Here is a 56554-nt window from a genome sequence, read left to right on the forward strand (position 1 = left end):
GACCGGGGCGGGCGGAAGGGTCAGCGGAACGCCTGCTCGCCGGTGAGCGCCTTGCCGATGACCAGGGAGTGGACCTCGCTCGTGCCCTCGTAGGTGAGCACCGACTCCAGGTTGTTGGCGTGGCGCAGGACCGGGTACTCCAGGGTGATGCCGTTGGCGCCCAGGATCGTGCGGCACTCGCGGGCGATCGCGATCGCCTCGCGCACGTTGTTCAGCTTGCCCACGCTGACCTGCTCGGGGGTGAGCGCGCCCGCGTCCTTGAGACGGCCCAGGTGGAGGGCGAGGAGCATGCCCTTGCCCAGCTCGACGGACATGTCCGCGAGCTTCTGCTGCGTGAGCTGGTACGAGGCGAGGGAGCGGGCGAAGACGGTGCGGTCCCGGGCGTAGGAGATCGCCGTCTCCAGGCAGTCGCGGGCGGCGCCGAGCGCGCCGAAGACGATGCCGAAGCGGGCCTCGTTGAGGCAGCCGAGCGGGCCCGAGAGGCCGCGGGCCTCCGGCAGCACCGCGTCGGCCGGCAGCCGCACGTCCTCCAGGACCAGTTCGCTGGTGACGCTCGCGCGCAGCGACAGCTTCATCCTGATCTCGGGGGCGCTGAAGCCGGGAGTGCCGGCCGGGACGAGGAAGCCGCGGACGCCGTCCTCGGTGCGCGCCCAGACGACGGCCACGTCGGCGACGGAGCCGTTGGTGATCCACATCTTGGTGCCGTTGAGCACCCAGTCGGAGCCGTCCCGCTTGGCGTTGGTCCGCATGGCTCCGGGGTCGGAGCCGGCGTCCGGCTCGGTGAGGCCGAAGCAGCCGATGTACTCGCCCGCCGCCATCTTCGGCAGCCACCGCCGCTTCTGCTCCTCGGAGCCGTACTTCCAGATCGCGTACATGGCGAGGGAGCCCTGCACGGAGACCAGGGAGCGCAGCCCGGAGTCGACGGCCTCCAGCTCCAGACAGGCCAGGCCGTACGCGACGGAGTTGGTGCCCGCGCAGCCGTACCCCTCCAGGTGCATGCCGAGCACGCCGGTGCCGCCGAGGGTGCGGGCCAGTTCGCGGGCGGGGATCTCGCCCTTCTCGAACCAGCCGGCGACGTGCGGCCGCAGTTCGCGGTCGGCGACGGCGCGGACGGTGCGCCGGATCTCGCGCTCCTCGTCGGTCAGCAGCCCGTCGACGGCGAGCAGGTCGAAGGGGTGGACGGGAGTGGACGACGACTTCACGGACGGCCTCCTGGCGGTGGGCGACTGGCGCCTGTGACGGGTGGTGACGGGCGCCTGCGACGACTCGGCGTGCCGAAGCGTAGCCGTACATCGGATATTGGATCCAGTATTGAAAATCCGCCGGCCCGGCCCTACGGTCCCGGTGGACTGGATCCAATATCCGAATCTGATGTACCGAATCTGATGGACCGGATCCGACGTGTCGGATCCGGTGTATTGGATCCGACGTATTGGATCCGATGTATTGGATCCGACCTTCGGTCGCCGATCCCGAGGAGAGCGGAATGCGCGCAGACCAGCCGGACCCATCCGACACCCCACCCGGCACCGCGCCCGGCACCGTGCCCGACACCGCGCCCGGCGCTCTGTCCGGGATCGTCGTCGCGGACTTCGGCCGGGTGCTCGCCGGGCCGTACATGACGATGCTCCTCGCCGACCTGGGCGCGGACGTGATCAAGATCGAGCGGCCGGGGTCGGGGGACGACACGCGCGCGTGGGGGCCGCCGTTCGCGGACGGGCAGGCCACGTACTTCCTCGGGGTGAACCGGAACAAGCGCTCCGTGTCGCTCGATCTGACGGATCCCGGGGACCTGGCGGCGGCGCGCGCGATCGTGGACCGGGCGGACGTCCTGGTGGAGAACTTCCGCCCCGGCACGATGGAGAGGCTGGGGCTCGGTTACGAGGACGTGCGGGCGACGAACCCGGGGCTCGTCTACTGCTCGGTGACCGGCTTCGGCACCGCGGAGGGCGCCCGGCTCCCGGGGTACGACCTGCTCGTGCAGGCCATGGGCGGCCTGATGAGCGTGACGGGCGAGCCGGACGGGCCGGGGACGAAGACGGGGGTGGCCCTGGTCGACGTCGTCACCGGCCTGCACGCGGGCATGGGCGTGCTCGCCGCGCTCCGGCACCGGGAGCGCACCGGCGAGGGCCAGCGCGTCGACGTGTCGCTGCTCGGCTCCCTGCTCTCCGCGCTCACCAACCAGGCCGCGGCTCACCTGGGCGCGGGGGTCGTGCCGCGCGCGATGGGCAACCGGCACCCGAGCATCACCCCGTACGAGGTGTTCGGGGCGAAGGACCGGCCGCTGGTCCTGGCGGTGGGCAACGACCGGCAGTTCCGGGCGCTGTGCGAGCGGCTCGGCCTGCCGGACCTGGCGGAGGACGCCCGCTTCGCGACCAACTCGGCCCGGGTCGCACACCGGGAGGAGCTGACGGCGGCGCTCGCCGGACCGCTCGGCGGCCGTACCGCCGACGACTGGTTCGCGGAGCTGACGGCGGCCGGGGTGCCCTGCGGGCCCATCAACGACCTGGCGGCCGCCTTCGGCCTGGCCGACCGGCTGGGGCTCGCCCCGCGCGTCCCCGAGTCCGCGGCGGGCCCCGGCCAGGTGGCCAACCCGATCCGGCTCGGCGCCACCCCGCCCTCCTACCGGGCCGCTCCCCCGCGCCTCGGCGAACACACGGACGCCGTCCTCGGCACGGAGGGACGGACCGCGCGCACGCCCTGAGCCGGGAGAAGACCCGGAAGATCCGTAGGAAGATGGTCACGCCGGAGGAGCGACGCGTCGAAGAGCGATGCCGGCGGCGGCACGAGGAACGGGAGTTCACAGGCGATGAGCAGCGCGGTGCAGAAGCGGCGGCCGCAGACCGCCCAGCAGTTCGTCCTGGAGGAACTGCGGCGCGCCATCACCACCGGGGAGCTCAGGCCGGGCGACCAGATCCGCCAGGACGCCCTCGCGGCGCGGTTCGAGGTGAGCCGGGTGCCGCTGCGCGAGGCCCTCAAGGCCCTGGAGGCCGAGGGCCTGGTGGTCCATCACATACACCGGGGCTACTTCGTCGCGGAGCTCTCGCTCGACGACCTGGAGGAGATCTACCGGATCCGGGAGCTCTTGGAGACGGAGGCGGTCCGGCTGGCCGTTGCGCGGATGCCGGAGGGCACGGTCGGCGCGCTCGAACGGATCCAGCGCGAGGTGGAGCGGGCCGCGGCCGACGGGGACGTGCCCGCGATGGCGGCGGCGAACCGGCTCTTCCACTTCACCCTGATCGAGGCGTGCGGAATGCCGCGCCTGGTGCGCCTGATCGCGACCCTGTGGGACTCCACCGACGCCTACCGCTCGCTGTACTACGCCGACGCCCCGCACCGGAAGCTGGCCGTGCGGGAGCACCGGGCCGTGATCTCCGCGCTCCGCCACGGCGACGAGGCGGCCGCCGTCCGCTGGCTCGACGAGCACCGGGCGCACGCGGTGGCGGCCCTGCGCGAGGTCCTGGAGCGGGACGCGGACTGAACAACCCCCACTGAGCCCTTCCCCGGGAAAACCGGGTGCCGACGGCCCCGGCGCGCCCTACGCTCGCCCGCATGGAGCACGGGGGTCTGGTCAACATCATCGACGTCGAGGCGACCTGCTGGGAGGGCGAGCGCCCGCCCGGCCAGGTGAGCGAGATCATCGAGATCGGGCTGACCGTGGTCGACCTGGACGCGCGGGAGCGGCTCTCCCGGCACCGGATCCTGGTCCGCCCGGCCCGCTCGCGGGTCAGCGCGTTCTGCACCGAACTGACCGGGCTCACCCAGGCGGAGGTCGACACCGGCCTGGACTTCACCGCCGCCTGCCGGCTGCTCGCCACCGCGTACGAGGCGGGGCGGCGCCCCTGGGCGAGCTGGGGCGAGTACGACCGCAAGCAGTTCACCCACCAGTGCCGGGCCACCGGCACCCCTTACCCCTTCGGGCGGCGGCACACCAACGCGAAGGCGGTCTTCACCGAGGCGTACGGGCTCGCCCGGCGTCCCGGCATGGCGCAGGCCCTGGAGGTCGCAGGACTGCCCCTGGAGGGGCGTCACCACCGGGGCGAGGACGACGCGTGGAACATCGCCGCCCTGGTGCTGCGGATCGCCGGGCGGGGTGCCTGGCCGGAAGACCTCGGTCCCACCAGCTGAGACCTGTTGGTCCACATGACGGACGAGACTTGTCGGCGGAGCGTCCGCGCGGCAAGGATGCGCCCATGACTCCCGCCCTCGTCTCCCGCCGCCACGTGGATCTTCTGCGTGTCGCGGGGATGCTGTGTCGGGTCGACTCCTGTCGTCGCGCGGCCTGTTGCTGAGCCCCTTCCCGGCTCTGCTCCTCTCCTTCCCTTCGCGCCGCCGGCGGACCTCCTCCGCCGGCCGCCCCCGCCGCGTTCGACGCCCCGGGTCCTGAACTCCGGGCCTCCGGTCATCCTTCCCGCGCCCGACGGACGTTCCGTAGTACGCCCGTCTCCGCCCCGCACTTCCCCCGAGGTACGCCCGCATGCCCTCTTCCGCCGCCCCCGTACTGCACTGGTTCCTGCCCACCGGCGGTGACGGCCGCGACCCCGGCGGTGTCACCGCCGTCCAGGGCCGCACCGCCGCCGCGACCCGCCGCGGCGCCGGTCTCGGCTATCTGACCCAGGTGGCCCGCGCGGCCGAACAGGCCGGTTTCGAGAAGCTGTTGACGCCCGTGGGGCTCGGCTGCGTGGATCCGTGGGTGCTGACCTCGGCCGTCGCGGCGGTGACCGAGCGGATCGGCTTCCTGGTGGCGTTCCGGGCCGGTCTCGCCCAGCCGACGCTGGTCGCCCAGCAGGCCGACACCTTCCGGCGCCTGTTCGGCGACCGGATCGCGCTGAACGTGGTCACCGGCGGCGACCCGGCCGAGCAGCGGGCGTACGGCGACCACCTGCCGAAGGACGAGCGGTACGTCAGGACCGGCGAACTCATGGAGGTGGTACGGGCGCTGCTCGACGGCGGCGCCGTCGACCTGGCGGGCCGTCACGTCCGGGTGGAGAACGCCCGGTTGCACGAGCCGTCCGTGGAGTCGCCCGTGCCCCTCTACTTCGGCGGCGCGTCGCCGGAGGCCGAGGAGGTCGCCGCCCGCCACGCCGAGGTGCAGCTGCTGTGGGGCGAGCCCCCGGCCGCAGTCGCCGAACGCGTCGCCCGGGTGCGGGAGAAGGCCGCGCGGGCCGGGCGCGCCCTGCGCTTCGGGATCCGTCTCCACGTCATCACCCGCGACACCGCCGCCGAGGCCTGGCGGGAGGCCGACCGCATCCTGGCCGGGTTCGACCCGGAGGCGGTCCGCGTCTCGCAGGAACGGTTCGCCCGGATGGACTCCACCGGACAGGCCCGGATGACCGCGCTGCACGGCGGCTCCGCCGAGGACCTGACCGTCTCCCCCAATCTGTGGGCGGGCATCGGGCTCGTCCGCGAGGGCGCGGGCACGGCCCTGGTCGGCTCGCACGACGAGGTCGCGCAGCGGCTCTTCGAGTACGGGCGGGTCGGCATCGACGAGTTCGTCCTGTCCGGCTATCCGCACCTCGAAGAGGCCTACCGGGTCGGCGAGGAGGTCGCACCGCGGCTGCGGGCGCTCACGGAGGCGGTCGGCGCGCGGGCGGACGGCGCGGAGGGCGACAGCGCGGAGACGGCGGCCGGGGAGGTGGCGGCGTGACCCTCCTCGGCACCACCGGGAAGGAGACCGGCACCGCGGAGAAGGAGACCGGCACCGCGGGGAAGAAGGCCGGCGCCGCGGGGAAGAAGGCCGGCGCCGTCCCCGCCACCGGGCGGCCCGCCCGCCGGATACCGGCCGGGGTGGCGGCCCTGCGCTGGACCGCACTGCGGCTCCTCGCGCTCGCGGTCCTCCTCGCGACCTGGCAGTCCGTGGTCGCGGCGGGCGTCTGGCCGCGCGTGCTCGTGCCGTCCCCGGGCGACGTGTGGCAGGCCTTCGTGAAGGCGTCCACCGTCCGGGACGGGGTGCGCGGCATCAGCGGCCACCTGCTCGTCGAGCACCTGGCGGTCTCGCTGCGCCGGATCGCGATCGGCACCGGCTACGCGGCGCTCGTCGGGATCCCCCTGGGGCTCCTCATCGGGGTGGTGAAGCCGCTCGCCGTGGTCCTGGAGCCGGCCGTCACCTTCCTGCGCACGCTGCCCCCGCTGGCGTACCTCTCGCTGCTCGTCATCTGGTTCGGCATCGACGAGTCCCCGAAGATCTGGCTGCTGCTCGTCGCCGCCCTCCCGCCGATCGCGGCGGCCACCGCCGCGGCCGTCCGGGGCGTCCCCGCCGACCTGGTGGAGGCGGGACGGGCCCTGGGAGCGGGGCCGGTGGCACTGCTGTTCTCCGTCCGGCTGCCGTCGGCGCTGCCGGAGATCCTGACCGGGGTGCGGATCGCCGTCGGCATCGCGTACACCTCGGTCGTCGCCGCCGAGACCATCAACGGCGTGCCCGGCATCGGCGGCATGATCCGCGACGCCCAGCGCTACAACCAGACCGACGTCGTCATCGCCGGCATCATCGCCATCGGCCTCTCCGGAATCCTCCTCGACGCGCTGTTCCGGGGCCTGGAGCGGGCGGCGGTCCCGTGGCGCGGCCGCGCCTGACCCACTCTCCACCTCTTCTTCCCCACCTCTCTTCACCTCTTCCCCGAAGGAACCGTCATGCCCTCCTCCCGTCGCGGCGCCGTGCTCGCCGCCTCCGCCACCACCCTGCTGCTCGCCCTCTCCACGACCGCCTGCGGCGGTGCCGACTCCGGTGGCGAGGGCAAGGGCGGAAAGGTCCGGGTACGCATCGCGTACCAGGCGATCCCCAACGCCGATCTGGTGGTGAAGAACCAGAAGCTCCTGGAGAAGGCGCTGCCGGACGCCGAGGTGTCGTGGGTGAAGTTCGACTCGGGCGGCGACGTCAACACCGCCGTGATCGCCGGGTCGGTGGACCTCGGGCTCCTCGGTTCGAGCCCGGTGACCAAGGGGCTCTCGGCGCCGCTGGACATCCCGTACAAGGTGCTGTGGATCCACGATCTGATCGGGGACAACGAGGCGCTCGTCGCCAAGAAGGACGTCGCGTCCGTCGCCGCGCTCAAGGGGCGGAAGATCGCGACCCCGTTCGGTTCGACCGCGCACTACTCGCTGCTCGTGGCGCTGGAGTCGGCGGGGCTCGAGGCGTCCGACGTGACGCTCGTCGACCTCCAGCCGCAGGACGCGCTCGCGGCCTGGCAGCGGGGCGACATCGACGCGGCCTACGTGTGGACGCCGAGCCTGACCGAGCTGAAGAAGGACGGGAAGGTGCTCGTCTCCAGCCGGGAGATCGCGGCGAAGGGCAAGCCGACCGCCGACCTGGGCGTGGTCACCGACGCGTTCGCGGCGAAGCACCCCGAGATCGTGGACGCCTGGCTGAAGGCCGAGGACCAGGCGGTGAAGCTGGCCAAGAGCGACCCCGCGAAGGCGGCGGCCGCCATCGGCACCGAGCTCAACCTCGGCCCCGAGGAGGCCCGGAAGCAGCTCGCCGAGCTGGTCCTGCTCACCGCGCGGGAGCAGCAGGGGGCGCAGTACCTCGGCAAGCCCGGCGCTCCGGGCGCGCTCGCGGCGAACCTGCACGACGCCGCCGTCTTCCTCAAGGGCCAGAAGGCCATCGACGCCGTGCCGGACCGGTCGGTCTTCGAGAAGGGCCTCGCGCTGAAGGAGCTGGCCCGTGTCGCCGGCTGAGCGCGTGACCCCGGCCGGGGCCATGTCGCCGGCCGGGGCGGGTACGGAAGCGGCGGCGGGCGCCACCGACATCAAGCTGTCCGACACCGGGCTGTCCGGCACCGAGCTGCCCGGCACCGGGCTGTCCGACATCGAGCTGTCCGGCGTCGAGGTCCGCTACGGCACGCCCAAGGCCCCCGTCGTCGCGGTCTCCGCCGTGTCGCTGACCGTGGCGCCCGGCGAGTTCGTGGTCCTGGTCGGCCCGTCGGGCTGCGGCAAGACGACGCTGCTGCGGCTCGTGGCGGGCTTCGAACGGCCCGCCGCCGGAACCGTGGAGGTGCGCCGGAAGGTCGGCGTGGTCTTCCAGCAGCCCCGGCTCTTCCCCTGGCGCACGGTCGGGGGCAACCTCGCCTTCGCCCTGGCCCGGCACGGGGTGGAACGGTCCGCGCGGGCCGGGCGGATCGAGGAGCTGCTGTCCCTGGTGGGCCTTTCCGGCATGGCCGGGCGGCGCACCTGGGAGCTGTCGGGCGGGCAGCAGCAGCGCGTCGCGATCGCGCGGGCGCTCGCGACGGAGCCGCAGGTCCTGCTGATGGACGAGCCGTTCGCGGCCCTGGACGCGCTGACCCGCGAGCGCCTCCAGGAGGAGGTGCGCGCCCTGGCGTCGACCACCGGCGCGACCGTCCTCTTCGTCACCCACTCGGCGGAGGAGGCGGTACTGCTCGGCTCCCGGGTCCTGGTGATGGCGGCGGGCCCCGGCCGGGTGGTCGCCGAGGTCCCCGTCCCCCTCCCGCGCGATCCGGACACGGACGTGGCCGCCCTGCGGGGCGACCCCGGCTTCGCCGCCCTGCGGGCGGAGCTCGCGGCGGCGACGCGGAGTTCGGCGGCCTGAGCAACGGGGCCCGGGGGCCCGGAGGACGGGTCGGAGGGACGGGCCGGAGCGATCACGGCGCCGGGGGCTGCGGTTACCCTGGCGCCGGACGCGAGGAGGAACCATGGCGCGGATGTCTTCGGCCGCACGACGCGGGCAGCTCGTCGAGGCGGCGATCAGGGCGATGACCAGGGACGGGGTCGCCCGGACCACCACCCGGTCGATCTGCGCCGAGGCGGGGGTGTCGCTGAGCGTCTTCCACTACTGCTTCGAGTCCAAGCAGGCGCTCCTCGAAGCCGCCATCGAGACGATCACCGACAACTACGTGGCGCGCGTGATGTCGGCGGTGGAGCCGGGGGCCACCCTGCGCGAGACCGTCCGGGGCGCGCTCCGGACGTACTGGGACCACGTCACCGCCCATCCCGGCGAGCACATGCTGACGTACGACCTGACCCAGTACGCGCTGCGCGAGCCCGGCTTCGAGCACCTGGCGCGGGCCCAGTACGAGCAGTACGTGGCGTCGGCGGCCGATCTGGTCGAGCGGGTGGGGGCGGTGCGGGGGATCGCGCCGAAGGTGCCGGTGGAGGTGGTCGCGCGGTACCTGGCGGCGGCGATCGACGGCCTCACCCTCCAGTTCCTCGTCCTCGGCGACAAGGACACCGCGGACGGCCACCTCGACCTGATGGCCGATCAACTCGTGTCCCTGATGGAGGGTTGAGGGAGACGCGGGCTTCCTCACCCGCGAGTAGGTCATTCGTCCCGGACTCTTGACTCGGTCCTCCGGCACCGCGATCCTCGGCACGCCCGGTACTCCCCCACCGACCGGAGGCTCGCTGCCCATGACTCGACCCCTCTCGCGCGGGAGGGGCGGCGGACCCGCCCTCCTGGCGCTCGTCCTCGCCCTGGCCGCCGTCCTCTTCGGCTCCGCCCCGGTCCCCGCCGCCGCGGGCGGCTCGTGGTGGGAGCCCGTGTCCCGTCCCGCCGCCGACTCGCAGATCAACGTCACGGGCACGCCGTTCACCGGAACGGACGCCCGGGGGAAGGTGCGCGGGTTCGTCGACGCGCACAACCACCTCATGTCCAACGAGGGTTTCGGCGGCCGGCTCATCTGCGGCCGGACGTTCTCCGAGGCCGGCGCGGCCGACGCGCTCAAGGACTGTCCCGAGCACTACCCCGACGGCTCCGGCGCGCTGTTCGAGAACATCACGGGCGGCGCCGACGGCCACCACGACCCGGTCGGCTGGCCCACGTTCAAGGACTGGCCGGCCCACGACTCCCTGACCCACCAGCAGAACTACTACGCCTGGGTCGAGCGCGCCTGGCGCGGCGGACAGCGCGTCCTCGTCAACGACCTGGTGACCAACGGCCTGATCTGCTCGATCCTGCCCCGCGACCGGGGCTGCGACGAGATGGACTCGATCCGCCTCCAGGCCCGCAAGACGTACGAGCTCCAGGACTACGTCGACCGGATGTACGGCGGCCCGGGCAAGGGCTGGTTCCGGATCGTCACCGACGCGGCGCAGGCCCGCTCGGTGGTCGCGCAGGGCAAGCTCGCGGTCGTCCTGGGCGTGGAGACCTCGGAGCCGTTCGGCTGCAAGCAGATCCTCGACGTCGCCCAGTGCGACAAGGCCGACATCGACCGCGGTCTGGACGAGCTGTACGGCCTCGGGGTGCGCAGCATGTTCCTGTGCCACAAGTTCGACAACGCGCTGTGCGGCGTCCGCTTCGACGAGGGGGCCATCGGCACGGCGGTCAACATCGGCCAGTTCCTGTCGACCGGCACCTTCTGGACCACGGAGAAGTGCGCGGGCCCGCAGCACGACAACCCGATCGGCCTCGCGGCGGCCCCGGTGATGGCGTCGAAGCTGCCGCCGGGCGTGAGCGTCCCCTCGTACGCCTCCGACGCCCAGTGCAACACCCGCGGCCTGACCAGGCTCGGCGAGCACGCCCTGCGGGGCATGATCGACCGCGGGATGATGCTGGAGCTCGACCACATGAGCGTCAAGGCCGCGGGCCGGGCGCTGGACGTCCTGGAGTCCGAGGAGTACCCGGGCGTCCTGTCCAGCCACAGCTGGATGGACCTCGACTGGACCGAACGGCTCTACCGCCTGGGCGGTTTCGTCGCCCAGTACATGCACGGCGCGGAGGGCTTCGTCGGCGAGGCGGGGCAGAAGGCGGCGCTCCGCGCGAAGTACGGGGTCGGCCTCGGCTACGGCACCGACATGAACGGCGTCGGCGGCTGGCCCGGCCCGGTCGGCACCGGCGCGCCGAACGCCGTGACGTACCCCTTCCGCAGCTTCGACGGCGGATCGGTGCTCGACCGCCAGGTCACCGGGCAGCGCACCTGGGACCTCAACACCGACGGAGCCGCGCACCACGGCATGGTCCCCGACTGGATCGAGCAGATCCGGCTCACCGCCGGCGGTACGGGCGTCGTGAACGAGCTGGCCTCGGGCGCGGAGTCGTACCTGACCACGTGGAAGGCGACCGAGGACCACGAGCCGGGGGTGAACCTGGCGGCGGGCGCGCCCGCGTCGGCCAGCTCCTCGGAGTGGAACCCGTTCACGAGCTACGCGCCGGGCCGGGCCTTCGACGGCGACACGGGCACCCGCTGGGCCAGCGACTGGTCGGACGGCCAGTGGCTGAGGGTGGACCTCGGGTCGGCCCGCCCGGTCGGGAAGGTCGTCCTCGACTGGGAGCGCGCGTACGCGAGCCGGTACCGGATCGAGCTGTCGGACAACGGCACGGACTGGCGGACGGTGTGGTCCACGAGCACCGGGGACGGCGGGTACGACACGGCGGAGTTCCCGTCGCAGTCGGCCCGTTACGTACGGGTCCACGGCGAACGGCGGGCGACGAAGTGGGGGTACTCGCTCCACGAGGTGTCGGTCCACCGGGCCTGAGGGACCCGAGGACCCCGTACGGATGGGGCCGGCCGGACCGGAGGACGGTCCGGCCGGCCCTCCGTCCTTCCACCCCCTCGTTCCGAGAGCGCCTCCGGTGCGGGATCATGGAATCCGGAACGCAGAAGGGACGGAACGGACGATGAGGCACCGCAGTGTCGCGGACCTGATGACGCCCACCGCGGTCGCGGTGCAGCGCGGGACGCCGTTCAAGGAGATCGCGCGGCTCCTCGACGAGTACGGCATCACCGCGGTCCCGGTGGTCGACGACGAGAACCGGCCGGTGGGCGTCGTCTCCGAGGCGGACCTGCTGCGGCGGCACACGGCGAAGGACGGGCCGAGCACGGCCGAGGCCATGATGACCAGCCCGGTCGTCACGGCCCGGCCGTCGTGGACGGCGGTCGAGGCGGCCCGGCGGATGGAGCGGCACCGGGTGAAGCGGCTGCCGGTCGTGGACGCGGAGGGACGCCTGATCGGGGTGCTGAGCCGGAGCGACCTGCTCCAGCTCTTCCTGCGCAGGGACCGTTCCATCCAGGAGGAGATCCGCGAGGACGTGGTCGTCCGGATCCTGCGCCTCTCCCCGTCCGCCGTGCACATCGACGTCGACGAGGGCCGGGTGACGCTGAGCGGCGCGCTGGAGCGGCCGGGCATCGGCCCGATCCTGGTCCGGCTGTGCGAGACGGTGGACGGGGTCGTGGAGGTCGTGGACAGACTGACGTACGAGGAGGGCGGCGGGGCCTGACCCCGGCCCGGGGGCCGGACCCTCGCGGCTCCGGCCCCCGGGACCCTCGCGGCCCCGGTCCCGGGGCCTTCACGGCTCCGGCGCCGGGCGGTCGGCCCCGGTCTCCGTCGGGCGCCCCCTCCATCAGGTGACCGTCCCCGCTAGGGGTCTCCCCCGTCAGGGGTCTCCCCCGTCAGGTCACCGCCTCCGGCCAGCCGTACCCGGGGCCGGTGTGCTGCGGCACGGTGCCGGCTCCCACCGCCTCCATCTCGCGGTTGGCCTCCCGCATCAGCTTGCCCGCCAGGTCCTTCATCGCCCGGCTCGCGGCGAGCTCGTCACCGATCGCCGGCACGTCCGTGTCCGTCGAGTTGCAGTGGGCCGCGCCGTGGCCCGTGAGCGTCGAGGTCCCGGTGCTCAGCCGGGCCTCGGCCCGGGTCGTACCGCCGTCCTCGACCAGCTCCAGACCGACCGTCCACTCCAGAGTGCGGGTCATGGTCTGCCTCCTCGCGCCGTCGGCCGCGCGGAAACGGCGCACGGCCCCTTCCGATGTCTCCAGGATCCCACCGGTGGGGGCCCCGGCGCGCGGGGACGGCCCCGTTCCCGGGACGCCATCGGAGTTCCTATGGCACCCATGGGTTTCTCCATTGGTGGCCCTTCGGGCTCCGGACTACGGTCGGAGACGTCCCCCGCTTCCCCGCACTCCCCAGGAGACTCCCGTGTCCAAGATCCTCTTCGTGATGACCGGCGCCGACCACTGGACCCTCGCCGACGGCACCCGGCACCCCACCGGCTTCTGGGCGGAGGAGGTCGTCGCCCCCCACGAGGCGTTCCGCGAGGCCGGACACGAGGTCGTCGTCGCCACCCCCGGCGGCGTCGTCCCCCCTCTCGACCGGGGCAGCCTGGCCCCCGAGTACAACGGCGGGCAGGAGGGCGCCGACCGGGTCGCCGCCGCGCTCGACTCGATCGACGGGATCAAGCACCCGATCGCCCTGGACGACGTGGACCTCGACGCGTACGACGCCGTCTTCTACCCCGGCGGCCACGGCCCCATGGAGGACCTCGCCGTCGATCCCGTCTCCGGCCGGCTCCTCGTCGACGCCCTCGACTCCGGCAAGCTCGTCGCCGTCGTCTGCCACGGGCCCGCCGCGCTCCTCGCCGCCACCCGCCCCGACGGCACGAACGCCTTCGCCGGGTACGAGGCCGCCGCCTTCACCAACGCCGAGGAGACCCAGGGCGGGCTCGCCGACAAGGCCGCCTGGCTGCTCGAGACCCGTCTGACCGAGGCCGGCGTGAAGGTGCGGACGGGCGAGCCGTGGGCGCCGAAGGTCGTCGTGGACCGGAACCTGGTCACCGGCCAGAACCCCGCCTCGTCCGCCCCGCTCGCGGCCGAGGTCGTCGCACGCCTCGCCTGACCGCGAGCCCGTACGGAAACGCGGACATCCTTTCTCCATGAGGCACGAAGGCCCCGAGGGCGGCGGCGGTACGGCACGGTCCGGCGTGCCGCCCGTGACGGACCTGAACCTGCTGCGCACGTTCCTGGCGGTGTACCGCTCCGGCTCGTTCACCGCCGCCGCCGGGCTCCTGGGCCTCTCGCAGCCGACGGTGACCGACCGGATCCGGTCCCTGGAGCGGCAGACGGGCCGCGAGCTCTTCGAGCGGCTGCCGCGCGGCGTCGCCCCGACCGCCGTCGCGGACGACCTCGCGGCCCGGATCGCGGCCCCGCTCGACGCGCTCGTCGCCGCGACCGGGGACGAGGCCGCGCCCCACGAGCGGGCCGCGCCCGTCCATCTGGCGGGCCCCGCCGAGCTGCTCTGCGTCCGCGTCCTGCCCGCCCTGGCCCCGCTGGTGGACGACGGCGTACGGCTGCGGATCACGCCGGGCCTGACCGAGCGGCTCCTCGACGAGCTGCGCGCGGGCCGTCACGACCTGGTCGTCGCCACCTTCCGGCCGCGCGGGCGGTCCCTGGTCTCCGTCCCGCTGATGGACGAGGAGTTCGTCCTCGTCGCCGCGCCCGCGTGGGCCGGGCGGGTGAAGGAGCGGCTGGCCGCGGAGGGCACGGCGGCCCTGCGCGCGGCGCCCCTCGTCGCCTATGCGGAGGACCTGCCCATCGCCCGCCGCTACTGGCGTCACGTCTTCGGCACGCGGCTGTCCCGCCCGGCCGACGTCACCGTCCCCGATCTGCGGGGCGTCCTCGCGGCGGTGGCCGCCGGGGCCGGTTTCAGCGTGCTGCCGCGCTACCTCTGCGCCTCCGAACTGGCCTCCGGGGCGCTCGTCCTCCTCCACGAGCCGGAGGACCCGCCCATCAACACCGGGTACCTCGTGCGGCGGCCGGGCCGGACCGGCAATCCCGACGTCACGCGCGTGCGCGACCTGCTGATCGGGGCGGGGCGCTCGTGGTGAGCCCGGGGCGCCCCGAGCGGGGACCGGTATAACCGGAGCATGATCTATCACGTCGTCCCCCTCGCCGAATGGTCCGCCCGGCCGGAGCGGCCGTACGCGCCCGCGTCCCTGGCCGAGGAGGGGTTCGTCCACTGCGCGCCCGACGAGGCGACCGCGCTCGCCGTCGTCAACGCCTTCTACCGCTCCTCCCCCAGGCCCCTCCTGGCGCTCGTCCTCGACGAGGACCGGCTGTCCGCCAGGACGGAGCGGGAGGCGGCCGATCCCGCGCCGCCTCCGGGGGTCCCCGACGGGACCCTCTTCCCGCACGTGTTCGGACCGCTCGACCGCGAGGCCGTCGAACGGATCCTGGAGATCACCTGGGACGGGGACGGCCGGGCCACGGGAATGAGGCCGTGGGAATGACACCGTGGGAATGACGCTGCGGACGCCCTGCGTGTTCTCTCCGCCGCGCGGCCCGCGGTGCGCGAGCATACGGACGCCGACACGAGCTCCCCACCCCGTGGGTCCGGTCGGGCGATTCCGGCCGGCGGGCGCCACGGCGCGTGACGAGCGCGGGTCGCAGTGCTCGACGCAAGAACACCGACACAGGAAGAAGGACGGACGTGTCCGGCAGCGAAAGCGAGAACCCGGCGATCCCCGCCCCCACCCCGACGCTCACCCGGCCCCGGACGAACCGGGACTGGTGGCCCAACCAACTGGACCTCCAGGTACTCCACCAGCACTCGCCCCTGTCCGATCCGATGGACGAGGACTTCGACTACGCGGCGGAGTTCGCCACCCTGGACCTCGACGCGCTGAAGCGGGACGTCTTCGAGGTGATGACGGCCTCGCAGGACTGGTGGCCCGCCGACTACGGCCACTACGGGCCGCTCTTCATCCGGATGAGCTGGCACGCCGCCGGGACGTACCGCATCGCCGACGGCCGGGGCGGCGGCGGTTCCGGCGCCCAGCGCTTCGCGCCCCTCAACAGCTGGCCGGACAACGCGAGCCTCGACAAGGCGCGCCGGCTGCTCTGGCCGGTCAAGCAGAAGTACGGCCGGAAGATCTCCTGGGCCGACCTGCTCGTCTTCGCCGGCAACTGCGCCATGGAGTCCATGGGGTTCGAGACGTTCGGATTCGCCTTCGGGCGGGAGGACGTCTGGGAGCCGGAGGAGATCTTCTGGGGTCCCGAGGACACCTGGCTCGGGGACGAGCGCTACAGCGGCGACAGGGAACTCACCGGTCCTTTCGGCGCCGTGCAGATGGGCCTGATCTACGTCAATCCCGAAGGCCCCAACGGAGATCCCGACCCGCTGGCCGCCGCCCGGGACATCCGGGACACGTTCGGCCGGATGGCGATGAACGACGAGGAGACGGCGGCGCTCATCGTCGGCGGCCACACGTTCGGCAAGTGCCACGGCGCGGTGGACCCCTCGTACATCGGCCCGGAGCCCGAGGCCGCCCCCTTCGAGCAGCAGGCCCTCGGCTGGCGGAACACGTACGGCACCGGCAAGGGCGCCGACGCGCTCACCAGCGGTCTGGAGGGCGCGTGGACCTCCCGGCCGACGAAGTGGGACAACGGCTACCTGGACAACCTGTACGGGTACGAGTGGGAGCTGACGACCAGCCCGGCCGGTGCGAAGCAGTGGACGCCCACGGACCCGTCGGCGAAGGACACCGTGCCCGACGCCCACGACCCGTCGCGGAAGCACGCCCCGATGATGCTGACGACGGACATCGCGCTCAAGGTGGATCCGGTCTACGGGCCGATCACGAAGCGCTTCCACGAGAACCCGGACCAGCTCGCGGAGGCGTTCGCCAAGGCCTGGTACAAGCTGCTGCACCGTGACATGGGTCCCCTCTCCCGCTACCTGGGCCCCTGGGTCCCCGAGCCGCAGCTGTGGCAGGACCCCGTCCCCGCCGTCGACCACGAGCCGGTCTCGGACGAGGACGTCGCCTCCCTCAAGCGCCGGGCCCTCGACTCGGGCCTCTCCCTCCCCCAGCTGGTCACCACCGCGTGGGCGGCGGCGGCCAGCTTCCGCGGCACCGACAAGCGCGGCGGGGCCAACGGGGCCCGGATCCGGCTCGCGCCGCAGAAGGACTGGGAGGTCAACGCCCTGCCCGAGGTGGCCGGGACCGTGGAGGCCCTGGAGCGGATCCGGGAGGACTTCAACGGCGCGCAGAGCGGCGGGAAGCGGATCTCGCTCGCCGACCTGATCGTCCTGGGCGGCTGTGCGGCCGTCGAGCAGGCCGCCCGGAACGCCGGACACGACGTCACGGTCCCGTTCGCGCCGGGACGCACGGACGCTTCGCAGGAGCAGACGGACGTGGAGACGTTCGCCGTGCTCGAACCCGCGGCGGACGGGTTCCGCAACTACCTCCGGGGCGGCGAGAAGCTGTCGCCGGAGACCCACCTACTCGACCGCGCCAACATGCTGACGCTGACCGCCCCCGAGATGACGGTGCTCGTCGGCGGCATGCGGGTCCTGGACACCGGCTTCGCGGGATCCCGCCACGGCCGGTTCACCCACCGGCCCGAGGCGCTGACCACCGACTTCTTCGTCAACCTGCTCGACATGGGCACGGAGTGGAAGACGTCGGCCACGGAGGAGAACGTCTTCGAGGGCCGCGACCGCGTCTCGGGCGAGCTCAAGTGGACCGCCACCCCCGTCGACCTCGTCTTCGGCGCGCACTCCCAGCTCCGCGCCCTCGCGGAGGTCTACGCCTCCGAGGACGCGGGCGAGAAGTTCGTGCGCGACTTCGTGGCGGCGTGGGACAAGGTGATGAACCTCGACCGGTTCGACCTCGCCTGAGCCCGCCGGCCCGTTCCGTCCGGCCGCTCCCCGGCCGGCCGGGACGGGCCGTGGGGTCCTCCGTGTCTGCCGGGGCGATTGCCGGGTATCCGGGTCCCGTACGGACGATGCGGGCGGCCCTCGAAGGAGTGAAGAGCGTGACGGTCAAGGCGATGGGGTGGGCGCACTCGTTTCCCGTGTCCGGGGGTGTGCGGGCCGGCCGGCAGTGGACGCGGGAGCACCTCGACTCGCTGCCGTGGACGGCGGCGGAGCCCGAGACGGTGGACTCCGTGGTCCTGGCCGTCTCCGAGCTGCTCACCAACGCCCACATCCACGCGCACAGCGACGCGCAGCTCGTGCTCACCTGGGACGGCGACTGCCTCCACATCAGCGTCCACGACGAGGACCCGGCGCTGCCCCGCCCCCGCGAGGCGGCCGAGGGCGCGGTCTCGGGGCGGGGCGTGAGCATCGTGCGGGCCCTCGCCGACGAGTGGAGCATGCGCTGCCAGCGGCACGGCAAGACGGTCACGGCGTGCTTCCGCCCCACCCTCCCCCAGGCCGACGAGGACCCGGCTCCTGACGACGCCGGGCGGTAGCCGACGGGCGGTCGGGCGGGCCGTCCCCCACGGGGCGCGGCCCGTGGGGGACGGCCCTCTCCCGTCAGGGCTTGTTGGCGAGGGCCCCGAGGTACTGGTTCATCTGCTTCAGCCGCGCGTCCACACGGCTCTCCCGCTCGGAGACGGTCCGCAGCTCGTCGCGGACCGCCAGCAGGGCCAGGACCATCGCCCTCGCGGCGGGATCGGACACGTCCTCCAGGGCCGCCCGGGCCTCGTCTGCCGCCGGAACGGGTCGGGATGCCTGTGCCATGGCTGCTCCTCCTGTCCGGCCGCCCATCGGCCGTTCCCGTACGTGTGCCCCGAAACTCCCCGTACGGACAGGGAACTGTCCGTACGGGGGAACCGGTCGGCGGTACGGGTGCCCGCAGCGGTCAGAAGGCGTACCGCACGCGCAGCCACGGGGCGCGGGCGGCGATCAGCCGGCGCAGCGACGCGACGGCGACCGCCTTGGCCCCGGTGCGGTAGCGCACGTTCCGGGCGCCGTTCTCGGAGCGTTTGGGCTCCTGGAGGTCCGGGCGCCACAGGACCTCCTCGGCGCGGGGGTGCCAGCCGAGGTTGACCTCGTGGAGGTCCTCGTTGTGCGTCAGCATGATGACCTCCGCCGCGGCCTGGTCCTTCACCCTCCGGGGGAGCACGTCGTCCATGGCGCGGAGCAGTTCCTCCCACGCCTGTTCCCAGCCCGGCCGGACCACCACCGGGGAGAGGTTGAAGTGGACCTCGTACCCGGCGTCCAGGAAGTCGGCGGCCGCGGCGAGGCGGTCCGGGACCGGGCTCGTCCGGACGTCGAGGAGCCTGGAGTCGTCCGGCGGCATCACGGAGAAGCGGATCCGCGTACGGCCCCGCGGGTCGAGCCGCAGCAGGTCCGGGTTGACGAACTTGGTGGCGAAGGACGCCTTGGCGGTGGGCCACCGGCGGAAGGCCCGGACCAGGTCGGCGGTGTTGTCGCTGATCAGGTCGTCGACCGAGCAGTCGCCGTTCTCCCCGATGTCGTAGACCCAGGCCAGGTCGTCGCACTGGTTGGGCTCCCGCTTCGGTCCGGCGGCGGCGACGTGCCGGCCCAGGGCGGCCAGGACGCGGTCCACGTTGGTGAAGACGGTGACGGGGTTGGCGAAGCCCTTGCGGCGCGGGACGTAGCAGTACGCGCAGGCCATGGCGCAGCCGTTGGAGAGGCCGGGGGCGATCCAGTCGGCGGAGCGGCCGTTGGGCCGGACGCCGAAGGACTTCCGCTCCCCGAGGACCAGGGTGTCGCGCTTGATCCTCACCCAGCGCTCCACGTTTCCGGCGTTGCCGTGCAGGTGCGGGACGCGCCAGTGGGACTCCGTCTCCACGATCCGGGCCCCGGGGAAGCGCGCGATGATCTGTCTCCCCCGCAGGGAGTCCGCGGCGGCGGGCTCGGCGTGGATCTCCGCCACGTCGAGCAGCCGGCGCGCCCGCGCCCCGTCGCGGAACGGGCGGTCGTCCGTCTCCCCGGCGGGAGCGGTCACGAGCTCGCCCAGGTCGAAGAGGCCCTCGGCCCCGTCCCCCGGTCCTTCGGAACGCCGTCGCATGTCCACTCCGCCGTGCTGGGCCGACGCGCGCCGCCGGGGCGGGCTCCCGTCGGCGGCCGGGCCTGTGCCGCGGCGTCCTCCAGTGTAGGGAGCCGGTCCGCCGGAGGACCGCACGCGGCGGCTCAGGAGGGGGCGGGCCCGCCGTCCCGGTCGGACGGCGGCCAGACGTACGGGAGGTCGTCGGGCACTCCCGGGAAGAGGTCGCGGTAGACCTCGGGGGCCTTGCGCAGCAGCGCGGACCGGTGGCTGCGGTGGAACGCGGGGTCGCCGAGCCAGGGCGGCAGCTCGCCGGCCGCCGCGAGCTCGTCCTGTTCCCTCACCCCTCCCTCCGGGGCCACGGCGAGGTAGTCGCGCGTCAGGGTGGCGGCGCAGGTGTCGGAGCGGCCCCCGGCCGTCCAGACGCCGCAGACGTCGAGGCCGTAGCGCACCAGGGCCTCTTCGTAACCGGCCCACATCCGCACCGCGGGGTGCCGGCGCCAGCCGTATCCGGGGACGGTGAGCCCCCGGAGGACCTGGAGGGCCTCGACGCGCTGCTTGCCCAGCCGCTTCGGGTCGAGCACGGCGGCCGAGTCGGCGAATCCGGAGTACGGGAGGAATGTCTGCACGGAACAGCCCTACCCGTTCTCCGGCCCGCCGCTTCCGGGTCGCGGGTCCGTGGTCAGAGCGGGGCGCCCCCGAACCCGATCCGGTTCCCGTCCGCGTCCTCGTACGTCACCTTGCGCACGCCGTTCGCGTAGGTCTCGCGGTCGGCGGGGGTCAGTCCGCGCGCGGTGATCGCGGCCACGCGGGCGTCGAGGTCGTCGACGAAGAGCGTGTGGAAGGCGCCGCCGGCCCGCCCGGGCCGGTGCTCGATGTAGACGTAGCCGTGTTCCGCCAGCTCCCAGACGGCCTCCGTGTCGTTCGGGAGGAACGCCGGAGGGGCGCCGAACAGGCGCTCGTACCAGCTCAGCGCCGCCGCGTGGTCCTCCACGGGGACGCCTGCGAAAAGGTCGACGGCCATGACGCCAGGATAGGTCCGGTGGCGCGCTCCGGCCGGTGGACCGGTGCGCCCGGGGAGGCAGGGGGTGGCCCCGGCCGTGATCCGCCGGACAGTCCTAGCCCGTCTCCTCGGGAGTGGCGGTGTGGTCGCGGTGGCCGTGCGTGCGGCGCCGCTCCTTCATCTCGGCCTCGTAGAGGTGGTCGCGGCCCTCGGCGAGGGCGGAGACGGCATCGCGTTCGAGCGCCTTGAACGGCTCGTAGTACGTCCGGTCGTAGTCCTCGACGACCTGGTACGTCCAGCGGCCCGGGAGGACGTTGCGGCCGAGGACCTCCCGCTCGACGAGGTCGGCCCACTCCCCGTGGCCGGCCCTCCTCAGCAGCGCCACCGCCCTGTCGAGCTCCAGGTCGGCGGTGCCGGTCAGCTGGTGGAAGGAGTACAGGTGGCCGCGGGCCCGCTCGGTGGTCTCCAGGGCCTTGGAGAGCGAGCCCAGCGCCTCCACCGTGAGGTCGTCGACGTTCTCGGGCCGCACGCGGCGGTCCCGCTGATCACCATCGTTGTCCATGCCCCACCCCCTGCCCCCGGTCCGGGAGGGGCACACCCGGCCGGACCGCATGTGGCCCGGCCGGGTCAACCCGCCGGGCGGCGGGGAGGCGGATCAACGGCCGCCGCGGTCCGGGCCCTCCCTGGCCGCGAGGCCGCCGGGCCCGAGCAGGCCCGTGGGGCGCAGGGCGCCCTTCTCCTCCAGACGGGGCAGGGTCCTGGCCGAGGACCACGCCACGAGCGCGGGCAGGAGGGGGCGGACGGGCTGCACGAGGCGCAGCCAGGGGGGCGCGTAGACGGTGGCGGAGCGGCGGCGGACCGCCTCGGCCAGCCACGACGCCACCTTCTCCACGGGGTACACCTTGCGCGCGGGGCGCGGCATGTGGGCGCGGAGTTCCCGCAGGACGTCGTGGGCGTCCACGTCCCGCACCATGTCGGTGTCCGTCCAGTGCAGGTACGCGATGCCGACCGCGACGCCCCGGTGGGCGCACTCCGCGCGCAGCGACTGGGCGAACGACTCGGCCCCCGCCTTCGAGGCGCAGTAGGCGCTCATCATCGGGGCCGACCCGAAGGCGGCGGTCGAGGCCACCTGGAGGAAGTACCCCCGCGAGGCGAGCAGGCCGGGCAGGAACACCCTGGCCGTGGTGGCGCTGCCCATGAGGTTGACCTCGACGACACGGTTCCACGTGCTCGGGTCGGACGTGGTGAACGGGCCGCCCTCGGCGACGCCCGCGTTGGCGATCACGACGGAGGGCTCCCCCAGGTCGCGCGTCACCCGGCGGGCCGTCCGCTCCATGAGGTCGTCGTCCGTCACGTCGACCTCGTAGCACCGGCTCCCCGCGGGCAGCTCACGCGCCACCCGTTCCAGGGTCTCGCGCTCCCGGCCGAGCAGGGCGATCCGCATGCCCCGGGCCGCCAGGTCCCTGGCGAGGCCGGCTCCCAGGCCGCGTGCCGCGCCCGTCACGACCGCCGTCCGTCCCCGCAGGGGGTTGTCGTGCGACATGTTCCTCCAAGCGGTGGGCCGGGCCTTCCCGGTTCTCCTCCCCGCCGGTCGCGGGCTCGCCCTCCATGGCACCACCGGGCCCCGCGGGCCGCCCTCCGACTGCGCCGATTGCCGCACCGTTCCGATTTTCTCCGCGCAGGTGTGAGAACGGGGATCGGGGGCATGCGTCGCCAGGGGTGTGGAGGCCGGGAGGTGTGTGATCGGCGCCCCTGCCCGGTGACGTATCGTCGGGACGGATTTTCGGACGGCAGGACAGGGTGAGGGGAAGACTCATGGACAACGAGGACTCGAAGCGGTTGCTGGAGTTGCTGACCACGCGGCAGTCCGAGCTGGTGGCGCAGTGGGAGCAGACCGTCGGAGTCTCGTTGCGCGGGCGCGTGAGCGGCGCGGAGCTCGGCCGGGAGCTCGGCGAGCTGTACGACGCGATCACCGAGGCCGTCTCGCAGGGCGGGCTGGCCGGGCGCGGCGACGGGTTCGCCGTCGTGCGCAGCCTTCTGGTCGAGCTGTCGCGCACCCGGGCCCGGCAGGGGTTCACCCCGACCGAGACCGCCGTGAGCGTCTTCGCGCTCAAGGAGGTCCTGGAGCCCTTCCTCGGCGGGTCCGTCGAGGACGTGCGCGCCTACCTCCAGTTCTCCCGCCTCCTCGACGACCTCGGTCTCTTCACGGTGGAGGAGTACTCCCGGGCCCGCGAGGAGATCATCTCCACGCAGTCCCAGCAGCTCCTGGAGCTGTCCACCCCCGTGGTGAAGCTGTGGGACGGCGTGGTGGGCGTGCCGCTCGTCGGCACGCTCGACTCCGCGCGGACGCAGGTGGTCATGGAGAAGCTGCTCCAGGCCCTCGTGGACTCCAACTCGGCGCACGCGATCATCGACATCACCGGTGTGCCGGCCGTCGACACCCAGGTCGCGCAGCACCTCCTCAAGACCGTCGTCGCGGCGCGGATGATGGGCGCGGAGTGCACCATCTCCGGCATCCGGCCCCAGATCGCGCAGACCATCGTGGCCCTGGGCATCGAGTTCGGCGACATCCCGACGAAGGCGACCCTGGCCGACGCCCTGCGCCACGCCCTCGTGGAGATCGACAAGGCCGCCGCGGCCCGTCCGGCGGGTCTGCTGTGAGCGACCGCGTACCGGTCCTGAAGATCGGCGACATCCTGCTGGTCTCGATCCAGGTGGACCTGGAGGACCAGATGGTGCTCGACCTCCAGGACGACCTCTCCCAGCAGATCGTCGCGACCGGCGCCCGTGGCGTGGTCATCGACATCTCGGCCCTGGAGATCGTCGACTCGTTCGTCGGACGCATGCTGGCCACCACGGCCTCCATCTCCCGCGTCCTCGGCGCGGAGACGGTCGTCGTCGGCATGCGCCCGGCCGTCGCCATGACCCTGGTGGAGCTGGGGCTCTCGCTGGGCGGCGTCCGCACGGCGCTCAACCTCGAACTCGGACTGGGCTATCTGCGCCGGGCGCAGGACACTCCTCCGGCACGCCGGTGAAGGAGTATCCGGCCGACGAGGCCTCCCGCGAGGAAGTGGACATCCGGTCCAGCGGCGATGTCGTCAAGGCCCGCCAGGCGGTGCGCGTCCTCGCCCAGCAGGCCGGCCTGTCCCTGGTCAACCAGACCAAGCTGGTCACGGCCGCCAGTGAGCTGGGCCGCAACACCCTCATCTACGGCGGGGGCGGCACGGCACGCGCGGTCATCGTCCGTGACGTGGCGCGCGTCGGCGTGTGGGTGAGCTTCTCGGACACCGGTCCCGGCATCCCGGACATCGAGCAGGCACTGACCGACGGCTGGACGTCGGGCAGCGGCATGGGCCTGGGGCTCAGCGGCGCCCGGCGCCTGGTCGACGAGTTCGAGCTGGACACGGCGCCGGGCGCCGGAACCACGGTGACGGTGCTGAAGTGGGCGCGGTGAACCCGGTGACCGGTCACGAGATCGAGGCCGAGGACGTCGTGTGGCTGCGCCTCGACGTGGCCGTCGCCGCGGCGGCCCGGCGGGAGGCGGCGCGGCTGGCCCGGCGCCTCGGCATGGATCCGGTCCGCGTGGCCGAGATCGAGCTCGCCGTGACCGAGGCGGCCACCAATCTGCAGAAGCACGCCCGGGACGGCGCCCTGGCCCTGCGGGTGACCACCCTCCGGGGCCGGGCCGCCCTCGAACTCCTCTCCCTGGACAGCGGTCCGGGCATGGCCGACGTGGGCAGCGCGCTCGTGGACGGCGTGTCCGGAAGCGGCACCCTGGGCGTGGGGATGGGGGCGATCGCGCGGTTCGCCGGCGTCTTCGACGTCCACTCCCTGCCCGGTCGCGGTACGGCCCTGCTCGCGCGGTTCTGGGCGGGCGACGACCCCGGCCCGCTGCCCGGTGCGGACGAGCCCGAGGTCGCCGGTCTGACCCGCCCGATCAGCGGTGAGGAGGTCTGCGGGGACACCTGGGCGGCACGCACCGAGCACGGCCCCGACGGCGCGCGGGCGGTCACGGTGATGATGTGCGACGGGCTGGGGCACGGTCCGATGGCGGCGCTCGCCGGCGAGCGCGCGCGGGCCGCCTTCCGGGCGGGGACCCACGGGAGCCCCCAGGACGTCGTGCGGGCCCTCCACACGGAGCTGCGGGGCAGCCGGGGCGCGGCGGTCACGGTCGCCCGGGCCGACTTCTCCCGGGGGATCGTCGAGCACTGCGGGGTCGGCAACATCAGCGCCTTCCTCGTCGGCGCCGAGAAGCGCGTCACCCTCCTGTCCCTTCCCGGGATCGTGGGCCACCAGCTGCCCGCCCTCCGGCCCTTCCGGACCGCCCTGGAGCCCGGCGCGGTCCTCGTCATGCACTCCGACGGTCTGAGCGACCGCTGGTCGCCGGCCGACTTCCCCGGTCTGTTCGCCCGGCAGCCGGCCCTCGTCGCGGCCCAGCTCCTCGGACAGGCGGGGGTGCGCCGCGACGACGCCGGCATCGTCGTCGCCCGGGCGGCCCGTAGATGAGGCAGGGGCACGTCGACAGTCTCTGCGTCCTTCCGCTGGCCGTCGAACGGGACGGGTTTGAACTGCGCAGGCGGGGACAGTTGGTGTGCCGGGCCCTGGGTCTGGAGGGCCACGAACTGGTGCGAGTGGTGACGGTACTGAGCGAGGTGGGACGTGATCTCCTGGGAACTCCGGGGCTCCACGTGGACCTGTGTGTGGAGAGCCCCCTCGGGGAACCCGAGCTCTTCCGGGCCCGCTTCGCCTGGAGCGGGCCCCGCGTGCCGGGCCGTGACGCGCTCGACGCCGCCGAGCGGCTCCTGGACCACTGCCGGTACGAGGCGTCGGCCGGGGACCACGCGTTGACGGTGGGTCAGCGGCTGCCCGCCTCCCAGGGGCCCCCGGGACAGCGGGCGGAGCACGCCCGCGCGGCGCTCCGCGACTCGGGCGACCTCAGCATGGGCGAGGAGCTGCGGATCCAGAACCGCCAGCTCCTCCAGGCGCTGGAGGAGTCGAGGGCCCAGCAGGAGGAGCTGCAGCGGCTGAACGCCGAGCTGGAGGAGACCAACCAGGGGGTGGTCGCCCTCTACAGCGAGCTGTCCGCGGAGCTGGAGGAGACCAACACGGGTGTGGTGGCCCTCTACGCCGAGCTGGAGGACAAGACCCGGCAGCTGCGTCTGGCGAGCGAGGCCAAGACCCGTTTCTGGGCCAACGTGAGCCACGAGCTGCGGGCCCCGGTCAACTCGGTCATCGCGCTCGCCCGTCTCCTGCTCGCGCCCGACGCCGACCCGCTGACCGAGGAGCAGCGCCAGCAGATGTCCCTCATCGCCGGCTCCGGCAGCACGCTCCTCGCCCTGGTCGAAGAGCTCCTGGACGTGGCCAAGGCCGAGTCGGGACGGCTCGAACCCCATCTGGTCCGCACCGACCTGCGGACCCTGCTGCACCAGTTGCGCGGGACGCTGCGCGGCATGGCCCGCGACGGGGTGCGCCTCGACATCCCCGACGTCGAGGACGTGCCGGAACTCGTCACCGACGAGGTCATGCTCACGCGCGTCCTGCGCAACCTGCTGTCCAACGGCCTGAAGTTCACCACGGCCGGCGAGGTCCGCCTCACGGTCGGGACCGAGGACCGGGCGGGCCGCCCCTGGTTCGTCTTCACCACCACGGACACCGGCATCGGAATCGCCGCGGACCAGCAGGACCGCGTCTTCGAGGAGTTCTACCAGGTCCTGGGCACCCACCAGCGGGGTCAGCCGGGCACCGGTCTCGGCCTGCCCTACGCCCGGAGGCTGACCGGCCTGCTCGGCGGTGTCCTCACGCTGACCAGCGAGCCGGGCTCCGGGACCAGGGTGCGGGTCGAGATCCCGGCCTGTCCCGACCTCGCCTCCCCGGACGCGCCGTCCGGCGCCGACGGCGTCCGTACGGATTCGCTGGTCGTCGTGGACGACGACCCGACCTTCGTCGAGCTGCTGCGGCCGGTGCTGGGCCGGGTCGCGCGGAAGGTGACGGAGGTGTCGGTCAGTTCGCGGGCCGTCGACGTCATCCGCGCGGAGCGGCCCGACGCGGTCCTGATCGACCTGGCGATGCCGGCCCCCGACGGGTACGTGCTCCTCCAGATCCTGGCCCGCGACCCGGAGACCGCGCACATCCCGGTCGTGGTCCTGACCTCGACCGACCCCGGTGACGTGGACCGCTCCCGGCTCACCCACGCGCGGGCCGTCCTGGGCAAGACGCACCTGACGCCCGAACGCATCGCCCTGGCCCTGGCCCTCGACCCGGCCGGGCCCGACCACACTCCTCCGGCGAAGACCGGTGAGCAGCACACGTCCGGAGAAGCCACGCCGTGATCGCAGGCCAGCCCCCGTCCGACCACTCGCCCGCGCGCGTCCTGATCGTCGACGACAACCCGACCAACCGCTACGTCCTGAGGACCACGCTGTCCCGCGCGGGCCACACCGTCGTGGAGGCGGAGGACGGCACCGGGGCGCTCGCGCTGCTCAAGGACGCCGAGGCCCTGCCGGAGGTGGCCGTCATCGACGTGCGGCTGCCCGACATGACCGGCTTCGAGGTCTGCGAGCGCATCAAGGCGGATCCCGCGACGGCGGCCCTTCCGGTCCTGCACGTCTCGGCGTCCGCCATCACCGTCGACGACCGCACCCAGGGGCTCAACCGGGGTGCGGACGCCTATCTGACGGAGCCCATCGCCCCGGACGAGCTCCTCGCCACCGTCACGGCGACCCTGCGCTACGCGCGGGCGCGCCGCCGGGCCGAGCGCCTCGCGGACCGCCTGCTGCACCTGAACGAGGCGACCCTGCTCCTCTACAGCGCGGACAGCGCCGCCGGGGTCGCCCGGGCGGCCGCCAGGGGCACGGCCATCGTCCTGGGGGCACCCGCCGTGGCGGCGATCATCTCCCCGCACGGGGAGCCGGCCTCGGCGATGTGCGCCGACACGAGCGGGCGGGCCTCCTCCGACGCGGTCGCCGACGTGCGGCTCGACGCCCGCGACCTGCCCGCGTACCACGAGCTGGGGGACCGCACCGGAACGCGGCTCGCCACGGTCCGCGCCCACGAGTGGCCCGGTCTGCCGCACGGCCCCGTGCCTCCCGGCAGGCTCACCGCGGCCGTGGCGCGCGCCAAGCCCGGCCGGCAGCCGGTGTGCCTCGCGGTCCCCGCGGAGGCGGTCGCGACGCCCGACGACGAGCAGCTCCTCGCCCAGCTCGCCCAGGCGTGCGCCCTCGCCCTGGAGGCGCTGCGGAGCTACACCGAGGAACACGACCTGGCGCTGACCCTCCAGCGGAGCTTCCTGCCCGAGACACTGCCGGACTCGCACCTCGCCGACCTCGCGGTGCGCTACCTGCCGGCCAGCGACCACGCGGAGATCGGCGGCGACTTCTACGAGGCCCTTCCGACGCGGGGAGGGCTGCTGCTCGCCGTCGGGGACGTCGCCGGGCACTCCCTGGACGCCGCCATGCTCATGGGGCAGATGCGCCACGCCCTGCGCGCCTACGCCATCGAGGGGCATCCGCCCCACGACATCCTCGGGCGCCTCGACCACCTCCTGACGGCCGTCGGGGCGCGGCTGACGCTCACCCTGTGCATCGTCTTCATCGACGAGGCCACCGGTCTGCTGCACATAGCCAACGCCGGCCACCTGCCGCCGCTGCTGCGCGCTCCCGACGGAAGCGTCCGGTCCGTCGAGGAGCACGGGCCGCTCCTGGGCATAGGTCTCCCCCACCCGGTGAGCACCGAGGTGGCGGCGCCGCCCGGCTCCATCCTCGTCATGACCACCGACGGTCTGGTCGAACGCCGCAACGAGAACCTGGGACTCTCCCTCGAACGCCTCGAATCCGTGCTCGGGGACCTCCCGGCGGAGGTGGAGAGGATCTGCGACGGCCTCCTGGAGGCGTTCCCTCCCAACGGGGAGGACGACATCGCGCTGATGGCGGTGCGTTTGACCGGTGGTGGGCGATCCCACACATTGTGAGGCTTGTATGTGCATGTGCCGGACGGGTTGCGATCCCGGGGACGAGTACGAGACGGTTGCCCCAGGACAACTGTCGTCCATAGCAGGAAGGTGGTGAGGCGCGCGTCACGCGTGCCTCCGTTTGTGTCTGCTTCCCGCAGTTCCCCCACCCGTCCACCCGGCACCGGCGTCCAGCTCGGCGCCACGTGGATCGAGGCCCCCTATCCCGTACTGGTCGTGGACCGGCACGGCGGTCTCGTGCGGATCAACGGGGCCGCGCAGCTCCTCCTGCCCGGCGCCGCGAGCGGCGACTGGCTGCACGACCGGGCGCCGTCCTGGCTGGCGGACGCCCACCGGCGCATCTGTGACGGCCTGTCCGACACCAGGACGGGTCCGCTGACCGGACGCGTCCGCGACCGTCTCGTCGAGGCGCACCCCACCACGGGCGACGACGGCGACGTGGTGTGGTGGCTGGTCGACGAGACCGACCGGCATTTCGCCGAAACGGCCCTGGCCGACGTGCAGACGCGTTCCGAGGTCCTCGCCGAGGTCTCGAGTTCCCTGCTGTCCACGCTGAACGTGCGGCGCTGTATGGAGGTGGCCTCCTCGATGGCCGCGGAGCACCTGGCCGAGGCCGCCGTCCTCGTGGCGCCGCCCCAGGGCCGGCGCCACTCGCTGACCTTCGCCCACCGGGGCGGCCCCGTCACGCAGTCCGTCCGGCAGGTCGACGTCTCCGGCGTGCCCGGACTGGCCGAGGCGCTGCAGGGCTTCCCGCCCGTGCCGGCGCGCTGGATCGACCCCGCCGACCTCCCCGACTGGGTGATCCCCGAAGGCTTCACCTCACCGGTCGGTTCCGTCATCGTCACCCCGCTCCCCGGCCACGGGGTGCCCGCCGGGGCGCTCATCCTGCTGCGTTCCGGCACCGAGCGGGCCTTCAGCGAGAACGAGGAGGTCTTCGCGCGCCTGTTCGCGGCGCGCGCCGGAGCCGCCCTGTCCGCCGCCCGCCTCTACACCGAACAGGCCGCCATCACCGCCACGCTGATGAACGAGCTGCTGCCGCCGGTGCTGCGCAACGTCCACGGGGTCGAGTACGCCGGCGGCTACCGCGCCTCGAAGGACCATGAACGGGTCGGCGGGGACTTCTACGACGTCCACCCCGGCGCCGACCCCTCCGGGGAGACCCTCGTCGTCCTGGGCGACGTCGCGGGCAAGGGCCTGGACGCGGCGGTCCTGACCGGCAAGATCCGCAACACCCTGCACGCCCTGCTCCCGCTGGCCGAGGACCACCAGCGGGTCCTGAACCTGCTCAACGGCGCGCTGCTCTCCTCGCACCACACCCGCTTCGCCACGCTCGTGCTCGTCTCCGTGCACAACCGGGACGGCCGGACGCGCCTGCGGGTGACCGGCGCCGGGCACCTGCCCCCGCTCCTCGCCCGCGCCGACGGCACGGTGGAGGAGGTCGCCACCCGCGGCACCCTGGTCGGCGCCCTGCCGACCGTCGAGGCCCGCACCGTGGAGACCGTGCTCGCCCCCGGTGAGACGTGCCTGCTCTACACCGACGGCATCGTCGAGGCACGGGGCGGCCCCCTCGGGGACGAGTTCCTGGGCACGGAACGCCTGAAGAGGGCGCTGGCCGAGTGCGCGGGCATGCAGGCCGAGGCGGTCGTGGAGCGGATACAGATGCTGGCCGCCCAATGGCTCCGCGAAGGCCGGCACGACGACATGGCCGTCGTGGCGATCACGGCCCCCAGGGCCTCGACGCTCGCCACGGGCGACGGATACGGCCGGTACGGCGGGAGGAACACGTGAGACAGGCCACCGCGACGGACACCGTGGTGGAACGGCTGTGGACGGCAGCGGTGGAGGGTGACGAGCCCGCCGCCGCCTCCGTCGTGCACGAGGCGCTCGCCACGGGCGTGCCGGAGGAGGCCCTGCTCCTCGAAGTGCTCGCGCCGGTCCAGGCGAAGGTCGGCGTCGAATGGGCCGCCGACCGCATCACCGTGGCGCAGGAGCACGCCGTCACCGCCATCAACGAGCGGATCGTCGCCTCCCTGGCGCACCGCCGCGCCGGCGGTCGCGCCGCGCCGCACCGGGGCCGCGTCACGGTCGGCTGCGTCGACGGCGAGTGGCACGCCTTCCCCGCCCGCCTCGTCGCCGAGGTCCTCTCCCTGCACGGCTGGCGGGTCGACTACCTCGGGGCGCAGACCCCGACCCCGCACCTGGTGGCCCATCTGCACCGGAGCGATCCCGACGCCGTCCTGCTGTCCGGATCGATCCCGACCCACCTGCCGGCCGCCCACGCCGCCATCACGGCCTGCCAGGCCGTGGGCGTCCCGGTCCTGGCGGGCGGCCGCGCCTTCGGTCCCGACGGGCGGTACGCGCGCACGCTGCGCGCCGACCGGTGGGCCCCCGACGCGCGCGGCGCGCTCGCGGTCCTGGACGAGGGCGTGCCCCGGCCCGGCGCGTCGGCCGGCCGGCACGCGGTGGACGACCTGCCGCACCTGGCCGACCAGGAGTACACGATGGTCGTCCGCTCCCGGCACCAGCTGGTCAAGCAGACCCTGGTCGACCTGGAGAACCGGTTCCCCCCGATGCGCGCCTACGGCGACCTCCAGCGCGAGCGCACGGCGGAGGACATCGCGCACATCGTCGACTTCCTGGCCACCGCCCTCTACGTGGACGACCCCGAGCTGTTCACCACGTTCCTCGTCTGGACCGCCGACATCCTCCGGGCCCGCCGTGTGCCCACCCGTTCCCTGGTGGCCGGTCTGGACGTCCTGGCAGGCCAGCTGCGCGACTTCCCCCGTGCGACGCACGCGATCGAGCGGGGCGCGGCGGCCCTGGGCGAGCACTCCGTCCGTACCGTACCCGACCCCGGCACCCGCCCATGAACAACTTCACCTCCACCGAGTTCGCCCTCGGTGTCGTCCGCGAACCCGGCTCGCTGCACGTGCGCGTGAGCGGAGACCTCGACTACGACACCTGCGACGAACTGGTCGACGCGGTCACCGAGAAGCTGGCCGAAGGCGGGCCGCCGCCGCGGGGCATACGCCTCGACTTCGCGGGTCTGACGCACATCGACTCCTCCGGCCTGTCCGCCCTGCTGCTCGTCCACCGCCGGGCCGGCGCCGTCGGCGCCACCCTGTACCTGGACAACCGCCCGGACTTCCTGGAGCGCATGCTCCGGATCACCAACGTCCTGGACCACCTCACCGGCCCGGCGGCCGGTCAGCCGGCGGACTGACGGAGGCGGAGCCGGGCGACGACCTCCTTCCCGGTCTCCACGTCATTGTGGTCCAGTCGCTCGCACAGCAGGCCGACCAGTCGGAGGCCGTGGCCCCCGGCGCGGCGGGCGTCCTCCTCCCGGAGGACCGGCGGGCGGGGGGACCCGTCGCGGACGGTGATGCTCAGCAGGGAGTCCCCGGGCGACAGTTCGAGGAGGATCCCGCCGGGGCCGGGGGCGTGGCGGTAGGCGTTGGTGACCAGTTCGGTCACGACGAGCTGGGCGTCCTGGCTCACCCGGTGCTCGGGGGGATGTCCCGCCAGGGCGAGCAGGGCGCGGGCGGCGTGCCGGAAGTCCGCGACCGGCGTCTCCGCCGCCTCCCAGACGGCGCTGAACCGCAGGGGCGCCGCCCCTCCCCGGCCGTCCGGGGCCGGTGCGGCCGAGTCGTCGAACGGGATGACCATGGCTCTTCTCCGTCGGGTCACGGGCCTCAGCTGGCCGGAGAGGGGCCCGTGCTGACGACCCGGAAGTGGTCGAGGGTCCCGCTGACGTCCAGGAGCCGCCGCACCGCGGAGTGCAGGGGGCCGATCAGCACCAGCTCGCGCCCGTCCGCCTCGTGGTGGCGCCGGGCTTCGAGCAGCGCGTTGAGGAGCATGCTGTCGGCGAAGGTGACCCGGGAGAGGTCCACCGCCGTCATCGGGGAGGCCGCCTCGACGGACGCCGCCCAGGCGGCCTCGACGTCCTCCGCGTCGTCGTGATCCATCTCGCCGTGCATCGTGATGACGAACACCTGCTCGTGGCTGGTGAAACGCACTTTTCTCTCGGGGACCGCATGCATGCGGTCATCCTCACATCGGCGAACGCCGCCGCGCCACCTGCCCCCCGGATCACCCGACGGCCGCGCCCCCGGAGCCGTACTGCTCCGGGGGCGCGGGCGGTGCGGGGCGGTGCGGGGTCAGAACTGGAGCGACCAGGCGTTGACGTAGCCGGTGTCGTTGACCCAATTGTCGGTGACGCGGAGCTTCCAGGTGCCGTTGGCGGCCTTGGCGGAGGCGTCGACCGTGAACGTGCCCTGGACGTGGTCGGCGCCGTCGGAGGAGTTGTGGTTCTTCAGTACGAACGCGCCGCCGTCGGGGGCGACCAGCTCGACCTTCAGGTCGCCGCGGAAGGTGTGGCGGACGTCGACGGTGACGGCCAGGTTCGCGGGGGCGTTGCCGGTGACGCCGGTGACGGTGATCGGCGACTCCACGGTGGCGTTGTCACGGATCTGCACGTCGTCGGTGTTCTCGAACTTGCTGCCGGTGGGCGGCGGGGTGGTGCTGCCGGTGCCCGTGTACAGGAGCTTGTTCGGGGAGCCGGTGCGGGGGTCGGTGACCTTGCCGGAGGTGGCGTCGGCGACCAGCTTGTCGCGGACCTGGGCCGGGGTCCAGGTCGGGTTGGCGGCGAGCAGCAGGGCGGCCGCGCCGGCGACGTGCGGGGCGGCCATGGAGGTGCCGCTCATCGACTGGGAGGCGGTGTCGCCGGAGTTGGACGTGGAGACGATGCTGTCGCCGGGGGCGAAGACGTCCAGGCAGGAGCCGTAGTTGGAGCCCTGGCCGTTGGACCAGCCGGTGGCGCGGGCGTCCCGGCTGTTGGTGGCGCCGACCGTGATGGCGGACGGGGTGGAGGACGGGGAGTAGGAACACGAGTCGGCGTTGTTGTTGCCGGCCGCCACGACCCAGGTGACGCCGGAGGCGATGGAGGCCGCCACGGCGTCGTTCACGGACTGGGTCTTGCCGCCGCCGATGCTCATGTTGGCCACGGCCGGCTTCGCCGCGTTCTTGGTGACCCAGTCGATGCCCGCGAGGACCGGGGCCCAGGTGTCGCCGGAGGTGCCCTGGCAGTTCAGCACCCGGACGCCGATCAGCTTGACGCCCTTGGCCACGCCGTACGCGCCGCCACCGACGGTGCCGGCGACGTGGGTGCCGTGGCCCTGGCAGTCGGAGGCGTTGGAGTCGTTGTCGATGAAGTCGTGGCCGCTGACCGCACGGCCGCCGAAGTCGCGGTGGCTCATGCGGATGCCGGTGTCCACGATGTACGCGTTCACGTTGGAGGCGGTGGTGCCGTAGGTGTAGCCCTTGTCGATCGGCAGGTCGCGCTGGTCGACGCGGTCCAGGCCCCAGGAGGGCGGGTTGGGCTGGGTGTCGACGGCGTACGCCACCGCGTCGGCCTCCACCCGGGCCACCGACGGGTCGGCGGCCAGCTTCTTGGCCTCGGCCTCCGTCATCCGCACCGCGAAGCCGCGCAGGGCGGCGGTGTAGGTGTGGCGCAGGCTGCCGGCGTGCCGCTCGGCGAGCGCCTTCGCGGAGGCGGGCACGTCGGCACGGGCGACCGAGTCCTTGAAGGTGACGATGTAGGAGCCGTCGACCGCGCCGGGGCGGTCCGCGCCGACGATGCGGCCCTCGCCGCCGCCCGGCGGTACGGGGGCGGCCGTGGCCCCGGCGGTCGAGGCGGCCCCGGCGAGCAGGGCGGCACTGGCGCCGACGGCGAGCAGGCGCCGGAGGGCACGAGCGTCGAACTCCATGGTTTCTCCCTTGAGAGGTGTCCGGGCCCGGCTCGGGCCCGGAGGGCGGCACCCGTCGCCCCGGTGGGCTCCGGACACGCTCCGTCGGTGGTGGGAGGCGCGCGTCCGGAGGGGGACCGCCGGCGCACCGGGACGCGATCCCTGTCGGGATCATGACAATCGCCCGGTCGTGGCGGTCGTGCGGGCGCCTTCGGGTGTCGGCGCCCACGGCGGTGGGGGGTGGGGTGGCGCGCCGCACGGAGTCGGCTCCGTACGGCACGGGTCCGGCCACGCCGGACGACCGCGTGGGGTGCGGCCGTCCCCGTACCTCCGCCGGCTGGGGACCGCGGTGCACGGAACGGCGTCGCCGGACCGCCCAGAGCTTCGGTCAGGCGGGAGGAACGCAGCAATCCGTAGCGCTACCCAAAGAGTGGGGGCGGGCGGTCGGTACGGGCGCCCGCATTCCGTAGGTGGTGGACCCCTATTGCGACATCGGCCGTCCGGAGGGTAGACCACCTGCCCAAGTACGACGGGCCCTCCGGGCCGGTGGTCGGCGAGAGGCGGAGCCGTGGAGAGACGTTCCTCCGGTACGGGGTCCTGCGGTACGGGGCCTCGCGACACGGAAACCTCCGGTACGGATCCCCTCCGTGCGGGGCCCTTGCGCACGGACCCCCTCCATGGGGATCCCCGCCCCCCGGGGCCCGGCGGAGGGACGGCCGGCGGAGGCGGGCTCGTCGGGCGGGCCGGGGAGCAGCGGCGCCTGCGGGAAGCGCTGCGGGCGGGGCCGGGCCTCACCGTCGTACGGGGGGCGGCGGGGGCGGGGACGTCCCGGCTGGTGGACGAGGTGCTCGGCCGGGCGGAGTTCGCGCGGTGGACGCAGCTCCGCGGGACGTGCCCCGACACGGCGGACGCGGTGCCGCTCGGGCCCGTCGCCGACGCGCTGGCCGGGCTGCCGTACCGGACCCGCCTCCCCGACCGGCCGCTGCCCGCGGTGACCGGGGCCGTCGGCCTCCTCGTACCGGAACTGGCCGACCGGCTGCCGGACCCGCCCGCCGCGACGGCCGGTCCGGAGGTGCTGCGCGGGCTGCTGCCGCGTGCGATCGGGGCGCTCCTCGCGTCGGTCGGGGACGTCGTCCTGGTCGTGGAGGACGTCCACCGGGCGGACCCCGCGACCCTCGCCCTGCTCCACCGCCTGACGGACGCGATGCCGGCCGGACTGCGCCTCGTCGTCACCGAGGACACCGCGGCCGGGCTGCCGGTCCTCGGCGTCCGCGCCCCGGAGGGCGTGCGGGTCGAGGAGATCGACGTGCGGCCCTGGACCGCCGGGGAGACGGGCGAGTTCGTCCACCGCTGGCTCGACGCGCACCGGCCGGGGCGGACGGACGAACGGGAGGAGCTGGCCGCGCTCGTGCACGAACTGACCGGCGGATTCCCCGGCGCCGCCGGGGAGTTGCTGCGGAGCGCCGGGGAACTGCTGCGGGAGGACGGGGAGGACGGCCCCTGCCGGAGGGACGGGACCGACGGGCCGACGGGGGCGTGGACGACAGGGGCGTGTACGACGGGGGCGTGGACGACGGGCCGGGCCGAGCGGGGGGCGGGGTCCGGAGCGGGCGGGACCGACGGGGCGGGAGATCCATGGGTGGGCCGGGCGGGCCGGACGCCGGGGCCCCGGGCGGGAGAGGCCGATCGGGCGGGAGGGACCGGCCGGGCGGGAGAGGCCGGCCGAACGGCGGGTTCCTGGGCGGGCGGAGTCAACCGGGCGGATGAGGCCGACCGGACGGCGGAGGCGTGGACGGGCGGGACCGGCCGGGTGGCGAACTCCCGGGCGGGCAGGCCTCCTCGGATGGCGAACTCCCGGGCGGGCGGGCCTCCTCGGGTGGCGAACTCCCGGGCAGACGGGCCCCCTTGGATGACCAGCTCCCGGGCAGGCGCGTCTCTCCGGGTGGCGGGCCACCCGGACGGCGAGGACGAGTGGGTGACGGGGCGTCGGGTGGTGGGGCCGGTGTGCGCCGCCGTGTGGGAGGTCGGGGTGCCCGTCCGGGTGCGGCGGGAGCTGGCCCGGCGGTGCGCCCCGCTCGCCGGGGACGCCCGGCGGATCGTCGAGGCGGCGGCCGTCCTTGGGCTCGCGGTGCCCGTCGGCGTGCTCGCCGAGGTCGCGGACCTCGCGCCCGAACGGGCCGAGGAGGCCGTGGACGCGTGCGTACGCCGGTCCGTGCTGCGGGCCGACGGCCCGTGCCCCGTCTTCCGGCACCCGCTGGACCGCCGGGCCGCGCTGGCGCTCCTCTCCGGGCCGCGGCTCGCCCGGCTGAGCCTGCGCGCCGCCCGGGCCCTGCGCCGGGAGGGCGGAGGGCCGCCGCCGCTGGCCGACCTCGCCCGGCTCTACGCGGCGGCCGGACGGGTGCGCGAGGCCCTGCGCTGTCTCGTCGCGGCCGCCGACCGGGCCGCCGCCGGCGGCGACTACGCCACCGCCACCAGCCTCTACACCCGGGCCGTCGCCGAGGACCCCCGCGCGGAGGGCCGGATCCGCACCGCCGCGAAACTGGCCCGCACCGCGCAACTGGCCCGCGCGGGCGAGCCGGTGGTGGCCGCGGTGCGGCGGGTCCTCGACGAGGACGACCCGCCGCCCCGGCTGCGCGGCGAGATCCGGCTGCACCTGAGCGTCGTCCTGCGCAACCAGAGCGGAGGGGCGCTCGACAGCCTCAACGAGGTCGCCCGCGCCATTCCCGACCTGGAGGCGTCCGACCCGCAGACCGCCGCCCGCGCCATGGCGGTCGCCGCCATCCCCTCCATCAAGGGCTGGCCCGTCGACCGCCACCGGGAGTGGCTGGAGCGCGGCGAGGCGCTCGCCGACCGGGTCACCGACCCGGTCGCCCGCGCCGCGATCGCCGCCAACCGCGCCACCGCCCTGATGCTGCTCGGCGACCCGCGGGCCTGGACCGCCGCCGAGGCCCTGCGCGGCCCGGCCGGGTCCGCGATGGAGACCGCGCACCACGCCCGGGGCTGGACCAACCTGGCGCACGCGTCCAGCGCCCTCGGATACGGCGCGCGGGGCCGGGAGTTCCTCGACCGGGCCGCCGACGGCCTCGCCGACACCAGCAGCCCCTACCTGGAGGGGCTCGTCCAGACCGCCCGTCTGGTGCTCGCCTGGCACGAGGGCCGCTGGCAGGGGCTGCACGCGGCCGCCGACCGCACCGCCCGGCTCTACCGGGAGATACCCGACCTGACCCCCGAGGCCATGCTGGTCCGGGGGCTGACCGCGCTGCACGTGCTCGGCGACGTCCCCCGGGCCCGCCACGACCTGGCGGAGGCCGCCCGTACCACCCGTTACGACACCGGGCTCATCCTCACCGCCTCCGCCGCCGCCACGGCCCGCGTCCATCTGGAGGCCGGGCGGCCGGGGCAGGCGTGCGAGGCCGTGGAGGAGGTGCTGCACCGCCTCGAACGGACCGGCGGCTGGGTGTGGGCCGGGGAGGTGCTGCCCGTCGCCGTGGAGGCCCTGCACGGCAGCGGGCAGACCGCGCGGGCCCGCCGGCTCGTCGCCGACTTCGCGGCCGGGACCGCCGGCAGCGACGCGCCCGCCGCGCGGGCCGCCCTGACCGTGTGCCGGGCACTGCTCGCCGAGGCCGGGGACCGGCCGGACGAGGCCGTCGGGCTGCTGGCCGACGCGGAGGCGCGGTGGCGGCTGCTCGGCCGCCCCTTCGACGCGGCCCGGGCGGCGGAGGCCCGGGGCCGCTGCCTGCTCGGCCTGCGCGGAGAGGCGGCGGCCGACGAGGTCCGGGACGTGGTCGAGGTCTACCGGCGGCTCGACGCCCGCTGGGACGTGGCCCGCTGCCGGCGGCTGCTGCGCCGTCACGACATCGTCACCACCCACCGCCGCGGCCGGCTCGGCTACGGCGACCAGCTGTCCCCGCGCGAGCAGGAGGTGGCCCGGCTGGTCGTCCAGGGGCGCGCCAACAAGGACATCGCCGAGAGCCTGGTCCTCTCCACCCGGACCGTGGAGCACCACGTGGCCCGCATCATGCGGAAGCTGAACGCCTCGTCCAGGACCGGCATCGCCCTGGCGGCGTGGGGGGACGGCGGGGCGGAGCCGCGTCGGCGGTAGCCGCCCCGCCGGGGCCTCCCGGAGATCCGCCCGGAAGGAGTGTCGGACCCCTGTGGCAGGGTGGATCGCGGGCGGAAGGACCGTCCTCGACGGACCCGGAAGCGCAGGGAGCGGCACGTGGACGACCCCGGCAGCGGCACGGACGGCCGCCGCGCGGCGCGGAGGCGCTCGGACCTCGCCGCGCTCACGACCTGGTGGCGCGGGCTCGGCGGCGACGGGTTCCTCGTGCTCCCGCCGCCGACCCGGAGCCGCTTCACCCAGTCCGACGGCCACGAGGACGCCGCCGAACTCGCCGCGGTGCGGGGCCTGTCGACCCCGGTCTCCTTCGCGTACTGGCACTGGCAGTCCCACCGGCGGGCCTTCGACCGCTCCGGCGCCCTGACGGGCGAACTGCTGCTGCACTGGGGCGGCGACCACGGCACCGTCGCCGCCGGGCTCGGCGAGGGGCCGGCCGGCTTCCGGATCGTCGACAACGGGCCGGGGGGCGCCTTCGGCCTGGACCGGATCACCCGCCGGGACGACACGGGCCTGCCCGACCCGGCGGATACCGACGGCGTGCGCCAGTTCCTCGCCGCGCTCGACGAGCCGGTGGACCGCTCCGCCCTCTCCTTCGCGTACCGGCCGCTGTCCCCCGCCGAGGCCGGGTGGCTCCACGAGCGGTTGCGCGGCCCCCTGGTCCTCTCCGCCGCCACCCGGTTCGCGGTCGCGCTGGAGCGCCGGGACGGGCTCACGCCCGACGAGACGGCGCGGCTGCTGCGCGCCTGGCGGGAGGAGTACGAAGGACGGCCGGCGGGGTGGAGCGCGTGGAAGGAGCTGCTCCACGCCCTGCTGCGCCACGGCTTCGAGGAGGCGTGGGAGGTCGTCGCCGGGCTCGGGGCCCAGACCGCCCCCGTCCTGCGCCGGGTGCCGTCCGAACGGGGCCTGGCCGTCGTACGGGAGAGCGCGCTCACCGGTGACCGGGGGGCGGTCCACGCCTGGCTGGCGCTGCACCGCGCGCTCCACGAGCCGGACGCGGTGCGGGCCGCGGCAGCCCTCGCGGCCGAACTGGAGGCGCGCGGCGCGCCGGAGGCCTCGCTGCGCGGCCTGTACGAGGCGCTGGCCGGGGCCGTCACGGCCGACCGGCGCCGGGAGACGGGAGCGGACCACCGGGCCGGTCTGTCCTGGTCGGCCCTGACGGCGGTCCGCCTCAGCACCGACGAACGGCTGCCGCGTGCCCTGCGCGTCCTCGCCGCGGACGCGGCCCGCGACCGGGTGGGCCAGGTGCGGGAGGAGGCGCTCCGGCCCGGTCACGGCGTGTTCTCCGGCGCCGACGGCCTCCTGGCCGCCGTGGACCGCTACGAGGCCGCCCGGGACGGGCTCCTGTCCGGCACCGGGCCCGACCTCACCGCCTCCGAGGGCGCGCTGGGCGACGTGTGGCACCGGTACCGGACGCTCACCGACGCCGACGTGGACTGGCTGCGGGAGCGGGTGGCCGATCCCCGGACCGGGCTGCAGGGGCTCGGGTTCTGCCTCGAACTCCTCCTCGCCCACGGCCTGGCCGGGGAGTCCGAGGCCGGAGCGCTGCTGCCGCGCCGGCTGAAGGACCTCACCAGGAAGTACCGGACCACGTACGCCGAATGGCGCCATCCGCTCGTCACCCTGACGTGCCTCGCCCTGGACCTGGACCATCCGGCGGCGGGGAGGCTGGTCTCCTGGTGGAACGGGTCCCGGCCGGTCTGGAAGGACGAGCTGCGGCTCCTCACCCACCTCGGCGCCCCCGACGAGGCCAAGGCCGCCGAGCTGTGGGACTTCGTCACCTCGTCCGCCCACGACGTGGGCCAGCTCATGACCTGGGTGCTGGTACGGGCCCGCCTCGACGGGGAGCACCCACTGTTCGTGGCCGACCGGCTGCTCGGCACTCCCGAGATCCACCCGCACGCGCTGCGGCGGGTGCTGATCGGCGTGGCCGACCCCGGACAGCCCCTGTGGCACTACGCCGTCGACGACCGCAGCCGGAGCTGGTGGCAGCGCGCCCTGGAGGTCGCCGAGCACCCCGGCCTCTCCCCCGAGGCCCGCGCGATCGGCCTGCGGGCCGCCCGCGCGCACGCCCTGGTCCGCCACCCCGACCAGGTGAGGCCCGCGCCGACCGGGGCCGAGCGGACGGCGGCCCTGACCTGGATCGACCGGCACGCCGACGGCTGAGGCACGCCCGGGAGGGTCCCGGGTCCTCCGGCCGTCCGGTCACCACGCCTCGGTGTCCGACGAGGTGCGCTCCGCCGGTCTCGCGCCGCCGGGCTTCCTCACCCGGGCCGCCACGAGGGGCAGGACGAGTACGGAGAGCATCGCCGCGCCGACCAGCGCGGCCGCCTCCTCCCCGTCGAGGAGTTCCTGGTCCACCCCGATGGTGGTGATCGCGACGACGAGCGGCAGGCACGTGGCGGCGTAGAGGGCCAGCGCCGAGCGGTCGGACCGGCCGAGGTCGCGGGGCGCGAGGACGTACACGGGCAGGCCCCGTACGACGAGGAACAGCAGCAGGAAGACCGGGACGAGCGCGAGCGTCCCGGGGTTCCCCAGGAGTTCGTCGAGCCGGAACTCGATGCCGGTGACCACGAAGAACAGGGGCACGAGAAAACCGAAGCCGATGGCCTCCACCTTGCCGAGGATCTCGGCGCTGCTCTCCGGTGCCGCGGCGTCGAGCACGAGCCGGGTGAGCAGGCCCGCCGCGAAGGCGCCGAGCAGCACGTCGAGGCCGAACGCCTCCGACAGCCCCAGCATCGCCGCGAGCAGCAGCATGACGAAGCGGACGGCGAACTGGCCGCTGCTGTGGAGCGTCTTGACCATCAGGCGCGACAGCCACGGGGCGGGGGGCCGCATCGCCAGGACCACCGCCCCGGCGGTGATCAGCCCGAACGCGACGAGGACGGCCGCGGACTCCGCCGGTCTGCGGCCGCTCAGGAGCAGCGCCATGGCGATCACGGGCCCGAACTCGCCCACCGCGCCGAACGCCATCGTCACGTCCCCGAAGCGGCCCTTCAGCTCCCCGGCGTCCTTGAGGACGGGGAGCACGGTGCCCAGCGCGGTGCTGGTCAGCGCCGTGCCGACGACGAGAGCGGCGGAGACGTCCCCGCCGCTCAGCAGCAGCGCGAGGCACAGCCCGGCGGCCAGGGAGACCAGCCACGCCCCCAGCGAGCGGCGCAGGAGTCCGCCCCGTACGTTCGCGAACTCGATCTCGTACCCGGCGAGGAAGATGAGCATCGACAGGCCGAGCTCGGACAGGACGTCGATCACCTCGTCCGAGCGCGCCCACCCGAGGACGTCCGGGCCGATGACGATGCCCAGGACGATCTCGAAGACGACCAGGGGGACGCGGACCCGGCGGGAGACGCCGTCCGCGAGCAGGGGCGCGAGGACCGCGACGGACATGATCAGGAGGAGGGTGGCGGCGGAGGGCACATCCGGTGTCTAGCACGCGGTGCGCGGATCGCCGGTGAGGCCGTTCCGGACGGGCCCGCGGGCTCACGCCGAAGGCGGCGGGGGCCCGGCGGGCCGGTCGGCGGCCAGGAACTCCACCACCGCGAGGGCGAGCAGCAGCGCGAGCGCGAGGCCGACCACCACCCAGCCGGTGGGGTACGACCAGAGGACGTAGGCGGCGAGCGCCGCGACCACCAGTATCCAGACGATCCAGGTGCGGTGCCGGCGGACGAAGGGCCCGACCGGGCCCGTGCGCAGGCCGGAGCGGTCGGCCGTGGCGCGGGCCGCGCCGATGCCCGAGGTCCACAGGCCCCTGACGAGACGGGCGCGCCGGCCCCGCCCGGTGAGCCAGGCGGCCAGGGCCACGACGACGCCCAGGGCGACGGCCGTCCTGACCATGGTGTGGAGCAGCCGGGTCAGGGCGTCGTAGACCGCCCCGGCGGCCTCCGGGGAGACGCCGGCGGGCAGGGCGTCGAGGTAGAACGCCCGGAAGACGCGCAGCCCGATGCCGAGCAGCCCCGTCGTGACGGCCACCGCCAGGGCCCCCGCGACCAGGGCCCTGCGCCGTCGCCGGGCGAGGAGGACGCCGCCGGCCACCAGGAGGACCGCGAGGACGGGCAGCCGGTCGCCGGCGATCTGGAGGAGCCGTACGCCGTTCTTGACCTTGCCGACGTCGTCGGACCGGACGAGCGTGAAGTCGGTGTGGATCTCCGGGATCCGCGCGGCGAACCCCATGCCCTCGTCCACGAGCCGCTGTTTCACCTGCTCGACGACGGGGGCGAGGTCGAGGGTGACCGTGTCGTCCTCCAGCCGGACCGCACCGCCGCCGCTCCCCGTGAGGGCCTTGTCCACGGAGGCGTGGACCTTGCGGTTGGCCTCCGTCCAGACGGTCGCGAAGGCGTCCGAGCCGGTGACCTCCCGCGCCTTCTCGTGCACGAAGCCGCGGACCGCTCCTTCCAGGGAGTCGCCCAGGCCGCCCAGCGCCTTCTCCAGGCGCGGCCGTTCCTCGGGGGCGGCGTCGGACAGCAGGGTCGACAGGTCGATGCGCGTCATGAGCGCGTCGGTGGCCCGGTCGGCGACGGCGTCCTGGACGGCCGGGTCCGAGGCGAGCGGGGCGACGGTCTCCACGTAGCGGTCGGTGTCGCCCACCACGTCCGCCGCCCAGGCGGCGACGATCCCGAGGGGGGCGAGCACACAGCCGAGGACGATCAGGACGACGGCGAGGAAGGACTTCGCGCGGTGCTTCGGCGGGCGGCGCGTCCGGTCGGCCTCGAGCGTCGCCACCCGGGCGCGGAGCTCCTGGAGCTCCGCCCGCCCGTCGGCCCGCGCGGCCGATCCGTCGTCCGGCACCGGCACCTCCTCGTTCACGGCGATCGCCCCCGGTCCCAGCCGACCTCCGTTCCTCCGCGCGCGCGAGCGGGAGTGCTCCTTCCGAGGGGCGTGGCCGCGCCCGGTCCGCGCTCCCGTGACGCTTCCGGCGGGGCGGTCACGGCACCGTGGTCTCCGGTCCTTCGGCGCCCGGGCAGGTCCGCACGCTGCGTGTGCACGTCGTCGACCCGCCTCCCGAGGACGTCCGGAGCGGCGGGGCCCAGGTGTCGTCACGCGGCGGAGTCCGCGCACCCCTCGCCGGGGCCGGGCGCACCCGGTGCCGCGCGGTGACCGTCGGCGGGGACGTCGCCGAAGGCTGCCAGCGCCGCGCGTGCGGCGAGGTAGACGTCCGCCGGGAAGCGCCGGTCGGAGGACAGCGCCGCTTCGAGGAGGGGTGCCGCTCCGGCGGCCGGGGCGCCGAGGCGGGCGGTGTAACGGACCGCCGCGCGGCAGGGCCCGTCGGCGTCGCCCGCCCTCAGGGGTTCCAGCGCGGCCAGCAGTACCGGCACGGCGGCGTCCGTGTCGCCGGTGATCCGCCACCAGGCGTGGGCGGCCCGGACGCGGGTCCACGGGCCGGGGGATTCGAGGAACGGCCGGAGGGCGGTCGCGCAGCGCGTCGCCCTCGGCCCCAACTCCGCCAGGCGGCCGAGGTCGGCACCCCTCAGGCCCCGGGATGCCGCGTCCTCCGCGAAGGCGAGGAAGACCTGCGGGTCACCGGTGATCCGCCAGTGCGCCCACGCCGCGTTCTGCGCGCCGTGCCATCTCCGTACGCCGTTCGGCAACGGGGTGCCGCCGTCGTGGCGCGGTGGTTGCGCGACGCCGCGGGCGAAGCGGTCGAGGACGTCCGCCGCGGGCGCCGAGGCCGGGCCGATGCCGCCGAGCGCGTCGCAGGCCCACCGGACGTTGCGGGTGGCGAGCGTCGACACGAGCTCCGGGACCGCCCCGCTCGCGGCGGGGCCCCAGGACGCCAGGGTCGCGAGGACCGGGCGCAGTCCCTCTTTGCCGGCCGAGTCGACGAGCAGGCGGCGGATTCCGGGGAGCAACGCGTCGGCGTGGCCCACCAGTGGCCGCAGGATCCGCCCGAGCGACGTCACCTGGAAGAAGGGGAGCCGGTCGCTCGACGCGAGCCACCGGTGGACCGGGGCGAGGGCTTCCGGGCGGCCGAGACGGGCGAGGGCCAGTGCCGCCGGTCCGGCGACCCGGTCGTAGGAGTGGCCGGCGGCCGCGATCAGCGCGGGCACGGCCGCTGTGACGTCCGGCGGGGAGTCCGCCGACACGAGCCGCGCCAGCGCCAGCGCCGCGTCGCCCCGGGCATGGAAGTGGCGGGACTCCAGGCACCGCACCAGGCCGGCCGTCAACTCCGGCCGGGGCGTGCGCCATCGCAGCAGGATGTCCGAGGCGAGGGCCACCGCGCCCTCGGCCCGCCAGGGCTCCTCGGAGTCGAACCCCTTCACGGCCAGCGCGGTCCCCCGGTCCGCGTACTCGCGCGCGTCCAGCCGCGGATCGTCCGGATCCACGCCCGCGTCCACGAGCAGTCTGCGTCCCCAGAAGTCGTGCACCGTCCCCGTTCCAGCCGCCATGGCTCGCAGACTACAGACGCGGTGTTCCCCCGGGTCACCGCAGGTGCCGCGGAGGACGGCGGTCGGCGCGGAGCGACGGTCCGGGCCCCTGCCGCGCGGGCGTCGGGGGCCCGGACCGTACGGGGTTCGGTCGTCTCAGCCGTCGTGGAGCGCGGTGGCGAGGAAGTCGACGGCGAGTTTGCGGGCGACGTTGGCGGCGCGGGTGTCGCGCAGGCTGTCGAGGAGGAGGAAGTCGTGGACCATGCCGGCGACGCGGACGGAGGTGACGTCGACGCCCGCTTCGCGGAGTTTGTTGGCGTACTGTTCGCCCTCGTCGCGCAGGACGTCGGCCTCGTCGGTGATGACCAGGGTGGTGGGCAGGCCCTTGAGCTGGTCCAGGGTCGACCGGAGCGGGGAGGCGTGGTGTTCGGCGCGCTGGGCGGGGTCGGTGGTGTAGGCGTCCCAGAACCACTTCATGCCGTCGCGGGTGAGGTAGTAGCCCTCGGCGAACTGGAGGTAGGAGGGGGTGTCGAAGTCGGCGTTCGCGACCGGGTAGAGCAGGCACTGGGCCTTGAGGTCGATGCCGCCGCGTTCCTTGTTCATCAGCGCGAAGACCGCCGACATGCAGCCGCCGACCGACTCGCCGGTGACCGCGACGCGCGAGGTGTCCAGGCCGTGCTCGGCGCCGTGTTCGAGGACCCACTGGCCCACGGCGTAGTTCTGCTCGACCTGGGTGGGGTACTTCGCCTCCGGCGCCCGGTCGTAGACCGGGAAGACACCCGCCGCGCCCGCGCCGACGGCGAGTTCGCGGAAGAGCCGGTCGTGGGTCTTGTCGTCGCCGAAGACCCAGCCCGCGCCGTGGATGTAGAAGACCACCGGCAGCGGCCCGGAGACGCCCTTGGGCCGGATGATGCGGGTGCGGACCGTGCCCCACTCCCCGGCGTCGACGTCGACCCACTCCTCGTCGACCTCCGGACGGGGCACGCTCGCGTCGCTCTGCAGACCGAGCAGGATGTCCCGGCCCTTCTCCGGCGGAACCTCGTAGATCCGCGGATGCGGATCCGTCGCCTCGCACAACTCCTTCGCCGCCGGCTCCAGATACGGGGTGATCGGAGGAGGAAGATCGCTCATGTCCACTCCTGGAACGAGAAAGGGCACACCAGTGCCCTGCTGCGCGCGGCCTCGCCGGCCGCGACCCGGTGGGAACGACTGCCCGGACACGGCAACGCCCGGTCCCATCGTTCGCGCCCCTCCCACCCCCCGCAACCCGGCCACCGGGCCCGACGGGCGGTCACTCCGCGGGCAGGACGATCTCCCTCTTGAGGATCTTGCCGCTCGGTCCCAGCGGCAGCGCGTCCACGAGCCACACCCTGCGCGGGTACTTGTAGGCCGCCATCCGCTCCTTGACGTACTCCCGCAGCTCCTCGGGGGTGGCCCGCGCGGCGGGACGGAGCACGACCGCGGCCGCGACCTCCTCGCCCAGTTCGGCGTGCGGGACGCCCAGCACGGCGGCCAGGGCGACGGCGGGGTGCTCGTGCAGTACCTCCTCGATCTCGCGCGGGTAGACGTTGTAGCCGCCGCGGATGATCATGTCCTTCTTGCGGTCGACGATGTACAGGTAGCCGTCCTCGTCCGCCCGGGCCAGGTCGCCGCTGCGCAGCCAGCCGTCGGGAACGGCGGCGGCCGTCTCCTCGGGGCGGTTCCAGTAGCCCTTCATCACGTTGGGTCCCCGGACGGCCAGCTCGCCGATCTCGCCGGGGGTCACGTCCTGTCCCTCGTCGTCGAGCAGCCGCACCTCCACGTCCCGGATGGGGGTGCCGATGGAGCCGGCCTTGCGCGGGCGGTCGGGGTGGTTGAAGGTGACGACCGGGCTGGTCTCGGACATGCCGAAGCCCTCCAGGACCGGACAGCCGAACCGGCGCTCGAAGCCGTGGAGGATCTCCACGGGCAGCGAGGCGCCGCCGGAGATGCACATCCGCAGCGTCGACACGTCCGCGTCGGACGGGTGCTGGAGCAGCGCCGCGTACATGGTCGGGACGCCCTCGAAGACGGTGGCCCGCTCGCGGGCGACGGCGTCCAGGACGGCCCCCGGCTCGAAGCGGGGGATCAGGACGAGCGAGGCGCCGCTGCGGACGGCCGCGCTCATGGTGCAGATCTGTCCGAAGATGTGGAACAGCGGCAGGCAGCCCACCACCACGTCCTCGGGCGTCATCCGCTGGATCTGGACGCCGTTGACCTCGGTGTTGTGCCGCAGTCCGGCGTGGGTGAGGACGGCGCCCTTGGGCCGTCCGGTGGTGCCGGAGGTGTACAGGAGTACGGCCATGTCCTCGCCGTCCGCGGCGGCGACCTCGGACAGCGGCTCGTGCCCGGCCAGGGCCGCGGCGAACGCGGCGGGTTCGACGGCGGTGTGCGGCACGCCCGCGGCGGCGGCTCCCGCGGCCCCCTCGCCCGGCGCCTGGTGCCATTCGAAGAGCCGCACCGCGCCGGAGTCGGCGAGGTGGAACTCGGTCTCCCTGGTCTTCAGGAGCGGGTTCATGGGAACGACGACCGCTCCGGCGCGCAGGACGCCGTAGTACAGGACGACGAACTCGGGAACGTTGGGCAGCATCAGAGCGACCCGGTCGCCCGGCCGTACGCCCTCGGCCCTGAGCAGGGCGGCGGCGCGGGCACTGTGCTCGTCCAGCTCCGCGTAGGTGAGGACGCGCTCCCCCAGGCGCAGTGCGGGGCGCTCGGGCTGTCGCCCGGCCGTCTCCACGAGGAACCCTGCCAGATTGGCCATGACCCGCCTCCGTAACACGAGAGCACCACATGTTTACATCGCCGACATCTTGTCGTCGTCCACCGGCGTGTCCTATGGCCTGTGCGACAGCGCTCGGCCCCCCGGATTGTCCGCCGCGACAAAGCAGTGGGACTAAGCTGCGGACATGGACCTTTCGGGCGTGGCCGCGGCGCTCCAGTCGAGGCTTCCGGAACTGGCCGAGAGGATGGCGCTCCGCATCCGCTCGGACGTCGACGCCTACCAGGGCGAGTCGCTGATCCCCCTGGACTCGCTGCGGCGCTCCTGCCACGCCAACGCGGACTTCGTGCTGTCGCACCTGCGCCGCAAGGGCTCCCCGGACGCGGAGGCGGCCCGTGAGACCGGGCGGGCCAGGGCGGAGCAGGGCGTCCCGCTGGCCGACACCCTGCGCGCGTACCGCATCGGCTCGGAACTCCTGTGGACGGAGATCGTCGCGGAGGCGCGCACGCGTCCGGAGGTGTCGGACGACCTGCTGGTGTCGGAGTCCGCGGACTTCTGGGCGCTGTTCGGCCTGTACGCGGAGGCGGTGGCGATCGCCTACCGGGAGACGGCCGCCGAGCTGACCTCACGGGGCCAGGCGAGGCGTTACGCCCTGGTGGAGGCGCTGTTCACCGGTGTCATCACCGACCACACCCTGTGGGAGGCCGCCCGGGAGCTGGGGCTGCCCGAGCAGGGGCCGTACGCCGTCGCCGTCGCGGAGGCCGGCGCCCCGGGCGAGGAGCCCCTCGCCGGCGTGGAGGCGGAGCTGCGCCGGGCGGAGCTCCCTTCCGCCTGGCGGCTGCTGCCGGACCAGCAGCTCGCGCTGATCGCGCTGCCCACCGCCGCGGCGGAGGGCGCCTGCCTCCGCGTCCTGCGGCGCAGCCGCGCCCGCGTGGGGTTCAGCCCGTGCTTCTCCTCGCTCCAGGGCGCCCCGCAGAACCTGCGCTTCGCCCGCCTGGCCCTGTCCGGGCTGCCGGGCACCGGTCCCGGTGTGGCCCGGTTCGACGACGACCCGCTGGCGATGGTCGTCGCCGCGGCGCCCGCCGAGGCGGCCCGCCTGGTGGAGGTGACGCTCCGGCCGGTCCTCGACCTGCCGGCCGCGGAACGGTCCCGCCTCCTGGGCACCCTGGAGCACTGGTTCGCCTCCGGCGGCTCGGCCAACGCCACGGCGCGGGGCCTCTTCGTCCACCCCAACACCGTCCGCTACCGCCTCCGGCGCGTCGAGGAGCTGACGGGCCGGTCCCTCTCCGATCCGCGCGCGACGACGGACATCGGGGCGGCGCTCCTGGCGGTCCGCGCCCGGGCGGAGTGACCCGGCGCCCGGCCGGGTGCCGCCGGGCCGTGGCCCGTACGGCGTGAAAAGGCCCCGCACCTCCCGTGGCGGACGGGAGGTGCGGGGCGGGAGCCGGGGCCGCCGTCGCCCCCCCCCACGGGCGTCGGCGGCCCCGGAGTCCGGCGCGGGTCGTTCAGACCCGGGCGGCCGTCTCGCGGCGCGGGGACTCCTCCCCGGCCTCCGGATGGGCGGCGGATCCGGCCGGCGTCGGGGCGGGCAGGCGCGCGCCCTCGATGTCGACGTCCGGGAGGAGCCGGTCGAGCCACCGGGGCATGCTCCAGGCACGCCGTCCGAGCAGGGCCATGGCGGCGGGCACGAGCGTCATGCGGACGACGAAGGCGTCGACGAACACGCCGAAGGCGAGTGCGAAGCCGATGGACTTGATGATCGGGTCCTCGTTGAACACGAAGCCGCCGAAGACCGCGATCATGATCAGCGCGGCGGCCACGACGACCCGGGCACTGCTGGAGACGCCCCGGGCGACGGCCTCGGCCGGATCCTTGCCGTGCTCGTAGTGCTCGCGCATCCGGCGCCGTCCGATGACGATCGCGTTCGCGGTGCTGATGATCGCCCCGCAGATCCCGCTCACCGGTCTGATCGGCTCGGAGGGCTGGACGCTCCTGGTGGCGTCCTCGGTCTCCGTCGCCGTCTTCGGGGGAGGGACCGCGCCGTACCTGAACCAGCTCTTCGTCGAGTGGGGCGCGGCCCGGCTCTCCAGCCTCTCCATCATGCTGCTGTGCGCGTTCACGGGCGTCGCGTGCTCCCTGATGCGGGAGACCAGGGGGATCCACCTGAAGGACGCCTGACGCGGCTCATGGCGCGGTGGGCGGCAGGGCGAAGCGGAAGGCGCCCGCCCCATCGCCGAGTTGGAGCCAGAGGTATCGGGGCTGGGTGACGACGCGCAGGGCGAGGGCCTCGCAGCCGGGGCAGCGGGCGGTCAGGCCGGGTTCGGGTCCGTAGACGCGCAGCTCGGCCACGGTCGCGGGCAGCCGGCAGGAGGGGCACGGCCGCCAGGCGGTGGTCGGGTCGACGGCGAAGACCTCTCCGAGCGGACCGGCCAGGGCGTTGCCGTCGAGGTACAGGGGGTGCTCGTTCATGGGGGGGTTCCTCACCGTGCGGCGCGGGTGGGTCAGCCGAAGCGTTCGGTACGGATCCGGTCGGGCGCGTGTCCGGCGGCCAGGAGCAGGGCGCCGGCGTGCTCGACGAACCCGGTCGGGCCGCAGACGTAGCAGCGGGCGTCCGCCGGGGACGGCGGGACCGGGAGGTCGAGTTCCGTCATGCGTCCCGGGGGGCGTTCGGAGCCGTCGGGCGCGGTGCGGGTGTGGAGGAGCCGGACGTCGACGGCTTCACCGGCGGCGTCGAGTTCCGCGGCGTACCAGACCTCGTCCGGGTCGCGCACGGAGTAGAGGAGCGCGCAGGGGTCGTCCGACGCGGAAGCGAGCCGTGCCCGCAGCATCGCCATCAGCGGCACGATGCCGGAGCCGCCGGCGACCAGCAGGAGCGGGCCGCGGTCGCTCGGCGTCCACACGAACCAGCCGCCGAGCGGTCCCTCGACCTCGACCTCGGCGCCGACGGGGAGGTCGTCGGCCAGGTACGGGGAGACCTCGCCGCCGAACGCGGCCTGGACCCCCAGTTCGATCCTGTCGGCGTCGGCGGGAGCGGCGAGCGAGTAACTCCGTACGGCCCGGTAGCCGTTGTCGGCGGTCAGCCGTACGTCGACGTGCTGGCCCGGGAGGTGTCCGGGCCATGCGGGGACCTCGAACTCCAGCGTGCGGCCGGTCGCGGTCTGCTTCGTCCGCTCCGTGAGGCGGGCCCGCCGCCAGCCGCGCATCAGTCGCTCCCGTAGCGCTGCTCGCGCCAGGGGTCGCCGTAGGAGTGGTAGCCGGCGGACTCCCAGAAGCCGGGTTCGTCGTCCGGGGTCAGGATGAGGCCCTTGACCCACTTGGCCGACTTCCAGAAGTACAGATGGGGGATGACGAGCCGGGCCGGGCCGCCGTGGTCCGGGGAGAGCGCGTAGCCGTCGAAGGAGTGTGCCAGCCAGGCCTTGCCGTCGGTGACGTCCTCCAGCGGGAGGTTGGTGGTGTAGCCGTCGAAGGACTCGGCCACGACGAAGCCGGCGGCGGTCTCGACCTCGTCGAGGAAGGCGTCGAGGGGGACGCCGCGCCAGCGGGTGTCGAACTTCGACCAACGGGTCACGCAGTGGATGTCGACGGTGGGCTCCTCCTGCGGGAGCGCCATCATCTCCTCCCACGTCCACGTGCGGCTCTCGCCGGACTCGGCGGTCACGGTGAACGACCACCGGTCGGTGGGGATGTGCGGGGTGGGACCCGCGGACAGGACCGGGAACGACTCCGTCGGGTACTGCCCCGGCGGCAGCCTGGACACGAGGTCGCGGGCCTTTCCGTGGAATCCCGGTGACAGCTCGCCCATGGGCGCGTTCCTCCTCCCTCCCCATGGTCCCCGCCCGTCGCACCCGTGCAACCCGGAGGGCCGTCGCGCGGGGCGGCCCGGCCGGTCAGCGCCTCCTGCCGAGGAGCGGGTGGGTCCGGGAGACGGCCTTGGCGACGAGGGCGAAGGAGCGGGAGGTGTGCGGGGCGTAGACGAGGCTCAGGGTGTCGGGCCTGGTGGGTTTGGAGAGGACCGGTTTGCGGTGGCTGAAGGTGTCGAAGGACGTCTTCCCGTGGTAGGCGCCCGTGCCGGATTCCCCGACGCCGCCGAACGGCAGGTTCGGGACGCCGAGGTGGATCATCGGGGCGTTGTAGACGAGTCCGCCGGAGGAGGTCTTCTCGAGGAGGGCCCGCCGGGCCTTCCTGTCGCGGGTGAAGGCGTACAGGGAGAGGGGCTTGTCGCGGGCGTTGACGAAGTCGACGGCCTCGTGGACGTCGCGCACGGTCAGGACCGGCAGGATCGGGCCGAAGATCTCCTCGGTCATGACGGGGGCGCCGGGCGGCACGTCGGTCAGCACGGTGGGGGCGATGTAGCGCTCCTCCGCGTCGCAGACGCCTCCGGTGAGGAGCTCACCCTCCGTCGTGAGGCCGGTCAGGCGCCGGAAGTGGCGGTCGTTGACGATGCGCCCGTAGTCGGAGCTGGTGCGGGGGTCGGGGCCGAACATCCGGTGGACGGCCTTCGGCAGCGCGTCGAGGAGGGAGTCGCGGGCGCCGCGGGTGACGAGGACGTAGTCGGGGGCGACGCAGGTCTGGCCGGCGTTGGTGAACTTGCCCCAGGCCAGCCGGCGCGCGGTGACGGCCGTGTCGGCGGTCTCGTCGACGAAGACGGGTGACTTGCCGCCGAGTTCGAGGGTGACGGGGGTCAGGTTCTTCGCCGCGGCGGCGGCCACGACGCGCCCGACCGTGCCGTTGCCGGTGTAGAAGATGTGGTCGAAGCGCTGTGCGAGCAGCAGGGTCGTCTCCTCGACCGCTCCTTCGACGACGGCGACGGTTTCCACGTAGCGGGGCAGGAGGTCGGCGAGCAGGGCGCTGGTGGCGGGGGCCAGTTCGCTGGGTTTGACGACGGCCGCGTTGCCGGCGGCCAGGGCGCCGACCAGCGGGTTCAGCGTGAGGGTCACCGGATAGTTCCAGGGCGCGATGATCAGGCAGACGCCGAGGGGCTCGGGGTGGATGCGGGCCGTCGCCGGTTTGATGTTCATCGGTACGGCGACCCGCCGGGGCCTCATCCAGCGGTCGAGGTGGCGCAGGGCGTGCTCGATCTCGGCCAGGACTCCGCCGATCTCGGTGAGGTGCGACTCGGTGCGCCCCTTGCGCAGGTCGTCGTAGAGGGCTTCCTCGATGGCCGGGGTGTGGTCCCGGAGGAGGCGGCGCAGGGCGTGGAGCCGGCGCCGGCGCCCGGCCGCGGGCCGGGTGACGCCCGAGTCGAAGGCGGCCCGGAGGCGTGCGACGGTCTCCGCGATGTCCTGTTCCTGCCGGGCCACGGACGCGGCGGCGGTTCCGGTCATGGGTACGCGTGCCTTCCAGGTGGTTCCGGTGGTGTCGTGCCGGGTGGTGGGTGGCGGCCTCCCGTGCGGGGGCTCTCGTGACGGTTCGTGGTCAGCGGGTCCCCGCCGCCGCGGTGACGTCGGCGACGAGGCGTTCGGCGAGGCGTTCGGAGGAGTGCGGGTTCTGTCCCGTGTAGAGGTTGCGGTCGACGACCACGTACGACCGCAGGGGCAGGCGGGCCTTGGAGTACTCCGCCCCGCTCTCCCGCAGCCGGTCCTCCAGGAGCCAGACCGCCTTGCGGCCGAAGCTGTTGAACTTCTCCTCCAGGTTCGACAGGCCCGTCATCCGGTATCCGGTGAAGGGCCAGGACCCGTCCTCGTTCCTCGCCGCGAACGCCGCCGCCGGCGCGTGGCACAGCAGCGCCAGCGGCTTGCCCGAGGCCAGGACGCGGGTGAGCAGCGCGCCGGAGACCGGGTCGACCGACAGGTCCTCCATCGGGCCGTGTCCGCCCGGGTAGAACACCACGTCGAAGTCGTCCGGATCGATCTCCTCCAGCGGCCGGGGGCTGTTCAGCACGCCCCGGATCGTCTCCAGGTACGCGGCCACCTCGCGCAGCTTCGACGGCCACCCGGCCGTCTTGGACATGCTCAGCCGGTCCAGCGTCGGCACCTTCCCGCCCGGCGTCGCGATCGTGATGTCCCACCCGGCCCCGGAGAAGATCTTGTGCGGCATCGCCAGCTCCTCGCCCCAGAAACCGGACGGATGCACCTCCCCGTCCCGCAGCGTCCACCGATCGGCCGCCGACACCACGAACAGCACCCTGGTCACCACGGACCCTCCTCCTGCCGAAACCGGTTCACCGGCGTTCCGACGGACGCGTCGACCGGGACGCGCCGCAAGGGGCTCACCCCATCATCCGCCCGGGGCGGGACGCGGGCGACCGGGCTTCCCCGCCGGCGCCCCTACGTCCCCGGCGCCGTGTGCCCCGCCGCCCCGCCCGTTTCCGTCCCGGAAGGTCCCGCGTCCGCGGCGCGGCGCTGCCGCAGCACCGCCGCGAGCATGGTGACGAGGACGCCGACGACCGCCCAGGCCGAAAGGACCAGCAGGGCGGACGTCATGCCGTTGCCGTGGAAGTAGGAGATCGAGCGGGCCGCCCAGGTGCCCGCGCCCGGTGGCAGGGCCGGGCCGATCGCCTGCCAGAACGGTGGCAGCATCGGCGCGGGGAAGGCGCCGCCCGCGCTCGGGTTGCCCGCGATGACGACGAGCAGGATCGCCAGGCCGATGCCGATGACGCCGAAGAGGCCCTGGAGGGCGAGCGTCGCGGCGCCGACGGCGAAGATGAGCAGCGCGCCGAGTCCCCACAGCGCCCAGACGCTGCCCGGCAGGGCGTGCAGGATCGGCCCGACGATGACCGCGCCGCCGAGTCCGCCGGCGAGTGCGACCAGCGTCATCGTGCCCAGGCGGGTCACCGCGCGGGTCGGGTTGGCCGGGCGGGCGCCGGCGCTGATCGCGAGGATCGACGCGCACAGGTAGGCGCCGACGCACCAGCCGATGACCAGGTAGAACGACGACAGGCCGTTGAAGTCGTGCGGGGAGGCCGGGGCGACGTCGACCGTGCGGACGGTGCGTCCCTGGGCCTTGTCCACGGTGGCGACGAGCGTGCCCAGCGCGAGGGAGAGGGCCCTGCCGCCGCCGGAGGCGACGAGCAGCGTGTCGGTGGTGCCGGCCGGGTTCACCACCAGCGCCCCGTAGAGGTCCCGGTTCACGATCCGCTCCCGGGCCGTCCGCTCGTCGGGCAGCGCGCGCGGGTCCAGCGGCGAGCCCGGCAGCCCGTCCAGGCGGTCCACCGTCTGTCCGACCACGGCCTGCGGCGCCACCACACCGAAGGACACGTCCTTGAGCCTGGGCTCGTGGAGGGCTCCCACGTAGGAGGCGACGAACAGCAGCTGGAGGGCGATCACCCCGATCACCAGCAGGGTGGCCCGTGGAGTGACGGCGTCCTTCACCTCGGACAAGGTGCTCTGTTTCATGGTGTCAACGGTCCGGGAGGAGAGGTGCCCGCGCAGGCGGGAAGCACCCGAACGGCTGTCGACACGCCGGGACGCGCCGGGGGTTCCGGCGGTCGGGCACGGGCCGTCCGTCTGCGGCGCGGCCCACACCCTTCGATGTTTGCACCGATTACATCCATGCCCTAATGTGAGTAGTGCAAACATCACAGGCGATCGAACGATCACGACGGAAGAGAGAACCCACATGACCGGCGAGCTGTTCTCACCGCTGCCCCTGCGCTCCGGGCAGGTGCTGAAGAACCGGATCGCCAAGGCGGCCATGGAGGAGAACATGGCCGGTGACGGCCAGCTCCCCGACGAGCAGCTGTTCACGCTGTACCGGGGCTGGGCCGCCGGCGGCACCGGGCTGCTGATCACCGGCAACGTCATGGTCCACGCCGAGGCGCTGACCGGCCCCGCCGGCGTCGTGCTCGACGAGCACGCCCCGCTGGCGCCGTTCACCGCGTGGGCGAAGGCCGCCAAGTCCGGGGGCGGCGCGGTGTGGATGCAGATCAACCACCCCGGCCGCCAGGTGGCCTCCGACATGCCCGGCGTGGTGTGGGGCCCGTCCGACATCGGCGTCAGCCTGGGCAGGCACAGCGGACGCTTCGGCCGCCCGACCGCCATGACCCCGCGGCAGATCGAGGAGACCGTCACGCGGTACGCCGTGACCGCGCGACGCGCCGAAGAGGCCGGTTTCGACGGCGTCGAGGTCCACGCCGCCCACGGCTACCTGCTGTCGCAGTTCCTCTCCCCCCTGGTCAACAAGCGCACCGACCGGTGGGGCGGGTCCCTGGAGAACCGCGCCCGGATGCTGCTCGACATCGTCCGCGCGGTCCGGGCCTCCGTCTCCCCCTCCTTCGCCGTGGCGGTGAAGCTCAACTCCGCCGACTTCCAGCGCGGCGGCTTCGACGCCGACGACGCCCGCCAGGTCATCGGGATGCTCGAACCCCTCGGCGTCGACCTGGTCGAGCTCTCCGGCGGCAGCTACGAGAGCCCGGCCATGACCGGCCGCTCCACCGACACCCGTACGCAGGCGCGCGAGGCGTACTTCCTCGACCTGGCCGAGGACCTCGTCGGGACGAGCCCGCTGCCCCTGATGCTCACCGGCGGCATCACCAAGCGCGCGACGGCGGAGCGGGTCCTCGACAGCGGCGTGGCGGTCATCGGCATGGGCACCGCCCTCGCCGTCACCCCCGACCTGCCCGACCGCTGGCACCGGAGCCGCGAGGCCGACCGCCCCATGCGGCCGGTGAACTGGTCCGACAAGGCCCTCGCCTCCGCCGCGAGCATGGCCCAGGTCCGCCACCAGATGCGCCGCCTCGCCCGGGGCAGCGGCACCAGGCCCGGCATCCACCCGGTGGTCGCCCTGGTCTCCGAACAGCTCAAGCAGCGCAAGGCCCTGCGGAGTTACCGCACGTGGCTGGCCGAGCCCCGGGGCGCGGCCTGAGCCGATCCGCCCGCGGAAACAGGGGCGGCGGGGTCGGGAGGGACGGCAGGGACGGCCGGGGCAGCGGCGGGTACGACCCGACGGTGGCCCGGTTTCCTCTTCTTTCCTCTTCCCTCGCGATCACCTAGGATGTATACGGCGTTCACATTAGGGAGAAGATGTGATCACCATGGACATTGAGGACGTGCGATCCATGCCCCAGCCCGGCACCTACCACCACGGCGACCTGCGCGCCGCCTGCCTGCGCGCCGCGCGCGAACTCCTGGAGGAGGACGGCAGCGCGGGACTCTCGCTGCGCGCGGTCGCCCGGCGGGCCGGGGTGTCGGCCACCGCTCCCTACCGCCACTACGCCGACCGCGACGCGCTC

The 56554-nt window shown here is 74.1% G+C and carries 51 protein-coding genes and 2 pseudogenes (1 of these 53 cut by a window edge); 30 read left to right on the top strand and 23 right to left on the bottom strand.

The window, feature by feature from the left end; all coding sequences use genetic code 11:
- Positions 1-20 precede the first annotated feature (20 nt).
- Positions 21-1202 (bottom strand): acyl-CoA dehydrogenase family protein, encoded by a 1182-nt coding sequence (locus ACWGSR_RS00880; RefSeq protein WP_381409187.1) that lies wholly within the window; start codon positions 1200-1202, stop codon positions 21-23.
- Between the two features lie 284 nt (positions 1203-1486).
- On the opposite strand from ACWGSR_RS00880, the gene ACWGSR_RS00885 reads away from it, so the two are divergent.
- The 10 genes from ACWGSR_RS00885 to ACWGSR_RS00930 all read left to right on the top strand — a co-directional run bounded on the left by ACWGSR_RS00885 (position 1487) and on the right by ACWGSR_RS00930 (position 12166).
- Positions 1487-2704, top strand: coding sequence for a CaiB/BaiF CoA transferase family protein (locus tag ACWGSR_RS00885; protein ID WP_453562779.1), 1218 nt, complete (start codon positions 1487-1489; stop codon positions 2702-2704).
- A 105-nt stretch (positions 2705-2809) separates the two neighbouring features.
- Positions 2810-3481, top strand: a complete 672-nt coding sequence (locus ACWGSR_RS00890) for a GntR family transcriptional regulator (protein ID WP_453562781.1) — start codon at positions 2810-2812, stop codon at positions 3479-3481.
- 71 nt (positions 3482-3552) lie between these two features.
- Complete coding sequence (locus ACWGSR_RS00895; protein WP_453562783.1) at positions 3553-4128, top strand: exonuclease domain-containing protein; 576 nt, start codon at positions 3553-3555, stop codon at positions 4126-4128.
- Between the two features lie 349 nt (positions 4129-4477).
- Positions 4478-5647 carry an LLM class flavin-dependent oxidoreductase gene (locus ACWGSR_RS00900; RefSeq protein WP_453562785.1) on the top strand — a complete coding sequence of 390 codons (1170 nt, stop codon included), beginning with the start codon at positions 4478-4480 and terminating at the stop codon, positions 5645-5647.
- 128 nt (positions 5648-5775) lie between these two features.
- On the top strand, positions 5776-6573 hold the full coding sequence (locus ACWGSR_RS00905; protein WP_453563094.1) for an ABC transporter permease: 798 nt from the start codon (positions 5776-5778) through the stop codon (positions 6571-6573).
- 57 nt (positions 6574-6630) lie between these two features.
- A complete protein-coding gene (locus tag ACWGSR_RS00910) occupies positions 6631-7674 on the top strand; it encodes a taurine ABC transporter substrate-binding protein (protein WP_453562787.1) in 1044 nt (347 codons plus the stop codon).
- Between the two features lie 70 nt (positions 7675-7744).
- Positions 7745-8542 (top strand): ABC transporter ATP-binding protein, encoded by a 798-nt coding sequence (locus ACWGSR_RS00915; protein ID WP_453563096.1) that lies wholly within the window; start codon positions 7745-7747, stop codon positions 8540-8542.
- 103 nt (positions 8543-8645) lie between these two features.
- The gene (locus tag ACWGSR_RS00920; RefSeq protein WP_376239514.1) at positions 8646-9239 is read left to right on the top strand and encodes a TetR/AcrR family transcriptional regulator; all 594 of its coding nucleotides are present in this window, start codon (positions 8646-8648) and stop codon (positions 9237-9239) included.
- Positions 9240-9360: 121 nt separating this feature from the next.
- Positions 9361-11424, top strand: coding sequence for a galactose-binding domain-containing protein (locus tag ACWGSR_RS00925; protein WP_453562789.1), 2064 nt, complete (start codon positions 9361-9363; stop codon positions 11422-11424).
- 142 nt (positions 11425-11566) lie between these two features.
- Positions 11567-12166 carry a CBS domain-containing protein gene (locus tag ACWGSR_RS00930; protein WP_366372973.1) on the top strand — a complete coding sequence of 200 codons (600 nt, stop codon included), beginning with the start codon at positions 11567-11569 and terminating at the stop codon, positions 12164-12166.
- Positions 12167-12338: 172 nt separating this feature from the next.
- On the opposite strand, the gene ACWGSR_RS00935 is transcribed toward ACWGSR_RS00930, so the two are convergent.
- Positions 12339-12638 carry a DUF1876 domain-containing protein gene (locus ACWGSR_RS00935; protein WP_453562791.1) on the bottom strand — a complete coding sequence of 100 codons (300 nt, stop codon included), beginning with the start codon at positions 12636-12638 and terminating at the stop codon, positions 12339-12341.
- 223 nt (positions 12639-12861) lie between these two features.
- Between ACWGSR_RS00935 and ACWGSR_RS00940 the strand changes: the two genes are divergently transcribed.
- The 5 genes from ACWGSR_RS00940 to ACWGSR_RS00960 all read left to right on the top strand — a co-directional run bounded on the left by ACWGSR_RS00940 (position 12862) and on the right by ACWGSR_RS00960 (position 17912).
- Positions 12862-13557 carry a type 1 glutamine amidotransferase domain-containing protein gene (locus ACWGSR_RS00940; RefSeq protein ID WP_453562792.1) on the top strand — a complete coding sequence of 232 codons (696 nt, stop codon included), beginning with the start codon at positions 12862-12864 and terminating at the stop codon, positions 13555-13557.
- 37 nt (positions 13558-13594) lie between these two features.
- Positions 13595-14545: a LysR family transcriptional regulator gene (locus tag ACWGSR_RS00945; RefSeq protein WP_453562794.1), complete on the top strand. Its 951-nt coding sequence runs from the start codon at positions 13595-13597 to the stop codon at positions 14543-14545.
- A gap of 39 nt (positions 14546-14584) precedes the next feature.
- Entirely contained in the window at positions 14585-14947 is a 363-nt protein-coding gene (locus ACWGSR_RS00950; protein ID WP_376239499.1) for a DUF952 domain-containing protein, read from the top strand.
- A gap of 200 nt (positions 14948-15147) precedes the next feature.
- Positions 15148-17337, top strand: coding sequence for a catalase/peroxidase HPI (katG, locus tag ACWGSR_RS00955; RefSeq protein WP_376239497.1), 2190 nt, complete (start codon positions 15148-15150; stop codon positions 17335-17337).
- A 137-nt stretch (positions 17338-17474) separates the two neighbouring features.
- A complete protein-coding gene (locus tag ACWGSR_RS00960) occupies positions 17475-17912 on the top strand; it encodes an ATP-binding protein (protein ID WP_376239494.1) in 438 nt (145 codons plus the stop codon).
- Between the two features lie 64 nt (positions 17913-17976).
- Here ACWGSR_RS00960 and ACWGSR_RS00965 read toward each other — a convergent pair whose 3' ends face one another.
- The 6 genes from ACWGSR_RS00965 to ACWGSR_RS00990 form a co-directional block, all read right to left on the bottom strand.
- On the bottom strand, positions 17977-18183 hold the full coding sequence (locus ACWGSR_RS00965; RefSeq protein ID WP_453562796.1) for a hypothetical protein: 207 nt from the start codon (positions 18181-18183) through the stop codon (positions 17977-17979).
- A 121-nt stretch (positions 18184-18304) separates the two neighbouring features.
- Positions 18305-19480, bottom strand: coding sequence for a spore photoproduct lyase family protein (locus tag ACWGSR_RS00970; RefSeq protein WP_453562798.1), 1176 nt, complete (start codon positions 19478-19480; stop codon positions 18305-18307).
- A 122-nt stretch (positions 19481-19602) separates the two neighbouring features.
- Positions 19603-20085, bottom strand: coding sequence for an MSMEG_6728 family protein (locus ACWGSR_RS00975; protein WP_453562800.1), 483 nt, complete (start codon positions 20083-20085; stop codon positions 19603-19605).
- Positions 20086-20138: 53 nt separating this feature from the next.
- The gene (locus ACWGSR_RS00980) at positions 20139-20480 is read right to left on the bottom strand and encodes a VOC family protein (protein WP_376239483.1); all 342 of its coding nucleotides are present in this window, start codon (positions 20478-20480) and stop codon (positions 20139-20141) included.
- A gap of 94 nt (positions 20481-20574) precedes the next feature.
- Positions 20575-21021: a hypothetical protein gene (locus ACWGSR_RS00985; RefSeq protein ID WP_376239480.1), complete on the bottom strand. Its 447-nt coding sequence runs from the start codon at positions 21019-21021 to the stop codon at positions 20575-20577.
- Between the two features lie 93 nt (positions 21022-21114).
- Positions 21115-22002, bottom strand: coding sequence for an SDR family oxidoreductase (locus tag ACWGSR_RS00990; protein ID WP_376239478.1), 888 nt, complete (start codon positions 22000-22002; stop codon positions 21115-21117).
- Positions 22003-22274: 272 nt separating this feature from the next.
- Here ACWGSR_RS00990 and ACWGSR_RS00995 point away from each other — a divergent pair, with 272 nt between their 5' ends.
- The 9 genes from ACWGSR_RS00995 (at position 22275) to ACWGSR_RS01035 (ending at position 31648) form a co-directional block, all read left to right on the top strand.
- Positions 22275-23120: an STAS domain-containing protein gene (locus ACWGSR_RS00995; protein WP_376239475.1), complete on the top strand. Its 846-nt coding sequence runs from the start codon at positions 22275-22277 to the stop codon at positions 23118-23120.
- Positions 23117-23494 (top strand): STAS domain-containing protein, encoded by a 378-nt coding sequence (locus ACWGSR_RS01000; protein ID WP_366372960.1) that lies wholly within the window; start codon positions 23117-23119, stop codon positions 23492-23494. Before ACWGSR_RS00995 ends, ACWGSR_RS01000 begins: the two co-directional genes overlap by 4 nt.
- Positions 23491-23913, top strand: coding sequence for an anti-sigma regulatory factor (locus ACWGSR_RS01005; RefSeq protein ID WP_366372959.1), 423 nt, complete (start codon positions 23491-23493; stop codon positions 23911-23913). Before ACWGSR_RS01000 ends, ACWGSR_RS01005 begins: the two co-directional genes overlap by 4 nt.
- The gene (locus ACWGSR_RS01010; RefSeq protein ID WP_376239566.1) at positions 23910-24965 is read left to right on the top strand and encodes an ATP-binding SpoIIE family protein phosphatase; all 1056 of its coding nucleotides are present in this window, start codon (positions 23910-23912) and stop codon (positions 24963-24965) included. Before ACWGSR_RS01005 ends, ACWGSR_RS01010 begins: the two co-directional genes overlap by 4 nt.
- The gene (locus ACWGSR_RS01015; protein WP_376239472.1) at positions 24962-26788 is read left to right on the top strand and encodes an ATP-binding response regulator; all 1827 of its coding nucleotides are present in this window, start codon (positions 24962-24964) and stop codon (positions 26786-26788) included. Before ACWGSR_RS01010 ends, ACWGSR_RS01015 begins: the two co-directional genes overlap by 4 nt.
- The gene (locus tag ACWGSR_RS01020; RefSeq protein WP_453563097.1) at positions 26788-28425 is read left to right on the top strand and encodes a SpoIIE family protein phosphatase; all 1638 of its coding nucleotides are present in this window, start codon (positions 26788-26790) and stop codon (positions 28423-28425) included. Before ACWGSR_RS01015 ends, ACWGSR_RS01020 begins: the two co-directional genes overlap by 1 nt.
- Before the next feature lie 123 nt (positions 28426-28548).
- A complete protein-coding gene (locus tag ACWGSR_RS01025) occupies positions 28549-30213 on the top strand; it encodes a PP2C family protein-serine/threonine phosphatase (RefSeq protein ID WP_376239470.1) in 1665 nt (554 codons plus the stop codon).
- Entirely contained in the window at positions 30210-31295 is a 1086-nt protein-coding gene (locus tag ACWGSR_RS01030) for a cobalamin B12-binding domain-containing protein (protein ID WP_376239467.1), read from the top strand. The genes ACWGSR_RS01025 and ACWGSR_RS01030 overlap by 4 nt, the downstream gene beginning before the upstream one ends.
- Complete coding sequence (locus ACWGSR_RS01035; RefSeq protein ID WP_453562802.1) at positions 31292-31648, top strand: STAS domain-containing protein; 357 nt, start codon at positions 31292-31294, stop codon at positions 31646-31648. Before ACWGSR_RS01030 ends, ACWGSR_RS01035 begins: the two co-directional genes overlap by 4 nt.
- On the opposite strand, the gene ACWGSR_RS01040 is transcribed toward ACWGSR_RS01035, so the two are convergent.
- From ACWGSR_RS01040 to ACWGSR_RS01050, 3 genes are all read right to left on the bottom strand, one after another.
- The gene (locus ACWGSR_RS01040) at positions 31633-32091 is read right to left on the bottom strand and encodes an ATP-binding protein (protein ID WP_453562804.1); all 459 of its coding nucleotides are present in this window, start codon (positions 32089-32091) and stop codon (positions 31633-31635) included. The genes ACWGSR_RS01035 and ACWGSR_RS01040 overlap by 16 nt on opposite strands.
- 26 nt (positions 32092-32117) lie before the next feature.
- Positions 32118-32465, bottom strand: a complete 348-nt coding sequence (locus ACWGSR_RS01045; protein ID WP_453562805.1) for an STAS domain-containing protein — start codon at positions 32463-32465, stop codon at positions 32118-32120.
- 117 nt (positions 32466-32582) lie between these two features.
- On the bottom strand, positions 32583-34190 hold the full coding sequence (locus ACWGSR_RS01050; protein WP_376245904.1) for a S8 family peptidase: 1608 nt from the start codon (positions 34188-34190) through the stop codon (positions 32583-32585).
- Positions 34191-34737: 547 nt separating this feature from the next.
- Between ACWGSR_RS01050 and ACWGSR_RS01055 the strand changes: the two genes are divergently transcribed.
- Together ACWGSR_RS01055 and ACWGSR_RS01060 are read left to right on the top strand one after the other, a co-directional pair.
- Positions 34738-38271: a LuxR C-terminal-related transcriptional regulator gene (locus tag ACWGSR_RS01055; protein WP_453562806.1), complete on the top strand. Its 3534-nt coding sequence runs from the start codon at positions 34738-34740 to the stop codon at positions 38269-38271.
- 117 nt (positions 38272-38388) lie between these two features.
- Positions 38389-40452, top strand: a complete 2064-nt coding sequence (locus ACWGSR_RS01060) for a hypothetical protein (protein WP_453562808.1) — start codon at positions 38389-38391, stop codon at positions 40450-40452.
- 39 nt (positions 40453-40491) lie between these two features.
- On the opposite strand, the gene ACWGSR_RS01065 is transcribed toward ACWGSR_RS01060, so the two are convergent.
- The 5 genes from ACWGSR_RS01065 to ACWGSR_RS01085 all read right to left on the bottom strand — a co-directional run bounded on the left by ACWGSR_RS01065 (position 40492) and on the right by ACWGSR_RS01085 (position 47427).
- Positions 40492-41703, bottom strand: coding sequence for a cation:proton antiporter (locus tag ACWGSR_RS01065; RefSeq protein ID WP_376245895.1), 1212 nt, complete (start codon positions 41701-41703; stop codon positions 40492-40494).
- Between the two features lie 63 nt (positions 41704-41766).
- Positions 41767-43071: a hypothetical protein gene (locus ACWGSR_RS01070; RefSeq protein ID WP_453562809.1), complete on the bottom strand. Its 1305-nt coding sequence runs from the start codon at positions 43069-43071 to the stop codon at positions 41767-41769.
- A 248-nt stretch (positions 43072-43319) separates the two neighbouring features.
- Positions 43320-44669: a hypothetical protein gene (locus ACWGSR_RS01075; RefSeq protein ID WP_453562810.1), complete on the bottom strand. Its 1350-nt coding sequence runs from the start codon at positions 44667-44669 to the stop codon at positions 43320-43322.
- A gap of 135 nt (positions 44670-44804) precedes the next feature.
- Positions 44805-45779: an alpha/beta hydrolase gene (locus ACWGSR_RS01080; RefSeq protein ID WP_453562811.1), complete on the bottom strand. Its 975-nt coding sequence runs from the start codon at positions 45777-45779 to the stop codon at positions 44805-44807.
- Positions 45780-45939: 160 nt separating this feature from the next.
- Positions 45940-47427: a long-chain-fatty-acid--CoA ligase gene (locus ACWGSR_RS01085; protein WP_376245884.1), complete on the bottom strand. Its 1488-nt coding sequence runs from the start codon at positions 47425-47427 to the stop codon at positions 45940-45942.
- A 160-nt stretch (positions 47428-47587) separates the two neighbouring features.
- On the opposite strand from ACWGSR_RS01085, the gene ACWGSR_RS01090 reads away from it, so the two are divergent.
- Positions 47588-48736 carry a PucR family transcriptional regulator gene (locus ACWGSR_RS01090; protein WP_453563098.1) on the top strand — a complete coding sequence of 383 codons (1149 nt, stop codon included), beginning with the start codon at positions 47588-47590 and terminating at the stop codon, positions 48734-48736.
- A 154-nt stretch (positions 48737-48890) separates the two neighbouring features.
- On the opposite strand, the pseudogene ACWGSR_RS01095 reads toward ACWGSR_RS01090, so the two are convergent.
- A pseudogene (locus ACWGSR_RS01095) lies at positions 48891-49286 on the bottom strand (MMPL family transporter); the annotation flags it as partial.
- Positions 49287-49296: 10 nt separating this feature from the next.
- Here ACWGSR_RS01095 and ACWGSR_RS01100 point away from each other — a divergent pair.
- Positions 49297-49563, top strand: coding sequence for a hypothetical protein (locus ACWGSR_RS01100; protein ID WP_453563109.1), 267 nt, complete (start codon positions 49297-49299; stop codon positions 49561-49563).
- A gap of 6 nt (positions 49564-49569) precedes the next feature.
- Here the strand turns inward: ACWGSR_RS01100 and ACWGSR_RS01105 are convergent, their stop codons facing one another.
- The 6 genes and pseudogenes from ACWGSR_RS01105 to ACWGSR_RS01130 form a co-directional block, all read right to left on the bottom strand.
- Positions 49570-49854, bottom strand: a complete 285-nt coding sequence (locus ACWGSR_RS01105) for a DUF6510 family protein (RefSeq protein WP_376246749.1) — start codon at positions 49852-49854, stop codon at positions 49570-49572.
- 32 nt (positions 49855-49886) lie between these two features.
- Complete coding sequence (locus ACWGSR_RS01110; protein WP_453562812.1) at positions 49887-50588, bottom strand: FAD-binding oxidoreductase; 702 nt, start codon at positions 50586-50588, stop codon at positions 49887-49889.
- The gene (locus ACWGSR_RS01115; protein WP_453562813.1) at positions 50588-51187 is read right to left on the bottom strand and encodes a sulfite oxidase-like oxidoreductase; all 600 of its coding nucleotides are present in this window, start codon (positions 51185-51187) and stop codon (positions 50588-50590) included. The genes ACWGSR_RS01110 and ACWGSR_RS01115 overlap by 1 nt, the downstream gene beginning before the upstream one ends.
- A gap of 85 nt (positions 51188-51272) precedes the next feature.
- A pseudogene (locus ACWGSR_RS01120) lies at positions 51273-52721 on the bottom strand (aldehyde dehydrogenase family protein); the annotation flags it as partial.
- Between the two features lie 79 nt (positions 52722-52800).
- The gene (locus ACWGSR_RS01125; RefSeq protein ID WP_376246758.1) at positions 52801-53517 is read right to left on the bottom strand and encodes a type 1 glutamine amidotransferase domain-containing protein; all 717 of its coding nucleotides are present in this window, start codon (positions 53515-53517) and stop codon (positions 52801-52803) included.
- A 134-nt stretch (positions 53518-53651) separates the two neighbouring features.
- Complete coding sequence (locus ACWGSR_RS01130) at positions 53652-54719, bottom strand: DUF3533 domain-containing protein (protein WP_453562814.1); 1068 nt, start codon at positions 54717-54719, stop codon at positions 53652-53654.
- Positions 54720-54942: 223 nt separating this feature from the next.
- Here ACWGSR_RS01130 and ACWGSR_RS01135 point away from each other — a divergent pair, with 223 nt between their 5' ends.
- Both ACWGSR_RS01135 and ACWGSR_RS01140 read left to right on the top strand, forming a co-directional pair.
- On the top strand, positions 54943-56187 hold the full coding sequence (locus ACWGSR_RS01135) for an NADH:flavin oxidoreductase/NADH oxidase family protein (protein ID WP_453562816.1): 1245 nt from the start codon (positions 54943-54945) through the stop codon (positions 56185-56187).
- A gap of 193 nt (positions 56188-56380) precedes the next feature.
- Positions 56381-56554, top strand: the 5' portion of a protein-coding gene (locus tag ACWGSR_RS01140) for a TetR/AcrR family transcriptional regulator (RefSeq protein ID WP_453563099.1). 441 nt of this gene lie beyond the right edge of the window; the window shows 174 of its 615 coding nt (coding positions 1-174); its start codon is at positions 56381-56383; its stop codon lies beyond the right edge, outside the window.

The organism is Streptomyces sp. NPDC055632 (assembly GCF_053618675.1).

What these genes read in the sequence shown, in the direction of transcription:
- ACWGSR_RS01075 (WP_453562810.1), bottom strand. Translation starts at nt 44,669, where the DNA reads ATGGCGGCTGGAACGGGGACGGTGCACGACTTCTGGGGACGCAGACTG.
- ACWGSR_RS01045 (WP_453562805.1), bottom strand. Translation starts at nt 32,465, where the DNA reads ATGCATGCGGTCCCCGAGAGAAAAGTGCGTTTCACCAGCCACGAGCAG.
- ACWGSR_RS01115 (WP_453562813.1), bottom strand. Translation starts at nt 51,187, where the DNA reads ATGGGCGAGCTGTCACCGGGATTCCACGGAAAGGCCCGCGACCTCGTG.
- ACWGSR_RS01080 (WP_453562811.1), bottom strand. Translation starts at nt 45,779, where the DNA reads ATGAGCGATCTTCCTCCTCCGATCACCCCGTATCTGGAGCCGGCGGCG.
- ACWGSR_RS00890 (WP_453562781.1), top strand. Translation starts at nt 2,810, where the DNA reads ATGAGCAGCGCGGTGCAGAAGCGGCGGCCGCAGACCGCCCAGCAGTTC.
- ACWGSR_RS01100 (WP_453563109.1), top strand. Translation starts at nt 49,297, where the DNA reads ATGACGATCGCGTTCGCGGTGCTGATGATCGCCCCGCAGATCCCGCTC.
- ACWGSR_RS01035 (WP_453562802.1), top strand. Translation starts at nt 31,292, where the DNA reads ATGAACAACTTCACCTCCACCGAGTTCGCCCTCGGTGTCGTCCGCGAA.
- ACWGSR_RS01050 (WP_376245904.1), bottom strand. Translation starts at nt 34,190, where the DNA reads ATGGAGTTCGACGCTCGTGCCCTCCGGCGCCTGCTCGCCGTCGGCGCC.
- ACWGSR_RS01040 (WP_453562804.1), bottom strand. Translation starts at nt 32,091, where the DNA reads ATGGTCATCCCGTTCGACGACTCGGCCGCACCGGCCCCGGACGGCCGG.
- ACWGSR_RS01105 (WP_376246749.1), bottom strand. Translation starts at nt 49,854, where the DNA reads ATGAACGAGCACCCCCTGTACCTCGACGGCAACGCCCTGGCCGGTCCG.
- ACWGSR_RS01130 (WP_453562814.1), bottom strand. Translation starts at nt 54,719, where the DNA reads ATGAAACAGAGCACCTTGTCCGAGGTGAAGGACGCCGTCACTCCACGG.
- ACWGSR_RS00900 (WP_453562785.1), top strand. Translation starts at nt 4,478, where the DNA reads ATGCCCTCTTCCGCCGCCCCCGTACTGCACTGGTTCCTGCCCACCGGC.
- ACWGSR_RS01135 (WP_453562816.1), top strand. Translation starts at nt 54,943, where the DNA reads ATGACCGGCGAGCTGTTCTCACCGCTGCCCCTGCGCTCCGGGCAGGTG.
- ACWGSR_RS00970 (WP_453562798.1), bottom strand. Translation starts at nt 19,480, where the DNA reads ATGCGACGGCGTTCCGAAGGACCGGGGGACGGGGCCGAGGGCCTCTTC.
- ACWGSR_RS00895 (WP_453562783.1), top strand. Translation starts at nt 3,553, where the DNA reads ATGGAGCACGGGGGTCTGGTCAACATCATCGACGTCGAGGCGACCTGC.
- ACWGSR_RS00925 (WP_453562789.1), top strand. Translation starts at nt 9,361, where the DNA reads ATGACTCGACCCCTCTCGCGCGGGAGGGGCGGCGGACCCGCCCTCCTG.
- ACWGSR_RS00945 (WP_453562794.1), top strand. Translation starts at nt 13,595, where the DNA reads ATGAGGCACGAAGGCCCCGAGGGCGGCGGCGGTACGGCACGGTCCGGC.
- ACWGSR_RS01015 (WP_376239472.1), top strand. Translation starts at nt 24,962, where the DNA reads ATGAGGCAGGGGCACGTCGACAGTCTCTGCGTCCTTCCGCTGGCCGTC.
- ACWGSR_RS00990 (WP_376239478.1), bottom strand. Translation starts at nt 22,002, where the DNA reads ATGTCGCACGACAACCCCCTGCGGGGACGGACGGCGGTCGTGACGGGC.
- ACWGSR_RS00965 (WP_453562796.1), bottom strand. Translation starts at nt 18,183, where the DNA reads ATGGCACAGGCATCCCGACCCGTTCCGGCGGCAGACGAGGCCCGGGCG.
- ACWGSR_RS00910 (WP_453562787.1), top strand. Translation starts at nt 6,631, where the DNA reads ATGCCCTCCTCCCGTCGCGGCGCCGTGCTCGCCGCCTCCGCCACCACC.
- ACWGSR_RS01085 (WP_376245884.1), bottom strand. Translation starts at nt 47,427, where the DNA reads ATGGCCAATCTGGCAGGGTTCCTCGTGGAGACGGCCGGGCGACAGCCC.
- ACWGSR_RS01110 (WP_453562812.1), bottom strand. Translation starts at nt 50,588, where the DNA reads ATGCGCGGCTGGCGGCGGGCCCGCCTCACGGAGCGGACGAAGCAGACC.
- ACWGSR_RS00995 (WP_376239475.1), top strand. Translation starts at nt 22,275, where the DNA reads ATGGACAACGAGGACTCGAAGCGGTTGCTGGAGTTGCTGACCACGCGG.
- ACWGSR_RS00985 (WP_376239480.1), bottom strand. Translation starts at nt 21,021, where the DNA reads ATGGACAACGATGGTGATCAGCGGGACCGCCGCGTGCGGCCCGAGAAC.
- ACWGSR_RS00935 (WP_453562791.1), bottom strand. Translation starts at nt 12,638, where the DNA reads ATGACCCGCACTCTGGAGTGGACGGTCGGTCTGGAGCTGGTCGAGGAC.
- ACWGSR_RS00980 (WP_376239483.1), bottom strand. Translation starts at nt 20,480, where the DNA reads ATGGCCGTCGACCTTTTCGCAGGCGTCCCCGTGGAGGACCACGCGGCG.
- ACWGSR_RS00930 (WP_366372973.1), top strand. Translation starts at nt 11,567, where the DNA reads ATGAGGCACCGCAGTGTCGCGGACCTGATGACGCCCACCGCGGTCGCG.
- ACWGSR_RS00950 (WP_376239499.1), top strand. Translation starts at nt 14,585, where the DNA reads ATGATCTATCACGTCGTCCCCCTCGCCGAATGGTCCGCCCGGCCGGAG.
- ACWGSR_RS00920 (WP_376239514.1), top strand. Translation starts at nt 8,646, where the DNA reads ATGGCGCGGATGTCTTCGGCCGCACGACGCGGGCAGCTCGTCGAGGCG.
- ACWGSR_RS00885 (WP_453562779.1), top strand. Translation starts at nt 1,487, where the DNA reads ATGCGCGCAGACCAGCCGGACCCATCCGACACCCCACCCGGCACCGCG.